This is a genomic window from Streptomyces sp. NPDC045021 (assembly GCF_056432645.1).
The window spans coordinates 515,381-572,717 of the sequence record NZ_JBWKIQ010000003.1 but is presented as its reverse complement, the minus strand read 5'-3'; the positions used below and the strand labels follow the sequence as shown (position 1 = coordinate 572,717).

Genomic DNA, 57,337 nt, shown 5'->3' with positions numbered 1-57,337 from the left:
ATCATGAACATGAAGGTGGCCATCATCACGGACATCAGGATCTGCATCAGATAGCTGAGGAACGCGGTCAGGGCGCCGATCTGCATGCCGCCGCTGTCGATGCGGTGTGCGCCGAACCACATCACCGCGACGCTGGAGACGTTCACCACCGTCATGACGACGGGGAACATCAGCGCCATCAGCCGTCCGGTCTCCAGCGACACATCCGTCAGCTCGTCGTTCGCGCCGGCGAAGCGCCGCTTCTCGTAGTCGTCCTTCACGAACGCCCGGATCACCCGGATGCCGGTGATCTGCTCGCGCAGCACCCGGTTCACCGTGTCGACGCGCTCCTGCATGGTGCGGAAGAGCGGCCGCATCCGGCGGACGATCAGCCCGATGAGGATGCCGAGCACCGGCACCACGGCCAGCAGCAGCGAGGACAACGGCACGTCCTGGCCGAGCGCCATGATGATGCCGCCGACGCACATGATCGGCGCCGACACCATCAGGGTGAAGGTCATCAGCACCAGCATCTGGACCTGCTGGACGTCATTGGTGGTGCGGGTGATCAGCGACGGGGCGCCGAACTGCCCCACCTCGCGGGCGGAGAAACTCTGCACCCGGTCGAAGATGGAAGCCCTGATGTCCCGGCCCACGGCCATGGCCGTCCGGGCGCCGAAGAACACGGCGCCGACCGCGCACACCACCTGGAGCACGGTGACCGCGATCATGATGCCGCCGAGCCGCAGGATGTATCCGGTGTCGCCCTTGACGACACCGTTGTCAATGATGTCGGCGTTGAGCGTGGGGAGGTACAGCGTGGCGATGGTCTGCACGAGCTGGAGCAGCACGAGCAGGGTGATGGGTCGCTGGTACGGGCGCAGGTGGGTGCGCAGGATTCGGATCAGCACACGGAATCTCTCAGAGTCGGCTTGATCGGCGAGCGATCCTATCTTCCGACATCCGGGCCCCGCACTCGTTTAAACCTCGGTAAAGGCCCCGGGGTGGGTCTGCTCCCGAACAGCTGTGTACTGCTGGCGTACCGCCTGTCCCACTGGCAGGTCGTCGCCAGGCTCCAGGAGTTGGTGCGCGCCGCTCCGCCAGGCCGGCGGCTCCTGCGCCGTCCCGGATCCGAGGACCACGCCCAGCGACCACGCCGCCTGCCGGGCCGCGCCCAGCGCCGCGTAGTCCCCCGGCTGCGGCACGACCACCTGCGCCTCGAAGAGCGCCGGCGCGATCGCCTGCACGGCGGGCAGCTCGGCGGCCGCCCCCAGCAGGAAGATCCGCCGCACCGCGACCCCGCGCCGGCGCAGCACGTCCAGCGCGTCCGCGAGCCCGCACAGCATGCCCTCGAAGGCGGCCCGCGCCAGGTGCTCGGGCTTCATGCTCTCGCGCCGCAGCCCCGTCAGCGTGCCGGCGCTGTGCGGCAGGTCGGGGGTGCGCTCGCCCTCCAGGTACGGCAGCAGCACCAGCCCGTAGGCGCCCGGTGTGGAGCTCAGCGCCAGATCCGACAGCCCCGCGAGGTCCGTGCCGAGCAGCTCGGCGGTCGCGCGCAGCACGCGCACCGCGTTGCGGGTGCGGAGCAACGGCAGATGGCGACCGGTGGCGTCCGCGAAGGAGGTGATGGTCCCGGAGGGATCGGTCAGCGACTCGTCGTGCACCGCGAAGACGGTGCTGGAGGCGCCCAGCGAGACCACCGCGTCACCGGGGCCGACGCCCAGGCCGAGCGCGGCGGCCATCGTGTCGCCGGTCCCCGCCGAGATCAGCAGCCCCTCGGGGGTCTGACCGGCCGGCTCCGCCGGGCCCAGCACGTGCGGCAGCGCCACCTGGTGCCCGAGCGCCAGCTCCACCAGATCGGGCCGGTACTCCCCGGTGGCCGCCGACCAGTACCCCGTGCCGGACGCGTCGCCGCGGTCGGTCGTCCGCCGCTGCGGCCGGCCCAGCAGCTGCCAGACCAGCCAGTCGTGCGGCAGCAGCACCTCCGCGGTGCGCTGCGCCGCCGCCGGCTCGTGCTGCGCCAGCCAGCGCAGCTTCGCCACCGGGTGCGCGGCCTGCGGCACGGACTGAACGGCCTGCGCCCACTTCGCCTGACCGCCGAGCGCCTCGGTCAGGTCCACGGCCTGCGGCTGTGCCCGCTTGTCGGCGCGCAGCAGCGCCGGGCGGACCAGCACGCCACCGGCGTCGAGCGCCAGCAGCCCCTGCTGCTGCCCGGATATACCGATCGCAAGGACGCCCTCGAGCACGCCGTCCTTGGCCGCCTCGCCGAGCGACAGCAGCCAGGACTGTGGATCGATCTCGGCCGGCTTGCCCGACCGGTCGCCCTCGCCCTCCACGGGATGGGGCGCGTACCCCTGCCGGAGCACCTCGCCGGTGTCCGTGTCGCACACGACGACGGTGGTACCTGCGGTCGAACTGTCGATGCCCGCGACTTTCCCCATAAGGGGAGATGATGCCGCACGAACCCGTCAGGTGTTCGAGGTACCCCAGTCGTCCTCCGCGGCACCCCGGCCGCGCAGCGCCCTGACCCGCGCGGTCACCGATTCCGGCATCTTGTCGCCGACCTTGGACCCGACGGCGTCGGCGGCCTTCACCGCGACCCCACGCCCGGTCTGCGCCGCGCTCTCGGCGGCATTGCGCACCGCCGGGTTCTGCGCGATCCGCTGGGCGCTCTTGCGCAGCTGCTCGTACCGCTCCCGCCCGGCCCGCGCCCCGAGCACGTACCCGACGACGGCTCCGGTGATGAACGTCAGCCGGTAGCGCATGGGCTCCACCCTTCCTCGTACTCGTACCGGGTCCGGCCCTCCGGGCCGTCCTGTGGACTGTGCTTCGCGCCTACCCGCTGTAGCCGGACGACAACCCCGGCGATAGGGGTTGGCGAAGCACCCCCCCACTTGCGCTAATGTATGTCTCGCAGCGAGCGCGCGCCGTCCGGTTGGTCCGGACGTGGGCGTACCTCGGTGCAGCAGCGCAATCCCCTGTAGCTCAATTGGCAGAGCAGCCGGCTGTTAACCGGCAGGTTACTGGTTCGAGTCCAGTCGGGGGAGCGCGGTCCCCTGTAGCTCAATTGGCAGAGCATTCGGCTGTTAACCGGAGGGTTACTGGTTCGAGTCCAGTCGGGGGAGCCAACGACAAGAGGACCCCGTTGGGGTCCTCTTTCGTTTCCCGGGAACCACCCGCCCCCGGAACGAGGTCCACTCAGTGATGCGTCTGCGACCCGCGAGGGCGACAGATCGTATGAGCAGCTATGCTGCGGCAGACGGCGCGTGTGGCGTGTCGTACGGGGCGGTAGCTCAGCCGGTTAGAGCAGCGGACTCATAATCCGTCGGTCGTGGGTTCGAGTCCCACCCGCCCCACCCTGGCCTGCTGGAGCAGAATCGTTGCGGCCTGTGCCGTGCCGCGTCATCCTCACGAAGATGTGACGGCCCTCGCGGCGGGCCCCTTCCACCGGCCCGGCAACCACCCTCGTCACCGGCCCTCGTGGTGGAGGCTCCCCCGGCCGTCGAAGACCCCTCGACCCACCTCTCGCGCATCGCCCTGCCCATCGGCGCCTGGGGCGGAGCCAGCTACGGGGCGGGTCCTGCCACGGGCGGAGCCGGCCAGGACCCGCCGCATCGACACAAGATCAGAATTCGATGCAAGATCAGATGGGGTGCATTACCGTCAACGGGGCGGACGATACGTCCGGTTACGGTGACAAACGGGGGGAAGAATGGGCGACTTCTCGGGCATAGATCCCGACACACTCAACGGAATGATCAGCTCCGTGGAGAAGGACTCCAGGACGCTGGTGACGATGGCCGCGTCCATCAAGGCGAGGTTCGCCCGGTACGGGATCGATCAGGCCCCCCTCAACGAGCTGATCCTGCTGGGCAACTGGGCACAGGACCAGCTCCCGAGCCTCCGGCGCCGCCGCGACCTCGCCAAGATCATGGAGCACGACAGGACCGGCCTGGTCCAGATATCCGACGCGGTTCTCGTCCTGCTCGATGACACGTCGGGCCACCCGGCCCACCCCATCTGGGAACTTCAGGGGCAGCCCGGCGTCCCGTCCGTCACCGACTTCTACACGGCGAAGGCGATGATCGCTGCGGGAGTCGACCCCACGACGTGGGATCCGTCGAAGGGCCTGGGGCCGAACGACGCGAACGTCAAAGCGGTCTACGCCTGGTACGCGCGCATGTGGCAGCAGAATCCGAATCTGCAATGGGCCGGGATGGCCAAGCTCGCCGGCGGAACCGTCTACGCGGGAATGCAGGACCTCGATGTGTTGATCAACCACCATGACGAGGCCGGGGCCTTCTCCCCCCTCATGGGCATGAGCACCGATGAAGCCACGTGGTTCAACAACAAGTTCCTCCAGATGCAGAAGCAGATCTTTCTCGACATGGGGGCCCAGCACGCCGCCTATCTCGACGGTGGGATGGACGCCATCAACGCCCTCAAGCAGGAGGGCCGGATCGACTCACGGTCCGTCGACGCCTGGAAGGGCATCGACTCGGGAGACCCACAGCGGGTCTCCGAGGGAAACAAGGCCCTGCTCATGCGGGAGCAGAAGAAGATCCTGCCGCCGTACTATTCGGAGGTCTACCACCACGACGGGCCGGTCGGCTTCCTTTTCGCAACCGAGTTGGACAACATGACGTCGTCCCCCATTCCGGGAAGCAAGAGCTTCAAATCGTACTCGCACGGGTTTGTTGGCTATCCGTTCAACCAGGTCACCAACACGGACGATCGCTGGGACTGGATCAGCAATGACATGCTGCCCGCCTACCAGCGCCTGCTCCGCGACGATCCCGGCGAGGCCAAGCGGCTCATCGCCCTGCCGCTGAACCAGCGCGCCAAGGAGTTCCGTCGCATTACCCTTGAAGGCGAGGGCTGATCCCCAGTGATTCGACCCACCCGCTACCCAGCGTTTCGACCCACCCGTTCCCTGCCCGTCCTGGCGGCCCTTTCCTTCCTGCTTCTGGGATCCGCCTGCAGCAACTCGGAGGAGTCCGGTTCCGTGAGTTCCGTTAAGTGGGATCTGAGCAAGAGCCACACCAAGTCGGATGTGAACTGGTCGTCCAAGAGCAAGAGTTCGTGGGAGATCCCGGAAACCGAATACGATATTACGCTGCAGGGCGGAGTGCATCTGACGGGGAAGCACATGCTTCGCCTTGACGCGGATTCGGACACCGGACGCATCAACTCCATCGACATCATCTATCCGAAGATGAGCACGGACGACGTGTACAAGGCGGCGACGGCGCTGGCCGCGGAGCTGAAGCTACCGACGGTCAATCTGGAGCGGTGGTACCAGCAGCGCACCAGCGGCCGCGCCGCCGGCCACGAGGAAATCAACTCCACCACGGGAATGTCACCCACCACCCATACGGCGGGCACACCGGCGATCGACGCCTCCCTGCTCTACTCCTTCGACGAGAAGAAGCCGACCTTCATCGACCTCTCCATCTACTGGTCCACGTCGGAGGGATGAGAACCCCTCGCGTGGAGCGGACCTGAGCACCACGCGCCCCATACGCACCCTTGACACCCGCTTTGCCATTCACCGAACCCTGACGATCTAGTGTTGGTAGGTCTCGGCCAACGGGCTCACGTCCGTTGGCCGATGACGTCCACGGGGATGCTGAGATACGGGGAAGACAGCATGAGTGAGTTCGCGGGGGTCGATCCGCATCGGGTCCGACTGTTGGCCGATCGTCTGAAGGATCTGGCGGACACGCTGGATCGTGAGGGACCGAACATCAAGCAGCGGTTCAACTCATGGCAGGGGACGATCAACCAGGCGCTGCTCTCGCAGCAGACCATCCAGATACGGGCCGACGCCCGCGACATGGCGCGCCGCGCGGACGAGGCGCTGAACCTGCTGCACGGTCAGCGGATCACTGCCCCGAACGACCCCCACAAGGACTGGGTCTCCATCCCGTGGGACGTGTCCAAGATCGACACATCTCGAGAGGGATCGCAGGAGGCACTCAACCTCAAGCAGGCTCTGGACAACCCGAAGGATCCATCCTCGCGGGCGACGATCATAGAAGTCTCCCAGTCGCTCGCCGATCACCAGGATGATCCTGCCTATCTGCAGAATTTCATGTGGTTCGGTGGCATGGACCAGGCGACGCGCGCGGCAGAGATCCTGCACAAGCAGGACGGCACGCATGACGGCGTCGTGCTGAACAAGGACTCCGAGGCGATCCTCGCCCGCTTCGGCCAGGGGGTGCAGGCGGCCACCTCACTCGCCGCGCAGGGCAAGATCCAGCTGCCCCCGGGCGCACTGGCAAAGCTGACCAAGCCCGCCGACGACGACATGTGGTCGGTCGGCATGCTCTTCAAGTACGGTCCCTCCGGCGACAAATGGGACCCGAAGGTGCTCTCCGACGTCGGCGGCGCGATGCTCGACTTCCGTGCGACGCACGAGATGCGGCCCGCCTACGAGGCGCCGGGCACGTACAACCCGGGTGGCACGTACGTCGGCGACCGGCACGCCTGGTACACGAAGCTCGGCCTGGGCGTCGACTACCGCGACGGCGGAAACCTGACGGACCACGCCTACAACATCCAGGGCATCGACGCCAACGATCCGTCCATCGCCCTCATGCAGCGCGTCAGCGAGAACGCGGACGCCTCACGACTGATCCTCACCGGGCCGAACGGCGCCAACCACGCCAAGACCCTCGTCAGCTACAAATGGCACACCCCGGGCTCGTCCTTCGACGACGCCAAGTTCCCGGCCGCGGTCATCACTGCCGCGACGATGGACCGCGTGGGCCATCCGAAGGAGTCGACGGAGGCCGCCTCGAACATCGTCAACGCGGGGGCGGCCGAATACGACCTGGAGAAGGACCGGAAGGACCTGGAGAGGGACAACTACGGGACTCCCACCGGCATCACCCACGCCCTCTCGCAGGTCTTCTCGGCCTACGTGCCGGACTTCGCGTACTCGACCGACGGCAAGAACGGCGACGGGGCCTACGTGATCCAGCCGGGCCAGGACGGTACGTACATGCTGCACGCCAGCCGGGACACGATGAAGAACTTCTTCAGCGAGATCATGCAGACCCACGACGACGGCACCAACGTGGTGAACGCGATCAACGCCCAGGTCGCCATGACCTTCGCCCGCGGCTCCGACAGCCCGCAGGCCAAGGCGTTCCTGTCGAACCTCGCGGAGTTGCGCGGTGAGGTGTCCGTGGCCGGACAGAAGGTGAAGTACGACCCTGCCGCGAAGACGGACGCGGACCACGTCAATGAGATCAAATGGCTCAACGTGGTCGGCGGTTTCGTCGCGAGTGTTCCCACCAACAACGTTCCGGCGGACTTCGTGAAGGCCGCGATCTGGGGCGGGCTGCCGATCGCCAGCGCCGCCTTCTCCACGAACAACGCCTCCACCGTGGACAGCAACGCGCAGGTCACCGTCTTCGACGACTACGCGCAGATGCGGGTCTCGATCGTGCAGGGTCTCGTGGGCTCGAACAAGATCCAGCCGCCGAAGGACCACCCCGAGTGGGCGAACGGCAACATCACCTTCCGGCCCGGCACCAACGACCAGCAGGAATTCGAAGGCTGGTGGACGGGTATCGCCCAGAGCCACCCCGAGATCGAGAATCTCTACAAGACCGACATGGGCAATGGATTCGACCTGGGCGCCGGCCGCTTCAACTCCAACTGACGGCATGAATTCCCAGGAGAGGCGCTCCCCCATGAAGCAGCGTGGGTTGCTGGCCGGCCTGGCCGTGGCCGCTCTCGTCGGCACGGCCGCCGCCTGTGGCAGTGGGGGCGGCGCCACCGACGACCGGTGGACCGCGCCCGCCCCGGGCCAGGCCGCCGCGCTGCTGGACTTCTCGGACGGCGGCCGCGATGCCGCCGTGCGGGACGTGGCGTTCTACGGTTTCGGCGGAGTCACCGTCCCGGCCGGCATGACAACCGGCCCGGACGGAAGCGTCTATGCGCTCGCCGACAAGGTGGTCCGGCTCAAGCCCGATCGGACGGTGTCGACGATCGAGGGAGCCACGAAGGCCGGCACCACCCGTGCCTCCGGCCTGGTCGCCCTACCGGACGGCTCGCTGGTGTTCGTCGACGCCGCCCAGGTGAAGAGGATCGCTCCGGACGGCACCGTGTCGGTGCTGGCCGGGGCTGCCGGAACGGCCCGCACCCCGGGCGGCCCCGTGCCCTCGTCGGTTCCCGCCGCCGGATTCCACTTCGCCGGACCGAGCCCGTTCGGCGTCGCCCCCGACGGCACCGTCCTGATCGGCGACCAGGACGTCCTGTGGGCGCTCAGGAACGGCACCCTCAAACAGCTCTACCGCACCACCGGAAAGAGCGCCGACGGCCACCCGCTCCAGATCGGCCGGGACAGCGCGGTGGACGCGGCCGGCACCGCCTATGTCTCCCCCGAGGTGCCCGAGCGCGCCCACGGACGTCTCAGCGACGTGCTGGCCGTCCGCGCCGACGGCAGCCTGAGCAAGCTCCAACTGCCGGCGGCGATCGACGGGATGCCGGGAGCGCCCGCCGCCCTCAAGGTCCGGTGGCTGACCGGCGACGGCGCGAACGGGATCTTCGCCCAGGTCTACGACGCGTCGGGCGACAACGGCGCGGTCCTGCATCTCCATTCCGGTACAGCGGATCTCATCGCCCACGAGAAATCCGGCATCGAACCCACGAAGCCCTGCCGTATCCCTCAGCCGGTGGTCGCACTGCGACTTCCGTGTGCACTTCCCGAGGCCATGACCTATCGGTCGGGCAGCCTCGTTCTTGGCGGACTGGCGGACTACGTCCTGCAGATCCGCGTCGCATAACGTCAACTGTTCGCATTCCGCCGTGTGAAGACATGGAAAGGAAACACCATGGGAATTCCCGACGAGGACAAGCTCGGCACCCTCTGCCGCCAGGACATGAACAAGATCGAGACCTCGGCCGCCGCCATCCGTGCCGCGATAAAGAGCGTCAACGCCCTCATAGGATGCGAAACATGGGTGGGAACCGCGGCGGACACCTGGGGCAATGACATCCAGGGCCGGATGGGCGCGCTGGGACGGCTCTTCGACTCCTATCCGGCGGAGGAGAACCGCCTGGTCACCGAAGCCCAGAAGAAGCAGGCAAAGATGAGCGCCCCGAAGCCCGCGGGCTGAACCGCGCCGATCAAGGTCGATGAGGGCCCCGTATTCGTGCTCAGGCGGCACAGGTAGCGTTGGGTCCTTGTGCTCTGTCCGCGCATCACACGGGGGATCTACATCGTGACCCGCACCACTCGTCCCATAGCCGCCGCCCTCACGATGGCCACGGCTGTCGCTCTGACCGCCTGTGGCGGCAGCAGCGACTCCAAGGATCCCGCCGGGATCTCGGGTGTTCCGACCGCAGCCCCGACGACAACGTCGGCGGCGCCCACCTCGACACCGGGGGTGACGCGGCCGACGATCACGCTGCCCGCCGATCTCGTCGACACCTTCGACAACTGGAAGACCGGCGATCCGAAGAAGGACGCCGTGCTCCAGGACAGTGCGGAGGGTTCTCGCGCTGTCGACGAAGGTGCGGCCAGAGGGAAGGCGGACACTCCCGCGATCCGCTTCTACCTGTCGGGCGATGCCCTGGCCTCGTCCGTGCTGTTCATCGACCGGGCTCTCAAGCGGGGTGTCTCCCTCACCGGTGCGGTCAGGTATTTCAACCCGCGCCTGACCTTCTTCAGCGAGGGAGGGGTTGGGCTGGCCTACTGCTCGGATGAGACCAAGGCCTTCGCCAAGGATCGAAAGACCGGGAAGAAGACGGGCGGCGGCAGTGTCAGCGATCCCCAGTCGTATGTCAGTTACACCGCGCGACTGGACAAGAACAAGCAGGGCGTCTGGCAGACCACGACGACCTCTTCCCAGAGGGGTGGCAAGCCGTGCCTTCCGTGACCACTCAACGGCGGCTGGGGACCGTCCTCGTGGCGGGGGTCCTGGTGTCGACTCTCATGGCGGGGACCGCGTACGCCGGTGGCGGATTCGGGGATGACAAGGGAGACGGCAGTACCAAGGGCGGCGCCGACAGCAGCAAGCTCACCGCCGGTGTGCAGACCCGCATTGTGATCGACGGTGGCAGGAGCCGACATGGCGGGACGAGCACGGCCGATGTCGTGCCGTCCGGGAATTGGACGCCGCCGGCGTGCTGGTGGGAGCCCGAATGGACGCCGGAGCAGCTCAAGGGAGTCGGGGACTTCCTGGACACCGCGCTGGGCCTGCTGGGCTTCGGCCTCAAGCCGTTCGGTGCGATGTACGGGGACTACAACGTCGGCAAGGACGGCATGTGGTGGGCGCCGGTGAAGAATCCCAAGCGTGCGGGTGATCCGGCGACGGAGGCCTGCCAGGGTGTTTTCTGGGCCGACGCGAAAACCACTCCGAAGGTGCCGATGGCCATCAGCCCCGAGGTCATGGCCCAGTACGCGTACAAGGAGCTGCCGATTCCGCCGGTCGCGGTCCGGCTGAGCCCGGACGGGCAGCAGACGGTCAATCTGCCGACCTGGATCTGGCAGACCGGCGGTAAGTTCAAGCCGGTTTCCGTCCATGCCTCGCTTCCCGGCACCAATCTTTGGGCGACCACGACCGCTACTCCCGTCGCGCTCCACCTGGAGCCCGGAACTCCGGATGCCGCGCTGTTCCCCGCCTCGGGTGACTGCCCCATCGACGCCGACGGCAATATCGGTACGGCCTACACCGCGGGATCAACCGGAAATCCGTCCTGCGGTGTCCTGTACCAGCGCATGACCCAGCCGGGCGCCACCTTCCCGCTCAATGCGTCCATTACGTGGCGCATCGAATGGAAAGGCACCGACGGGGCAGGCGGAAAGCTGCCGGAAGGCACGCTCAACGACACGAAGAACGTCCAGGTGCGGGAGATCCAGACCATCGTGCGCTGACCGGGCAGCCGCTTTCCGGGCGGGCCCCGCGATCAGTCCAGGTAGCCGCGGAGTTGGTCTGCGAAGGCGTGGTCGCGGAGTTTGTTGAGGGTTTTGGACTCGATCTGGCGGATGCGTTCGCGGGTTACGCCGAAGATGCGGCCGATCTCCTCCAGCGTGCGGGGGCGGCCGTCGGCGAGGCCGTAGCGGAGTTGGACGACCTTGCGTTCGCGTTCGCCGAGGGTGGAGAGCACCGCTTCGAGGTGCTCGCGCAGGAGGAGGAACGCGGCGGATTCGACGGGGGACGTGGCGTCGCCGTCCTCGATGAGGTCGCCGAGGGCGACGTCATCCTCCTCGCCGACCGGGGCGTGCAGGGAGACCGGTTCCTGGGCCAGGCGCAGGACTTCGGTGACGCGCTCCTCGGAGAGTTCGAGGTGGGTGGCGACCTGTTCGGTGCTCGGCTCGTAGCCCTGCTCCTGCAGGAGGCGGCGCTGGACGCGGACGACGCGGTTGATCAGTTCGACGACGTGCACGGGGACACGGATGGTGCGTGCCTGGTCGGCCAGGGCGCGGCTCATGGCCTGGCGTATCCACCAGGTCGCGTACGTCGAGAACTTGTAGCCGCGGGCATAGTCGAACTTCTCGACGGCGCGGATCAGGCCGAGGTTGCCCTCCTGGACGAGGTCGAGCATGGTCAGACCGCGTCCGACGTAGCGCTTGGCGACCGAGACGACGAGCCGCAGGTTTGCCTCGATCAGCCGCCGTTTGGCCATCCGGCCGTTGACCACCAGCCGGTCGAGGTCGACGGCGAGCTGGGAGTCCAGATCCGGGAAGTTGTTCAGCTTCTCCTCGGCGAAGAGGCCGGCCTCGACCCGGCGGGCCAGTTCGACCTCCTCGACCGCGGTCAGCAGCGGTATACGGCCGATCTCCCGCAGGTACTGCCGGAAGAGATCGGCGGACGGGCCCGCCGCCTCCTCGCGCGACCGGCGCTCCCGGTCGTCGGCCTCGTCATCGGGGTCCCTGGCGTCTGGGTCCCCGAGCGTGGATCCGCGGGATTCACGGGATCCGCGGACTGCACGGGCCTCCCGGGGTGCGCCGGGCGCGGGGTCCCCGACCTCCGACGACTCCGGCGGCTCCAGCAGCCCCGGCGGCTCCAGCGGCTCCGGCGGCTCCGAATCCAGGACGTCGTCCGCTTCCGGGTGAGTGGCCGCGTGGTTCTGCTCCGGGACCCTCTCCCTCAGCTCGGCCTCGGGTTCCGACAGGACCGCCTCGGCCAGGGTCGTCAGGGGGTGGGTCTGCACGGGAGCGACCTCCATGGTGAGCACAGTCACGGACTCGGAGACGCGCGGCATTGGGACGGTCGCGGCCTGGCCGCTGTCCGTCCGGGAGTTCGCCGTTTGCGGATCACCGGTCGCATCTCTGTTTGCAGAATCCGGTATTCCGCGCTCCGAGGACTCAGGCACCGCCACCCAGTGTGGCGTACGGCACACCCCCGCCACGAGGGTCGTGCGCCGCATTTTTCGGGCCAATGTCACGGGGTGCGTTCGATCCATCACCGCATCGTGAACGGCCGGCGGGGCGCCGGGAGACGGGCCTACAGAGCCGCGGTGCCCTGCTCGCGCAGCCGCTGGCCGTACTGCTGCAGCGCCCACAACTCGCTCTGCACGGCGCTGAGATCATCCGCCCCGGCGCGCGGACCGAGCCGGGTCAGATTGGCGCGGACCTCGCCGATGCGGCGCTCGACGGCCTGCAGCCGGACGGCGACGAGCTGCATGCCCGCGTAGACCTCGTCGGGAGCCCGCCGGGTGTGGGTCGCCTCGACGGCCAGCTCGGTGACGAGGATCCGGACGGTGTCGTCCGGGGCGACGTCCCGGACGCGGGCCAGGAAGCCTTCGTCCGCGTGCTCGGTGCCGCCGGCTTCGGCGATGGCGTGCCGGACGGCGGCGTACGGCGGGGCGGTGAACTCGTCCTCGCCGTAGGCGTCGAAGGCCGGGGAGACCAGGTGCGGGTGTTGCAGGGCGAGCTTGAGCAGCTCGCGCTCCACCCGGTGGGAGGGGCTGCGCAGATCCAACCGCGGCCCGCGCGGCGGCTGGGGGCGGGTGACGCCCTGGCCCGCACCGCCGGAGCCCTGACCCTGCTGACGCCGCGGCTCCGGGCCGCGCTGGCCGCGGTCGCGGGCCCAGCGGGCGAGCTGGGAGACCCGGCGGACGACGAACTGCTCGTCCAGGATGCCGAGCTTGGAGGCGAGCGACACCGCGTACTCGTGCTGGATGGAGCTGTCCTTGATTCCGGCGACGATCGGTGCGGCTTCCTCCAGGGCCGCGGCGCGGCCCTCAGCGGTGTCGGTGTTGTGCCGGGCGACGGCGCTGCGGATGGCGAACTCGAAGAGCGGGGAGGAGTGCTCGACGAGGTTGCGCACGGCCGCGTCACCGTCGGCGAGCCGCAGCTCGCAGGGGTCCATACCGCCGGGGCTGATCGCGATGGAGGTACGGGCCGCGAACTTCTGGTCGTCCTCGAAGGCGCGCAGCGCGGCCCGCTGGCCGGCCGCGTCCCCGTCGAAGGTGAAGACGACGTGCGAGCTGGAGTTGTCCATCAGCAGCCGCCGGAGGATCTTGATGTGGTCCTCGGCGAAGGCGGTGCCGCAGGTGGCGATGGCGGTGGTGACGCCCGCGAGATGGCAGGCCATGACGTCGGTGTACCCCTCGACGACGACGGCCTTGCCGGTCTTGGCGATCTCCTTCTTGGCGAGGTCGATGCCGTAGAGCACGTGCGACTTCTTGTAGAGCGGCGTCTCGGGGGTGTTGAGGTACTTCGGCCCGTTGTCGTCCTCGCGGAGCTTGCGGGCGCCGAAGCCGATCACCTCGCCGGTGATGTCGCGGATCGGCCAGATCAGCCGGCCGCGGAAGCGGTCGATCGCCCCGCGGCGGCCCTCGCTGGCCAGGCCGGAGGTGAGCAGCTCCTTGTCGGTGAAGCCCTTGCCGCGCAGGAAGCGGATGAGGTGGTCCCAGCCGGCGGGCGCGTATCCGACGCCGAAGTGCTCGGCGGCGGCCTGGTCGAAGCCGCGCTCGGTGAGGAACTTGCGGCCGATCTCGGCCTCGGCGCTGCCGAGCTGCTCGAGGTAGAACTGCGCCGCGATCCTGTGCGCCTCGATGAGCCGGATCTTCTCGCCCTGCTGGCGGCCGGGGTTGTACCCGCCCTCGTCGTACCGCAGCACGATGCCGGTCTTGGCGGCCAACCGCTCGACGGCCTCGGAGAAGGAGAGGTGGTCGAGCTTCATGACGAAGTCGAGCGTGTCGCCGCCTTCTTGGCAGCCGAAGCAGTAGAAGAGCCCCTTCGAGGGACTTACCTGGAACGACGGTGACTTTTCATCATGAAAGGGGCAGAGCCCTTTCAGGTTCCCCCCGCCCGCGCTCTTGAGCTGCAGGTACTCCGAGATGACGGCGTCGATCGGGACCGCGTCCCGGACCGCCTTGACGTCCTCATCCTTGATCCTGCCTGCCACCCGTGAAGTCTACGGCCCAGCTACGACAGACTCTTGACCTCCGGCGCGGGCACCCACTAGCTTCCCCAATTGTTAAGAATCTTTACTAATGGAGTGCGGTACCGACGAAAGGTGGGCGCATGCCCCACAAGCACAGTCGACGACGCGGGCTCGGCATGGCGGCAGGAGCGGCCACGGCCGCCGCCGGTGTCGTCGCGGCCCTGCTCAGCGGCGGCGCGGGTACCGCCGAGGCCGCCACCACCGGACAGGTCCGGGTCAACCAGGTCGGCTACGACGGCAGCGGCGCCAAGGAGGCGTTCCTGCTGGCGAAGGGCGCCGTCTCGGGCGCCACCTGGAAGCTGCTCGACAGCAACGGCGCCACCGCCGCCACCGGGAAGACCGGCGCCAGCCAGGGCAGCTGGAACGCCGCCTATCCGGCCGTCTACCTGATCGACTTCAGCTCCGTGAAGGCCGCCGGCAGCTACCACCTGGTGGTCAGCGGCGCGGCCACCGGCGCCTCGCCCACCTTCACCATCGGCAGCGCCAAGGACGTCTACGCCAAGCCCGCCGCCGATGCCACCGCCTTCTTCCAGGCCCAGCGCGACGGCCGCGACACCATCCCCGGGTCGCTGCAACGCAAGCCGTCCCATCTGAACGACGCGCATGCCACCGTCTACAACTGGCCGTCCTTCACCAGCAGCGACGGCGACACCATCGCCAAGGCACCCACCAAGATCGGCGGCACCGTCGACGCCGAGGGCGGCTGGTTCGACGCGGGCGACTACCTGAAGTTCACCGAGACCACGACCTACGCCGACGCCGCCCTGCAGATCGCGGCCCGCGAGACCGGCGCCTCCCCCGCCTCCGCGCTCGGCGCCGAGGCGCAGCACGGCCTGGACTGGCTCGACAAGATGTGGGACGGCGACACCAAGACGCTCTACATCCAGGTCGGCCTCGGCTCCGGCACCGACAGCGGCAGCGTCGTCGGCGACCACGACACCTGGCGGCTGCCGCAGAAGGACGACTCCGACACCGCGAACCCGTTCCTGCGCAACCGCCCGGTGTTCCGGGCCGGCGCTCCCGGCTCCAAGCTCAGCCCCAACCAGGCCGGCCGCCTCGCCGCCGACTTCGCGCTCGGCGCGCAGCGCTACGCCGCCTCCGACCCCGCGAAGGCCAAGGGGTATCTGACGGCAGCGGCGCAGGTCTACGCCCTCGCGGACACCCACCCCGGCAAGCTCGTCACGACCGTCCCGTACGCGTACTACCCCGAGACCAGCTGGCAGGACGACCTGGCCTTCGGCGGCGCCGAGCTGGCGCTGGCCGCGCAGCAGCTGGGCGACTCCCGCGCCGCCGACTGGCTCCAGCAGTCGGCGGCCTGGGCGAAGGCGTACGGCACGACCGGCGACACGCTCAACATGTACGACACGAGCGCGCTCGCCTACACGGACCTGGCTCGCGCCATCAAGGCCGCCGGGAACCCGTCCGGGCTCCCGGTCACGTACGACACGCTGGTCGCGAACCTCAAGGCGCAGATCGCCTCGGGGCAGGCCCGCGCCGCCAAGGACCCGTTCCACGCCGGCGCGGTCTACAACGACTTCGACGCCGACTCGCACACCCTCGGCCTCGCGGCCACCACCCGGCTGTACCGGGGGCTGACCGGCGACACGTCCGTCAACCGGTTCGCCGTCCAGCAGCTCGACTGGCTGCTCGGCGCCAACGCCTGGGGCACGTCCTTCATGGTCGGCTCGGGCACCACCTACCCCAAGTGCACCGCGGGGCAGCTCGGGAACCTCGCCGGAAGCCTGGACGGCAAGGCGCCGGTGGACACCGGTGCGATCGTCAACGGTCCCAACGGGACCGCGCAGTTCGCCGACGGGCTGGGCGACTACCTGGACGCCATGCGCAAGTGCCCGGCCGGCGGCGCGGACCCGTTCGGATCCTTCACCGGGCACGGAAGTCGCTATGTCGACGACGTCCGGTCCTGGCAGAGCTCCGAGCCCGCGCTCGACATGGACGCCTCGGGGCTGCTGGCCTTCTACCTGTCGAGCTGACCCGCAGTCTTCAGGAACCCGCAGCCTTGATCAGGAACCTGCTGCCTTGATCAGGAACCCGCTGCCTTGATCACGAATCCGCGGTCTTGATCATGAAGATGAAGTGCGGTCCGCTCGGTTCGACGACGAACTCCTCACCGGTCGCGGTGAACCCGAGGTGCTCGTAGAAGCCCAGGGCGGACGTACGGCCGTTGCACCACACCAGCTCGGCGCCGCGGGCAGTGGCCTCGGAGAGGCCGGCCTGCAGCACGCCCGCGCCGTACCCCTGGCCGCGCACCTCGGGGGCGCTGCCCATACCGCGGAAGCGGTATGCGGCGGCGCCCTCGCCGGGCAGCGTGTCCGGGAAGAAGGTGACGCACGCCCGGACCACGCCCTCGTCGTCGTAGGCCGCGACGTGGAAGGTGGACTCGCGGGAGTCCTCCGGGTAGATCGCCGTCTCGCGGGGCATGCCAGTGCGCAGCACCGCCCAGCGCAGCTCGAAGATCTCCTCGACGGGTACGACGGCCGTGCGCATGACGTGGTCCTCCGCTGGTCAGTCCGGTGCTTCGGTCATTCCAGGAAGGAGGCTAGCGGGACGGTGGGGTCGGACAGCCGGTCGGGGTCGACGGTGCGGCCCGAGCGGATCAGCTGCTGGATCGGGTCGGTGACGTCCCAGACGTTGACGTTCATCCCGGCCAGGACGCGGCCCTCGCTGAGCCAGAAGGCGATGAACTCGCGCTTGCCGACATCGCCCCGGCACACCACCTGGTCGTAGCTGCCGGGCGGGGCATGGCCGGAGAACTCCATGCCCAGGTCGTACTGGTCGGAGAAGAAGTACGGGACCCGGTCGTAGCTGACGTCCCGGCCGAGCATGGCGCGGGCGGCGGCCGGGCCGCTGTTGAGGGCGTTGGCCCAGTGCTCGACGCGCAGCCGGCCGCCCGACAGCGGGTGCTCGATGTTGGCGACGTCGCCGGCCGCGTAGATGTGGGGGTCCGAGGTGCGCAGCGACGGGTCCACGGCGATACCGCCGCCCGCCGACCGGTCGGCGAGGGTCAGCCCGGCGGCCTCGGCGAGCGCGGTGCGCGGGGCGGCGCCGATCGCGGCCAGCACGTCATGGGCGGGGTGTTCCTGGCCGTCGTCGGTGACGGCGGCCAGGACCATGCCGTCCTGGCCGGAGATCTCGGAGAGCCGCGCGCCGAAGTGGAACCGGACGCCGTGCTCGCGGTGCAGATCGGCGAAGACCCCGCCGAGCTCGGGGCCTAGCACCGAGTACAGCGGCGTCGGTTCCGGCTCCACGATGGTGACCTCGGCGCCGTAGCCTCGCGCGGCGGCGGCGACCTCCAGGCCGATCCAGCCCGCTCCGGCGATGACGATATGGCCGTTCTCGCGGCCGAGCGAGGTCAGCACGTGCTTGAGGCGCTCCGCGTGCGAGAGCCGCCGCAGGTGGTGGACGCCGGCCAGCTCGGTACCGGGGATGTCGAGCCGGCGCGGCTCGGCGCCGGTGGCGAGCAGCAGTTTGTCGTACGGCAGGACGGTGCCGTCTCCGAGCCGCACGGTCCTGGCCGCGGGGTCGAGGTGCACGACCGGCTGGCCGAGGTGCAGCTCGATGTCGTGCTCGGCGTACCAGGCCGTCTGCTGGACGAAGACCGAGTCACGTTCCGCGCTGCCGATCAGAAAGCCCTTGGACAGGGGTGGCCGCTCGTACGGGTGCTCGCGCTCGTCGCCGATCAGGATCACCCGCCCGGTGAAGCCCTCCGACCGGAGGGTTTCCGCCGCCTTGGCGCCGGCGAGTCCCGCTCCGACGATGACGATGGTCTGGTCTGCGTCCACCACTGTGCGCCTCCCCAACAGATGCCGTACCTGCGAGCGTCCCTTACGTCACGCCTGGCGGGAAGAGCGCCGCGCCGAGTCGACAAAGCGCCCCTCGTATGCCTCGCGCGCCCGCAGTACTTCGGACAGGTGCTCGCGGGCCCAGTCGCAGGTGGCCGCGATGGGCGCGAAAAGAGTACGTCCGAGACCGGTCAGCTCGTACTCGACACGGGGCGGGTTCTCGTCGTAGGCGGTTCGGGTCACGATGCCGTCGCGCTCCAGGGCGCGCAGGGATTCGGCGAGCACCTTGGGGGTGATGGCGTGCAGCGGGACCCTGAGCTCGGAGAAGCGGCGCGGGCCGTCCTCCAGGCACATCATGATCATCCCGGCCCATTTGTCGCCGACGCGGAAGGGCGTTGCCCTGCTGGGACACTCCGGGGAGAACATGTCGGGCCGCAGCGGCTCCGGGGCGGCGCGCTGCGCGGGTGTTGCCGTGGTGGCCCGGGCGGGTGTTGCGGTGGTGATCTGCGCTGGTGTCCCGGCGGTGGTCTGCACGGTCTGCGTGGTCATCTGTCCCAGCGTAGAGCCGGTTTCGTTGCGGTAACCGGCAGGTCGGCGGTTACGGTCCCCGCAGTCGAGAACGGGAGGCCGTTATGAGCAGGATCGCGGTATTCGGTGCGGGTGGGCAGCTGGGGCGTCTGGTGGTGGCGCAGGCGACAGGTCGCGGGCACCAGGTGACGGCGGTGGTGCGGGATCCGGCGAAGTATCCGGAGCTGGCCGGCGCCGGGGTGACGCTCGTCGCCGGTGACATCACCGACCCGGCCGGCGTCGCGGCGGTCGCCGCGGACCACGACGTGGTGGTCGGCTCCGTCTACACGGCGCTGACGCCCGCCGACCAGCTCTACCCGGCGGCGGCGCGGGCGCTCCTCGCGGGGGTGGGAGCGACGCGCCTGCTGGTGGTCGGCGTGGTCTCGACCCGTGAGGTCGAGCCGGGCCTGATGGTGTTGGACACCCCCGGATTCCCGGCGGAGGGCCGGGAGTTCTCGCTCGCGCGGGCGGCGGAGCTCGAACTGCTGCGGGGCGCGGGACCGGAGGTCGACTGGCTGCTGATGATGCCGCCGATGGAGATCGACCGCGAACGGCTGGCCGTGGAGATCCTCGACGAGATCGAGACACCGAAGCACCACCGCACGGCCGTTCCGGCCGGCGGCTGAGCAGGTAGCGACACAGCGGCCACGGCGGTCGTGGGAGCCACCGATGCGGTACGGCGTCAGCGGCCACGGCGGTCGCAGCATCCACCTGCGTCACGGCCGCCTCACAGCAGCCGTGCGGACCGGCCCGTCGTGAGCCGGGCGTGCAGCGCCGTGGCCGTCGCGTCGGTGAGCGAGGCGATCTGGTCGACGACGGCGCGCAGCCGCGCGCCGTCGTCCGTCGCCTCGTCGAAGATGCCGCGGAACTGCGGGTCCAGGCCTTCGGGAGCGCGGGCCAGCAGCGCTTCGGCCAGCTCCGCGATGAGGATCCGCTGCTCGGCGCGGCGGCGCTCCTGCGAGGCGCGCTGCATGACGTACCGGTCGGCGACCGCCTTCAGGACTGCGCACTCCAGGCGCTGCTCGCGCGGCACGACCAGCTCGGCGCGGTACCGGGTGAGCCGCCCCGTGCCGTACGCCTCGCGGGTGGCGCGCTCGGCGGCCAGGCAGAACCGGCCGATGAGCTGCGAGGTGGCGTCCTTCAGCCGGGCCTGGGAGATGGCCGAGCCGTCGTAGCCATGCGGCCACCACGCCTGCTCCAGCAGCCGGTCGAGGGCCTCGGCCAGCTCGTCCGGGGCGGCGTCGGACGCGTACCGGTCGACGGCGCAGGCGAAGATGTCGGCCCGCTCGGGCTCGGCGAGCAGCAGGTTCGGGTCGAGGTGGCCGGCGTGCAGGCCGTCCTCCACGTCGTGCACCGAGTACGCGACGTCGTCGGCCCAGTCCATGACCTGGGCCTCGAAGCACTGCCGGTCCTCGGGCGCGCCCCGGCGCAGCCAGTCGAAGACCGGCAGATCGTCCTCGTAGGCCCCGAACTTGGGGCTGGCGGGGTTCGTGGGGTGGCCGCCGCGCGGCCACGGGTACTTCGTGGCCGCGTCCAGGGCGGCGCGGGTGAGGTTGAGGCCGACGCTCACCATCGTGCCGTCCTCGTCGCGCATGAAGCGCTTCGGCTCGATCCGGGTCAGCAGCCGCAGCGACTGGGCGTTGCCTTCGAAGCCGCCGCACGCCTCGGCGACGTCTGCCAGCACCTGTTCCCCGTTGTGCCCGAAGGGCGGATGGCCGAGATCGTGCGCCAGGCACGCGGTCTCGATGAGGTCCGGGTCGCTGCCGAGCGCGGCGCCCAGCTCCCGCCCCACCTGCGCGCACTCCAGCGAGTGGGTGAGGCGGGTGCGCGGGCTGGTGTTCATCAGCGCGGCGCCCGGGTCCACCACCTGGGTCTTGCCCGCCAGCCGGCGCAGCGCCGCCGAGTGCAGCACCCGCGCCCGGTCGCGCTGGAACGCCGTGCGGCCCGGCCGCTTGTCGGGCTCGGTCACATAACGGTCGGTATCGGCGTCCCCGTAAGGCCCGTACCGCTCGTACGGCCCGAGGTGCGCGGCCGCCGCGTCGGTCCGGTAGTTCGCTTCCATGCCTGTGACCGTAACGCTCCGCAGTGACAGACGCGCCGCCGCCACCTGTCCCGCCGCCCCGCGCCGGGTTACGCGCTGGCGAGATGGAGCGGCGCGGCCCGGCCGGCGGCGGCGAGCGCCTGGTCGTAGCGGTGCAGCACCAGACGGGCCATGGCGCTGTGCGCGCCCAGCGGCGCCGCCGCTATCCAGGGCGCCCCGGCGGAGCTCTGGGTGGCGAACCGTCCGGGGGCGGTGAAGTACGAGGCGACCGCGACCCGGTGGCCGCGCGCGGCCAGCTCGCCGACCGCGTCCGCGACGGACGGTCCCGCGCCGGAGGCGTAGGCGGGCAGCACGGGCACGCCGCCCAGCCGGCGGCTGAGGAGTGCGGCGGTGCGGGCGGTGTCGGCCGGCCAGTCGGGGTCGTGCGAGCCCGCCGCGGCCAGCACGACACCCGCGCGCCGTACGCCCTTGCGCCAGCCGGCCTCCGCGAGGCGCACGTGCAGCGTCTCGGCGAGCAGCGGGTGCGGGCCGAGCGGCGCGGCGGTCAGCCCGCGCAGGTGCGGGGCGCGGGCCAGCGCCTGCGGGATGTCCTGCTTGACGTGGTAGCCGTGGCCGAGCAGCAGCGGCACGAGCACCACGTCGCCGTGGAGCGCGGCGAGCGTGTCGTCGAGCAGCGGCTCGTTCAGTTCGATGTGCCCGAGGTGGACGGGCAGGCCGGGGCGGAGCGCCCGGACCCGGTCGAGGAGCGCGCGCACGGTGCGCCGCGCCTCGGGGTCACGGCTGCCGTGCGCCACGGCGACCAGCGCCGGGCCGCGCGGGACCGCGGTGAGGGTGACGTGGGAGAGCTGGGTGCTGAGCTGTGCGGTGATCCGGTTCAAGAGCTGCGCCGTACTGTCGAAGCTGCCGAAGCCGTCGGCCGGGGCCGGGCCGAACTCCGGGTGCGGTTGCGGATGCGCTGTCGACGCCGTCATGGACCGAGCCTGAGGTGCGGAGGTTGCGCCCGCGTTGCACAGGGGTGACAAGTGTTTTCCCCGGCCTCACGAGCGTCAGGACGGCCTGTGAGCCTGCCGGGCACGGATCCAGTCGCCGCCCGGGATGATCCGCCCGGACGCCCGCAGCGTCCGGGCCAGCTCCTCCCCCGCGAGATACACCCAGGCCTCGTACCGCAGGCCGTCGCAGAGCACGCCCAGCGCCGACCGCTCGTACAGATTCCCGCGGGCGCCCGGGACGTACTCCTCCAGCCGGTCGAGATCGGCGAGGACGGTGTCGTACTGGTCCGGCAGGACGTTCAGCAGCTCACCGTGGACGGCGTCCACCTCGGGTTTGTCCATGGCGTCGGCGGCGGCGACCGCGTATGGGTAGCCGGGCCCGTCGTACAGCAGCGTGCCGGGCAGTACGGCCGGTCTCGGGAACGCGATACGGCCCTGCACCAGAGCGTGGTTGACCTGGCCGGGACGCAGCGTCCCGTAGACGAAGAAGGGCAGTCGGGACGGGGGCGGCGGGGTCAAGGCGGCGGTCCTCTCATCGCTGGCGGCGCGGCTGCGTCCATCGTGCCCGGAACCGTACCGGCGCCGTACGCGTCGATCCGGACGACAGAGCCGACCAGTGGGGGCCGCCGAAATGAAGCCGGGCCGGATATGCACAGCGGTGCCCGCCGTCCTGCGCAGGCTGCGCCCGCCGAGGACGCGGCGCGGCCGGCGCCTCCTCGTGCAGGCCGTGATGGCCTGCTGCGTCCTGGCGCTGCTGCCCGCGACCTGGCTGCAGGCATCGGCCGACGGGCGGGTGCGGGACGTCGCGGACGTACCGTCGGAGCCGGTGGCGGTGGTGTTCGGCGCGGGGTTGGCGGACGGGAAGCCGACGCCGTATCTCGCGCACCGACTCGACGCGGGCGCGGAGCTGTACCGGGCGCACAAGGTGCGGGCGATCCTGGTGACCGGCGACAACAGCCGCACCGACTACAACGAGCCGGGCGCGATGCTCGGCTATCTGGAGAAGCAGGGCGTGCCCGCGTCGAAGGTCGTCCTGGACTACGCGGGATTCGACACCTGGGACTCCTGCAGCCGCGCCAAGCGGATCTTCGGGGTGGACCGGGCGATCCTGGTCAGCCAGGGCTTCCACATCCGGCGGGCGCTGGCGCTGTGCGACGCGGCGGGCGTCGAGGGGTACGGCGTCGGGGTCGACGAACCGCACGACGCGACGTGGTTCTACGGCGGCGGGCGCGAGCTCGTCGCGGCGACCAAGGCGGCACTGGACGTGGTCGTCAAGCCCGACCCGGTCTTCCTCGGGCCCAAGGAGCAGGGCGTGACGCGGGCCCTCACCGGGGACGCGGCGGCGCGCTGACAGGCGTCCGTCCCGCCCTCACAGGGCGCCCGGCGGCGCGCTGAGGTGCGCGTACCGGCCGTGTAACCGCGTCGCGTAGGGGGGCGAAACACGGACGGCGCAGGCTGGGCGCATGAGCCCGAGCACCGTTGACACGCACTGTCCCTACTGCGCCCTGCAGTGCGGCATGGGGCTCGCGGCGCTGCCCGCGGGCGGCGTCGAGGTCGTGGAGCGGCCCGCGTTCCCGGTGAACCGGGGCGCGCTGTGCGGCAAGGGGCGCACCGCGCCCGAGGTGCTGGCGCGCGGCGCGCGGCTGACCGGGCCGCTGGTCCGCGGCGCCGGCGGCGAGCTGGAGCCGGCCGGCTGGGACGAGGCGCTGGACCGGGTCGCCGAGGGACTGCTGCGGACGCGGGCCGCGCACGGCCGCGACGCCGTCGGGGTCTTCGGCGGCGGCGGGCTGACGAACGAGAAGGCGTACGCGCTCGGCAAGTTCGCCCGTGTGGTGCTGCGCACCTCGCAGATCGATTACAACGGCCGCTTCTGCATGTCCTCGGCGGCCGCCGCCCATCAGCGGGCCTTCGGACTGGACCGGGGTCTGCCGTTCCCGCTGGAGGACATCGCCCGCACCGGCTGCGTCATCCTCGTCGGCTCCAACCTCGCCGAGACGATGCCGCCCGCGCTGCGCTACCTGACGGAGCTGCGCGAGCGGGGCGGCACACTGATCGTCGTCGACCCGCGCCGCACCCGCACCGCGGAACAGGCCGACCTGCATCTGCAGCCCCGGCCGGGCACCGATCTGGCGCTCGCACTCGGACTGCTGCACCTCGCCCTCGCCGAGGGGTACCTGGACGAGGAGTTCATCGCGGAGCGCACCAGCGGCTGGGCCGAGGCGCGGCCGGGCGTCATGGCGCACTGGCCGGAGCTGGTGGAGCGCATCACGGGGGTGCCGGTTCCGCAACTGCGGGAGGCCGTACGGATGTTCTGCGCGACTCCGGACGGGATGGTGCTCACCGCGCGCGGCCCCGAGCAGCAGGCCAAGGGCACCGACACCGTCAGCGCCTGGATCAACCTGTGCCTCGCCACCGGCCGCGCGGGCCGGCCGCTCTCCGGCTACGGCTGCCTCACCGGGCAGGGCAACGGGCAGGGCGGCCGCGAGCACGGCCAGAAGGCCGACCAACTCCCCGGCTACCGCAAGCTGGACGACCCGGCGGCGCGCGCACACGTCGCGGCGGTGTGGGGCGTCGACCCCGACGACCTGCCGGCGCCGGGGCGCAGCGCGTACGAACTGCTGGACGCGCTCGGCGTGGACGTGCACGCGCTGCTGCTGATGGGCTCCAACCCGGTCGTCTCCGCGCCGAACGCCGCGCACATCACCGAGCGGATCGCCTCGCTCGGCTTCCTCGCGGTCTGCGACGTCGTCCTGTCGGAGACGACCGCGATGGCGGACGTCGTCCTGCCGGTCACCCAGTGGGCGGAGGAGACCGGCACGACCACCAACCTGGAGGGCCGGGTGATTCTGCGCCGCAAGGCGATCGACCCGCCGCCGGAGGTCCGCACCGACCTGGAGGTGCTGAACGGGCTCGCCGCCCGCCTCGGCTGGGAGAAGGGCTTCCCCACCGACCCCGAGGAGGTCTTCGACGAGCTGCGCCGCGCGTCGGCCGGCGGCCCGGCGGACTACTCGGGCATCACCTACCGGCGGATCGCGGAGGAGGACGGCGTGTTCTGGCCGTGCCCGCAGACACCTGCGGATGACGACGCTCCGGCCGCTCCGCCCGCTCCCCACCCCGGCACGCCCCGCCTCTTCCTCGACCGTTTCGCGACCCCCGACGGCCGGGCCCGCTTCGTCCCGGTCCTGCACCGGCCGTCCGCGGAGGAGCCGTCCGCCGACTACCCGCTGTACCTGACGACCGGCCGCGTCCTCGCGCAGTACCAGTCCGGCGCCCAGACCCGCCGCGTCCGCGAACTCAACGCCGCCTCGCCCGGCCCCTTCGTGCAGCTCCATCCGCAGCTCGCGGATCGGCTCGGTGTCGCCGAGGGCGAGGACGTCGCCGTCACCAGCCGCCGGGGCCGCGCCGTCGCCCCCGCCCTCGTCAGCTCGGCCATCCGCCCCGACACCGTCTTCATGCCGTTCCACTGGCCGGGCGAGGGCCGCGCCAACACCCTCACCAACCCGGCCCTCGACCCCACTTCCCGGATGCCGGAGTTCAAGGTGTGCGCGGTGCGGGTGGAGGCGGCGGACTGAGCGCTGAAACATAGGGTGGGAGCTGTCCTGCAGAAAGACCGAAGGAGCAGCCGTGTCCCTGTCCCACACCTATGACACCAAGGTCACCTGGACCGGCAACCTCGGTACCGGGACGAGCACTTACCGTGCCTACGACCGCTCCCACGAGATCTCCGCCGCCGGCGTTCCAACCATCCTCGGCAGCTCCGACCCGACCTTCCGCGGCGACGCCTCCCGCTGGAACCCCGAGCAGCTGCTCCTCGTCGCGCTGTCACAGTGCCACATGCTCTCCTACCTGCATGTCTGCGCCGTCGGCGGCGTCACCGTCACCGCCTACACGGACAACGCGCACGGCACGATGGAAACCACCCCCGAGGGCGGCCACTTCACCGAAGCGGTCCTGCGCCCACAGGTCGAGGTCGCCTCGAAGGAAATGGCCGACAAGGCAGCCACCCTCCACGACGCCGCCCACCGCGCCTGCTTCATCGCCAACTCGGTGAACTTCCCCGTCCGCCACGAACCGACCATCACGATCCGCGCCGAAGGCTGACACGGCGGGTCGGGTGGGTGGCGGCGGGGTCAGAGCGGTGCGGAGTGTCTCTCTGCGTCGCTTCGCACCGCCTGACCTCAGCCACACCCGTCCGCTCCTCGGAGGCGTCACACCCTCGCGCGGAGTCTGCGGAGCATTCGGGCGTCTTCGAAGCCGACGGCTCGGGCGGCGGATTCGATGGTGGAGCCGTGGGAGATGAGGTGTTCGGCGCGCTCGACGCGGAGGACGTGCTGGTAGCGGAGCGGGGTGAGGCCGGTCGCCTCGCCGAAGCGGCGGGTGAGGGTGCGTTCGCTGACGCCGGAGGTGGCGGCCAGGTCGGCGAGGGCGAGGTGTTCGGAGAAGCGGGCGTCGATGAGGTCCTGGACGCGGTGGACGGCGTCGCTGAGGTGGGCGCGGTGCCGGAGCATCGCGCTGCTCTGCTGCGCGTCGCCGTTGCGCCGGGCGTAGACGACCATGTTGCGGGCGATGCGGGCGGCGGCGCCCGGCCCGTGGCGGCCGGCGACGAGGTGCAGCGCGAGGTCGATGCCGCTGGCGATGCCGGCGGAGGTGACGACCCGGTCGTCGACCACGTAGAGGACATCGCGCACGACGGTGGCGCGCGGGTAGCGGACGGCGAGTTCGTCCTGCACGTCGTGGTGGGTGGTGCAGCGGCGGCCGTCGAGGAGGCCGGCGCGGCCGAGGGCGTCGGCGCCCGCGCAGACGCTGGCGACGACGCCGCCCGCGGCGTGGTGGTCGCGCAGCCGCTGGAACGTGGCCTCCTGCAGGTGTCCGTTCTGTCGCAGCGTGCAGGACCGCCAGCCGGGGACGATCACCAGGTCGTCGGGGGTGAGGTCGGGCCAGCTCGTGCCCGCCCTGAGCGGGACGCCCTGGGCGGTCGGGATGTCTTCCTGCTCGGCGACGTAGCCGGTCTCGTACGCGTAGCCGAAGTCGGCTGCGGTGGAGAACACCTGCGCCGGGCCCGCGAGATCCAACAGGTGCAGGTGCGGGACGAGCAGGAAGACGACCCGGGTCACGATCCGGTCAGCTCCTTCACAGTGGTCACCCGGGCGAAGCGGCCGGCGAGCGCGTATTCGGTGCGGGCGATGATGTCGTCGGTCTGCAGGGTCAGCGGGTCGGCGAGGATCTCCTCGACCGAGCGGCCGGCCGGCGCGTCCCAGTGCTCGCAGGGAGTGGTGGCGGTCGCGTCCGTGACGAAGGTGACCTCGTAGCCGAGGTCGGAGGCGAGCCGGGTCGTCGTCTCGACGCACTGCTCGGTGCGGATGCCGCTGGTGATGACCTCGGTGACCCCGCGCGAGGTGAGGAGCTGCTGGAGGTTGGTGGTGGTGAAGGCGTTGTGCGCGGTCTTGTGGAGCACCGGCTCACCGTCGAGCGGCTCCAACCCCTCCATCAGGCGGACGTGGCCACTGGCCGGGTCGAAGACTCCCCCGGTGCCCGGCTCGGTGTGCAGCACCCACACCACGAGGTCGCCCTCGTCGCGGGCGTGCGCCACGAGGCGGTTCACCTGGCCGACGATGCCGGGGTTGGACGAGGCCTGCCACAGCGGGCGCTGCCGGAAGGACTCCTGGACGTCGATGACGATCAGTGCTCTGTTCATGCCTCGATCCTGGCCCTCGCCGGGGTCCGCGGGACAGACACCATTGTGCCTCGATGCGGACCGATCCGGTCACGGATCACCCGTCGGTGGCCGGCACAGCGGTCGTCGCGGCGGACGATACGGCGGCGGGCGGTACGGCGAGGGTGCGCAGCGCGGTGAGTAGCGCCTTCTGGTCCGGCGCCGCGGCGAAGAACGCCGCGTCGGCCGCCTCGACCGCGGCGACGGCCTCGGTGGCGAGCCGCGCGCCCGCGGGCGTGATGCCGAGCCGCTTGGCCCGGGTGTCGCTGGGGTCGGTCACGCGGGTGAGCAGGCCCTTGTCCTCCAGGCGGCGCAACACCTGGGACGTCATCTTCACGTCCGTGCCGCTGTGCCGGGCCAGTTGGAGCTGGTTGGGCTGCTCGCCCTGGCCGTCGAGCCACCACAGTCCGGCCAGCAGGACGAACTGGGCGTGGGTGAGATCGAGGGGGGCCAGGGTCGCCGCGATGGCGCGCTGCCAGTGGAGGGAGGCGCGCCAGAACAGGAAACCGGGGCTGTCGTCAGGTGCGGGCACCATCAGACCGTACCCGTCCTCACCGGCCGTAAGCCGTTCCCGGGCATTCAATCTGCGCACCGATCATCTACGCGCAGGCTGAATCCGGGATCTATGGGTCGCGCGACCGCCCGGTCCGGCCCCGTGACCGCCGTCGTCCCGTCCCGGCCGGGCGCGGGCGGGGCCGCCAGTGCGGCGGCCGCCGCGCCGGCCACGCGCAGGGCCGCGGCGCCCCCATCGCCCCGGCAACCCCACCCGGCCCTCTCGCACCCGTCTCACACTCGCCGCCGTCCCGCGCTGAGGGCACCGTTCCCTCAGGGAAACGGACGCGATGCGGACGGGTAACAGCCGCGCCGCAGGCTGACCGGCATGGACATCGACGCGGGCATGGAGATTGTGGTGGTGGGCGGCGGCATGGCCGGTGCGCGCCTGGCGCAGCAGCTCGCGCCCGCCGCCCCGGACGTCCGGGTGACACTGCTGGGCGAGGAGCGGCACGCCCCGTACAACCGGGTGCTGCTCGCCGAGGTCCTCGCCGGGCGGTACGAGCCGGACGTCATCACGCTGCCGGACGCCGACTGCACGGTACGGCGGGTGGTGCGGGTGGACCGCGCGGAGCAGCTCGTGATCTGTGACGACGGCTCCGCCACCCGCTACGACCGGCTGGTACTGGCCACCGGCTCCAACCCGGTGCTGCCGCCGCTGCGCGGTCTGTTCGAGGCCGGGCGCGGTGAACTGCCGCTGGGCGTGCACGCCTTCCGCACCATGGACGACTGCCTGGCGCTCTCCGCGGCGGTCCGCCCCGGCGTACGGGCCGTGGTCGTCGGGGGCGGGCTGCTCGGCGTCTCCGCGGCACGGGCGCTGGCGGCGCGCGGCGCCCATGTCGTCCTGCTCCAGCAGGGCGAGTACCTGATGGAACGGCAGCTGGACGAGCACTCCGGCAAGCTGCTGCGCGCGCATCTGGAGTCGATGGACATCGAGGTGCACAGCGAGTGCCGGGTGCGCGGGCTGCGGACCGGCCCGGACGGTACGTCCCGGATCGTGCGCTCCGTCGAACTCGCCGACGGCTACTGCCTCGACGCCGACCTCGTCGTACTCGCCTGCGGCGTGCGGCCCCGTACCGGGCTGGCGCAGGCGGCGGGGCTCGACGTCGCCAAGGGCATCGTCGTGGACGACGAGCTGCGGACGTCGGACCCGTTCATCCACGCGATCGGCGACTGCTCGCAGCACGCGGGCGTCGTGTACGGCCTGGCGAACGCGGCCCGTGAACAGGCGGACGCGCTGGCACTGCTGCTCACCGAAGCGGCGACGGGGCCGTCATCGGGCCGCCCGGCGGAGCCACCGCGCTACACCGGCACCCGCGCCCTGACCCGGCTGACCCTCGGCGGTTCTCCCGCCTCCGCATCCGCCGCATCCGCCGCCTCCGACACCACCGCCGACCCCGCAACGGGGACCGCCCGCCTCGGCGCCACCGGGATCGCTCCTTTCGACCTCGCCGCGTTCGGCGACCCGCTGCCGGTCCCCGGCGACGACGTACTGCGCCTCACGGACGCGACCCGCGGCGCGTACCGGAAGGTCGTCATCCGTGACGACCGGCTGGTCGGCGGGATCCTGCTCGGCGATCTCGCCGCGGTGGGCACGCTCGCCCGCACCTGGGAGGCCGACGAGCCGCTCCCGACCGCATCCGCTCCGCTGCTCCACCTGCTCACCAACGACGGAGGTTCCTGACCATGGCTGTTGACACGACGGACGTTCCCACGATTCCCACGATCGTGCTGGTCGGACACGGAATGGTCGGGCAGCGGTTCCTGGAGGCGCTGGCGGACCGGGGCGTCACCGAGCGCGCCCGGGTGGTCGTGCTGTGCGAGGAGCCCCGGGCGGCATACGACCGGGTGCATCTGACCTCGTACTTCTCCGGGACGACGCCGGACGAACTCGCCCTCGCCGAGGACGGCTTCATGGAGCAGCACGGCATCGAGCTGCGGCTGGGGGATCCCGCGCTCACCGTCGACCGCGCGGCGCGTACCGTGACGGCCCGCTCCGGGCTGACCTTCGCGTACGACACGCTGGTGCTGGCCACCGGCTCCTTCCCGTTCGTGCCTCCGGTGCCCGGCAAGGACGCCGAGGGCTGCTTCGTCTACCGCACCATCGAGGACCTGCTCGCGATCGAGGAGTACGCCAAGACCGGCGGCACCGGGACGGTCGTCGGCGGCGGGCTGCTGGGTCTTGAGGCGGCGGGCGCCCTCAAGGGGCTCGGACTGGACACGCACGTCGTGGAGTTCGCGCCGCGCCTGATGCCGGTGCAGGTCGACGAGGGCGGCGGCGAGGCGCTGCGGCGCACCATCGAGGAGATGGGTGTCACCGTCCATACGGGCGTCGGCACGCAGGCGATCGTGGCCGGCGAGAGCGGCGGCGTCGCCGCGATGTCGCTGTCGGACGGCTCGACGCTCGCGACCGACCTGGTGGTCTTCTCGGCCGGCGTACGCCCCCGCGACCAGCTGGCCCGGGAGTGCGGGCTGCCGGTCGGCGAGCGCGGCGGGATCGTCGTGGACGAGCAGTGCCGTACGCAGGACGAGTCGGTGTACGCGATCGGCGAGTGCGCACTGGCCTCGGACGGCCGGGTGTACGGGCTGGTCGCGCCCGGCTACGAAATGGCGGAGACGGCGGCGAAGGCGATCGCGGGCGACGCGGGTTCCTTCAAGGGCGCGGATCTGTCGACGAAGCTCAAGCTGCTCGGCGTGGACGTGGCGAGCTTCGGCGACGCGCACGGCGCCACCCCGGGCTGCCTGGACGTGCTGTACTCCGACTCCCGTTCCGGCGTGTACAAGAAGCTCGTGGTCTCGCGGGAGGGCGTGCTCCTCGGCGGCATCCTGGTCGGCGACGCCGACTCGTACGGCATGCTGCGCCCGATGACCGGTTCGGTGCCGCCGGTCCCGCCCGAGCGGCTGGTGCTGCCGGCGGGCGCGGGCGGCCCGGTCGAACTCGGGCCGTCGTCGCTGCCCGACACGGCGGTGATCTGCAGCTGCCACAACGTCACCAAGGGCGCGATACTCGGCGCCGTCGCCGAGCACTCCTGCACCACCGTGCCGGAGATCAAGAAGTGCACCAAGGCCGGTACCGGCTGCGGCAGTTGCCTGAAGGTGCTGGGCCAGCTGCTGCCCCCGGCCGAGGACAAGGGGCTGTGCGGCTGCTTCGCGCACACCCGCCAGGAGCTGTACGAGATCGTGCGGGCGCTGCGCATCACCTCGTTCGCGGCGCTGCTCGACAGCCACGGCCGCGAGGCCGCCAGGGGCGGCGAGGGGTGCGAGATCTGCAAGCCCGCGGTGGCGTCGGTCATCGCCTCGCTCGCGCCGTCGATCGGCGCTCCGGTGCACGTGCTGGACGGCGGTCAGGCCGCGCTCCAGGACACCAACGACCACTTTCTCGCGAACCTGCAGCGCAACGGCTCGTACTCGATCGTGCCGCGCATCCCCGGCGGCGAGATCACCCCGGAGAAGCTCATCGTGATCGGCGAGGTGGCCCGGGACTTCGGCCTCTACACGAAGATCACCGGCGGCCAGCGGATCGACCTCTTCGGTGCCCGCGTCGATCAACTGCCGCTGATCTGGACCCGGCTGGTCGACGCCGGGTTCGAGTCGGGGCACGCCTACGGCAAGGCGCTGCGCACGGTGAAGTCCTGCGTGGGCAGCACCTGGTGCCGGTACGGCGTCCAGGACAGCGTGCGGATGGCCATCGACCTGGAGCTGCGCTACCGGGGGCTGCGCTCGCCGCACAAGCTCAAGTCCGCCGTCTCGGGGTGCGCCCGCGAGTGCGCGGAGGCGCGCGGCAAGGACTTCGGGATCATCGCCACCGCGTCGGGCTGGAACCTGTACGTCGGCGGCAACGGGGGCGCCGACCCGCGCCACGCGGACCTGCTGGCGCAGGACCTCAGCGACGCGGAACTGGTCCGGCTCATCGACCGGTTCCTGATGTTCTACATCCGCACCGCGGACCGGCTGGAGCGCACCTCCGCCTGGCTGGAGCGGATCGAGGGCGGCCTGGAGCACGTCCGCGATGTCGTCGTGCACGACTCGCTGGGCATCTGCGACGAGCTGGAGTCGCTGATGTCGGCGCATGTCGCCGGGTACCGCGACGAGTGGGCGGACACCATCAACGACCCCGAGCGGCTGCGCCGCTTCGTCTCCTTCGTCAACGCTCCGGACGTGCCCGACCCCAGCGTCCGGTTCGTCGAGGAGCGCGATCAGGTCAAGCCCGACCTGGACCTGCTGGCCGGCCCCGTACTGCTCGCCGGCCCCACTCTCGCCATCCGCACCCTCGAAGGGACGGTCACCGCATGACCATCGAACTCCTCCTCGACGACGCGTGGTTCCCGGTCTGTGACGACACGCTGCTGACCCCCGGCCGGGGCGTCGCCGCCCTGCTGCCCGACGGCTCGCAGGCCGCCCTCTTCCAGGACCGGAACGGGGCCCTGTACGCGATCGGCAACCAGGACCCGTTCACCGGTGCCTACGTGCTCTCCCGCGGCCTGGTCGGCTCGGACGGCGGCCGGACGTACGTGGCCTCCCCGCTGCTCAAGCAGCGCTTCGATCTGGCGACCGGTACCTGCCTGGACGACGAATCGGTCAGTACCGCCTCTTATACCATCAGATCCATGTAATCCTCCGTACGGTCCCACCCGCATCGCGTAACGCGGCGGACACACAGCGAGTTGACAAGGTTAGGTTTACCTAACCTAAGATCCGATGCGTGTTCAAGAACCAGCGGACGGCTGTCGCCGGCCGGCTCCCCTCCCCGGTACGGCGGATACCGCTGTTGCTGCTCGGCGTGGTCGCGTTGACGCTGTGCGCCGCAGCGAGCCTCGCGCTCGGGTCGCGGCCGGTCCCCCTCGGCACCGTGCTCGACGCCCTGTTCCACCACGCCCACAGCCGCGACGCGGTGGTGGTCACCGGGCTCCGCGTACCGCGCACCCTCATCGGGCTCGCGGTCGGCGCGGCGCTCGGGGTGGCGGGGGCCGTCGCCCAGGGCGTCACGCGCAACCCGCTTGCCTCGCCCACGACTTTGGGGATCAACGCGGGCGCGGGCTTCGCCGTCGTCACGGCGATCTTCGCACTGCATCTGACGCACCCCGCCCAGTACCTGTGGTTCGCGTTCGCCGGAGCCGCGGCCGCCGCGCTCTTCGCCCAGACGCTCGCCCGGCGGGCGGGCGACCTGGACCCGGTCCGCCTCGCGCTGGGCGGCACCGTACTGACGGCCGTCCTGGTGTCCTGGACATCGGCCGTGATGCTGGCGAGCAACCGCACCCTGGACGAGGCCCGGTTCTGGCTCGCGGGCTCGCTCTCCGGGCGGACGCTCGACGTGCTCTACCCCGTACTCCCGCTGATCGCCGTCGGGCTGGTCATCGCGCTGGCCATCATCCCGGCGCTCAACGCGCTCGCCCTCGGCGACGAGACCGCGCAGGCGCTGGGCGTACCGGTGGCCAGGATCCGGATCGCCGGCGGCCTCTGCGTGGTGCTGCTCGCCGGCTCCGCCGTCGCGGTGGCGGGACCGGTCGCGTTCATCGGCCTGGCCGCCCCGCACCTGGTGCGGCTGGTGTTCGGCAACGACCACCGACTGCTGGTCCCCGGCTGCCTGATCGCCGGTCCCGTGCTGCTGCTCAGCGCCGACGTCCTGGGCCGCGTCGTGATCGCGCCCTCCGAACTGGAGGTCGGCATCGTCACCGCCTTCCTCGGCGCACCGCTGCTCGCGGTGCTGGCCCGGAAGGTGGCACGATGACCCCGCCGACCTCGACGACCTCGCGCTCCGCGGTCCCCGCACCTCGCGCCGATCCCCCCGCCGCCCGGAAGCGGCGGCCCTCCCGCGGGCGCCGCACCGCGCTGCTGAGCGTCTGCACCGCGGCGGCGATCCTCGCCCTCGCCACCACCGCGCTCACCACCGGACAGATCCCCATGCCCCCGCTGACCGCGCTGCGCGCCCTGATCGGGCTCGGCGACTCCGGCGACGTGCTGGTGGTCCAGGAGTTCCGGGCGCCCAGGATGGCGGCCGCCATCGTCGCCGGAGCCGGACTCGCCGTCGCCGGCGCGCTGTTGCAGCGGCTGTTCCGCAATCCGCTCGCCTCCCCCGACGTCATGGGCGTGACCGGCGGCGCCTCCCTCGGCGCCGTCTCGCTGCTCGCCACCGGCGCCTCGCAGACCCTCATCCCGCTGGCCGCCCTCGGCGGCGGGCTGCTCGCCGCCGTCCTGCTCGGCGCGTTCGCCTGGCGCTCGGGACTCGGCGTCACCCGCCTCGTCCTGGTGGGACTGGCCGTCCAGGCGGGCCTGGCCGCCGCCGTCAACCTGATGGTGGTGCGCTTCCCCGCCGAGCTCGCCAACTCCGCGCTGCAGTGGACGACGGGGTCGCTCTACGGGCGGACCTGGACCGAGGTGTCCGCCGCCGGCGGGGCCGTGGCCGCGGCGATGGCCGCCGCGTTCGTACTGCACCGGCGCCTCGCCGTCCTCGACCTGGGCGACGACTCGGCGGGCGGGCTCGGCCTGGCGCCGTCCGCCGCGCGCCTCCAACTGCTGCTCACCGCCATCGTGCTGGCCTCGCTGGCCGCCGCGCTCACCGGCCCGGTCGCGTTCGTCGCGCTCGCCGTACCGCATGTCGTCCGCTTCCTCGCCGGACCGCCGACAGCCGGGACGCTCGCGCTCTCGGCGCTGACCGGAGCGGTGCTGCTGCTCGGCTCCGACCTGGTCGTGCAGCATCTGCTGCCGGTGCACGGACTGCCCGTCGGCGTGGTCACCGCCACCCTCGGCGCGCCCTGGCTACTCGTCCTGATGATCCGTCAGAGCAGGCCCACGCACAGGAGTTTCGGATGACCGCCCGCGCCGACCGGCCGCCCCACAGCAATCAGCTCTCCACCCATGGCTTGGATCTGCGCTACGGCGACCGCCGGGTCATCGGCGACCTGAACCTCGTCCTGCCGGGCGGCGCCGTCACCGCCATCGTCGGTCCCAACGCCTGCGGCAAGTCGACGCTGCTGCGCGGGCTGACCCGGCTGCTCTCCCCCGCCGCCGGCACCGTGACCCTGGACGGCGCGGACATCCACCGGATGCCCGCCCGCTCGCTGGCCCGCCGGATGGGACTGCTGCCGCAGCAGCCGGTCACCCCCGACGCGATCACCGTCGAGGCGCTGGTCCGGCTCGGCCGCTATCCGCACCAGCGGCTGCTCAGCCCCTGGTCGGCCACCGACCAGGCCGCCGTCGACGAGGCGCTGGACCGCACCGGCACCACGGAACTGCGCGACCAGCACGTCGACCAGCTCTCCGGCGGCCAGCGGCAACGGGCCTGGATCGCGCTGGCCCTCGCCCAGGACACCGAACTGCTGCTCCTGGACGAGCCCACCACCTTCCTCGACCTGCGGCACCAGCTCGACGTCCTCGACCTGGTCTCCGACCTGCACGCCGAGTCCGGGCGCACCGTCGTCATGGTGCTCCACGACCTCGGGCAGGCCGCCCGGTACGCCGACCACCTGGTCGTCCTCCAGGAAGGCCGGCTGGCCGCGGCCGGGCCGCCCTCCGAGGTGCTCGACGCGGCGCTGGTGAAGTCCGTGTTCGACGTGGAGTGCCAGGTCATCCCCGACCCCGAGACCGGCACCCCGCTCGTCGTGCCCCGCGGCCGTGCCAGACGGCACACCACCGCCGTCGCCGGCTGAGCCCCCGCCCCCGACCTTTCCCGTCCCCGTTCCCGTCCCCCCCTGTCTCGTCGCATCCAGCCGCATCCAGTCGCATCTAGCCGCAAGGAATCCCACCCTCATGAACACCAGAGCCCCGCTCCGCCGCCGCCTCGTCCGGCTGATCGCCGCGCCCGTCGCCCTCGTCATCGGTGTGGGCGCGCTCGCCGCCTGTGGTGGCGAGACCGCGGGCAAGGAGGACAAGGCGAACGCCGCGGCCACCGCCGACGGTTTCCCGCGCACCATCACGCACGCCATGGGCAGCACCACGATCCCCGCGAAGCCCAAGCGCGTGGTCGTCCTCGACACCGGTGAGCTGGACGACGTGACGATGCTCGGCATCGCCCCGGTCGGCGCGGTCGCGCCGCACCTGAAGTCCGAGGGCGGCTTCCCCGCGTACCTGAAGGGCAGCACCGAGGGCACCAAGGACGTCGGCCCGTCCGCGGAGCCCAACCTGGAGCTGATCGCGTCCCTCAAGCCGGACCTGATCCTGTCCTCCAAGGTCCGCCACGAGAAGGTCTACGACAAGCTCAAGGCGATCGCGCCGACCGTCTTCACCGCGACCACCGGCTTCCCCTGGAAGGAGAACCTGGCCGTCCACGCCAAGGCTCTCGGCCTGGAGAAGGAAGCCGCCACGGCGCTGAAGTCCTACGAGGACCGCGCGAAGAAGCTCGGCGCGGCCATCAAGGCCAAGAACGGCGGCAAGGAGCCGACCGCCTCGGTCGTCCGCTTCGTCGCCGGCCCGACCCGGCTCTACCAGCTGGACTCGTTCAGTGGCGTCGTGCTGAGCGACATCGGCCTGGGCCGCCCGGCCTCGCAGAACGTCCACAGCGCGATGCTGGAGGTCGGCCCCGAGCAGATCGACAAGGCCGACGCGGACCTCGTCTTCGTCACCGTCTCCGACGACCCGGCCAAGACGCAGCAGAGCGTCGTCGAGTCCAACCCGGTCTGGAAGGACCTGGGCGCGGTCAAGAACAACAAGGTCGTCAATGTGACCGACGAGACCTGGATGTCCGGTATCGGCGTCCAGGCCGCGATCAGCATGCTCGGCGACGTGGCCAAGGCCACGGGCGTCGACCTGCCCAAGTAACGCCCCCCGTGTGAGAGGGGCGGGCCTCCCCCCGCCGGCCCGCCCCCCTCCCCTCCACGCGATCCCAGAACAGGACTCCCGGCCATGCGGCTGTATCTGCTCGCGCTCAACCCCACGGACTCCGTCACCGAGGGCTTCCTGCCGGCGGCCTCCCGGCTCGGCCTGGACGTCACCGTGCTCACCGACTCCCCCGCCGCCCACCAGGAGCTGTACGGCAGCCGGGTGGACGTCGTGGAGTGCGACGTACGCGACTTCCGCGCCGTCATCACCCGGATCGCCACCGGCCGCACCCCCCACGCGGTCTTCACCAACAGCGACCACCTGCAGACCCAGGCCGCCCTGGCCGCCGAGTACTTCGGCCTGCCCGCCAAGCCCTGGCAGGCGGCCCTGCGGGCCAAGGACAAGGCGCAGATGCGCCGCCATCTGGCAGCCACCGGCGCCGACACCGTGTGGTCCGCCGAACTCGCGGCCGGCGAGGACCCCGCCGTCCTGCTCGAACTTCCGGTCCCCTACCCGTGCGTGGTAAAACCGCGCGAGGGCGTGGCCAGCGAGGACGTGGTGCTCGTCGGCGACCCCGAGGAACTGGTGCTGCGCTGCAAGGAGATCCAGGCGCGCCGCCCGCGGGCGGCGCTCGTCGCGGAGGAGTACCTCACCGGCGAGCTGTACACGCTGGAGACGCTCGGTGACGGCCGCACCCGGCACGTCCTGGGCGGATTCCACACCGAGCTCTCGCCGCTCCCCTACTTCATCGAGGAGCGTCTCACCTTCGTCCCCGAGCACCCCGAACCGGTCGTCGCGCAGGTCCTCGCACAACTGGACGCCCTCGGCGTCGGGTTCGGCGCCTGCCACACCGAGTTCGTGGTCCAGGACGGCCGGGCGCGCATCATCGAGGTCAACTACCGGGCCATCGGCGACCAGTGCGACCTGCTGCTCGCCGGGCTGCTCGACATCCCGCTCTTCGAGCACATCCTCCGCGTCCACCTCGGTGAACCGCTCCCCGCCGACCTCGGCGCGCGCGACGACGGCCGCGCCCGGCTGGATTACCCGTGCGCGCAGCGCGCGGGCACCCTGGCCGCCGCACCCGCCGCCACCGAACTCGCCGTGGACGGCGTCCGGCTGGTCTACCGCCCGCTGCGGGAGCCCGGCGAACGGCACGAACTGCACCACACCAACCGCGACTACCTCGGCATCCTGCGCGCCACCGGAACCGACCAGGAGGCGGTGGACCGCGCCGTGACGGAGTTCCTCGGGGCGCAGCGCTGGGAGATCACCCCGTGACGGGCACCGATACCGGCACCGCGACGGGCGTCGACGCGGACACCGATGCGGAGCTGATGCTGCGCGTGCTGAGCGCGCTGCTGCGCGAGGACGTCGTCGGGCTGCGCACCCGCTCCACCGCCGTCGAGGAGGCCGATGGCAGCTGGCTGCGGCTGCCGTACACGTACAGCGGCTACGAGGACGCGCTGCTGCTCCCGGTGACCGAGGACGGTTTCCAGAGCGAGTACGCCGCCCGGCTGCCCCTGCTGCGGCGCGCCTCGGACGGCCGCGAACTGACCGGCACCGACGCCGTACTGCGGGCGCTGCGCGCCCTGGCGGATCCCGCCGACCGGGCCGGCTTCGACGCGTTCGCCGAGGAGTGCCGGCAGACCGCCGCGACCCTGCGGCTGCACGACCGGGTACGCACGGAGGTGACGGGCCGGCTCGCCCAGCGGTACGGCGCCGACACCGCGTACTGGACGTACGCCCGCAGCCTGGGCTTCGACGCGCTGGCCGCCTTCCACGACCACCCGGTCTATCCGACCTCGCGCGGCCGCAGCGGCCTCGACGAGGCCGAACTGCGCGCCTACGCACCGGAGTTCCACCAGGACGTGGCGCCGCGCTGGCTCGTCCTGCCCCGCGAGGCCGTGACCGAGTCCGGCGGCGGTCCCGCCGAGGCGTACTCCCTCCTGTGGCCGACGCCCGCCTCCTTCGGCATGCCGGAGCTGCGCGACACCCACACCGTGCTCCCCGTGCACCCGCTGACCGTGGGCGGTCCGCTGGCGGAGGCGCTGCGCGCCGCCGGCCTCGAAGGGCGCGCGTTCCTCGCCGAGCAGCGGCCCCTCGCGCTAGTCCCCACCCTGTCGATGCGCACGCTCGCGGACCGTACGTACCCGTTGCTGCACCTCAAACTGCCGCTGGCGACCGCAACCCTGGGCCTGCGCAACCGGCGGACCATCAAGCCCGGCACCCTCGCCGACGGAGCCGCCTGCCAACTCCTGCTGAGCCAGGTGATCGCCCGCGAACCACGTTTCCGGGACACCGTGCTGCTCGCCGACGAGCGGCGCTACGCGCACGCCGGGCACGAACTCCTCGCCGTCCTGCTGCGCCGCTACCCGGAGCAGCTGCAGAACTCCGTCCTGGTCCCGATGGCCGCGCTGCTCGCCGGCGCCCCGGACGGCCGGCTGGTGATCGACCAGCTCGCCGACCGCTTCTACGACGGCGACCCCGTCGCTCTCCTCGACGCCTGCCTGACGCTGCTCTTCGACTGGCAGACCACGCTCTTCGGCTACGGGATCGCCCTGGAGTCGCACCAGCAGAACATCTCCCTCGCCCTGGACCTGGACCGCTCGACGGGCACCACCCGGCTGCGGTTGGTCCTCAAGGACAACGACGGGCCGCGCATCAACACCGCGCGGCTGAGCCGGGCGCTGGGCGAACTTCCGGCCCGGATCGACGAGTTCGACGACGAGCGGATCTTCTGCGTCTCCGACGACCCGCTCGTCGACCTGTTCACCACCATCACCGTCCATCTGTGCGCGGGCTCGTACGCCTTCGGGCTCGCCGAGCACGGCCGGGCGCCACTGGACGAGTTGCTGCGGCTGGTCCGCGACCGGCTCTCCGCGGCGATCGACCGCCTGGGCGGCGAGCCCGCCGAGGTGCTGCGCGAGCGCGTGCTGAACGCCGGGCACTTCCCGGTCAAGGCGATGGTCAGCGCCGGGACGCTGCTCAGCAAGGAGCGCTCCGGCGCGGCGGACATCAACAAGCACTACACGACCGGCCCCAACTACCTGCTGGTCGGGACTGGTTCTCGGTGAGCGCGCAGGCGACGACGATTGCCGCCGCTCCGGCTCCCGTTCTGGGGCGCCGCCAGGTGCACGCGGTCGCGGCCTGCTACTTCGTCGCCTCGTTCGCCGCGCTCGGTCTGCCCCCGTACCTGACGTCGATCCTGCCGGAACTGGGCGACGCGACCGCGCACTGGGCCGGGCTGCTCTACATCGTCCCGACGGTCTTCGGCGGCCTCGCCGCCCCCCTGTGGGGGCGGCTGGCCGACCGCTACGGCCGCAAACGGCTGCTGCTGCGGGCCCAGCTCGGCCTCGCGCTGTCCTTCCTGCTGGCCGGGGCGGCCGACTCGCTGCCCACCTTCACCGCCGCCCTCGTGCTGCAGGGCATCCTCGGCGGCACCTTCGCCGCCACCAACGGCTATCTCGCGGCGGGACTGGACGGCACCCGGCTGTCCTGGGCCCTGACCCTGATGCAGGGCAGCGCCCGCGCCGCCCTGGTCGCCGCACCCATCGTCGTCGGCACCCTGTCGCCGTGGCTCTCCCCGCACCGCCAGTACGCCCTGCTCGCCCTCCTCCCGCTGGGCGCCGCCGCGATGCTGCTGGCGCTGCCGGAACCGCGCGAGACCGTCGTGGTCCTGGAGAAGCCGCTGCCGGAGCAGCCGGGTTCACCGGTGGGGGCAGGGTCGGCCGGATCGGCGGTGGAAGCGCCGCCGGTCACCGCGCAGCGCAGGCTTCTGCGGGAGCTGTACGTCTTCGAGTTCGCGTTCGTCTTCTCGACCGTCATCTCCTTCCCCTACCTCATCGCCCTGCTCGGGGACCGAATATCGGGGATCTCCCCGGTCATCTCCGGGTCGCTCTTCGCCCTGCCGCACCTGTGCTACCTGCTCTTCGCGGCGCCCGTGCACTCCGCCTTCCGCAACCGCCCCCGGCTCGGTATCGCCCTCGGCTTCGCGGCGGTGGCCGCGGGTCTCGCCGGGCATGCCGTGGCCGGTTCGCTGATCACGTTCACGGCCGTCCGGCTGCTGCTCGGTGCCGGGCTCACCCTCGGCCTGGTCTGCCTGTCCCTGCTCGCCGCCGACGCGGTGCAAGGCCGGCCGCCGGGGCGGATGTTCGGCTCCCTGGAGTTCGTCTCCAAGGGCGGGGCCGTCGCCGCCGGAGTGGTCGCCGCACTCGGCAACAGCGCCTTCGGACCGACGGCGCCCGTACTGGCGGGCACCGCCGTCGCCCTGATCACCGTCGCAGCCGCCACACACGCTCTCTTCTCGCACCCTTGATGGAGCCGTTGATGACGCTTCCCCTGCGCCTCGCGCAGCCCTCCGCCGTCCTTTCCGACAGCGGCCTTCCCGACGCCGATGACGTCGTGGCCCACACCCTGCTCAACTGCCTGCTCCGCGAGGTCTCGGGACCCGAGCACCAGACCGCGGTCGCGGACGGCCACCTCCTGCTGCGGCTGCCCCGCGCGGGGGCGCTGCTGCGCGTCGCGCTGCGCCGCACGTCACTGATCGGCGCCCACCGCTTCACCGGCCCCGTCTCGGAGCAACACGCGGACGAGTGGAAAGAGTTGGACTGGTACCGGCTCGCCGAGTACGTGTACGACGAGCTGTCACTGCGGACCGGCGTGCGCAACGACGAGTTCCTGGACCAGATCGTCTCCAGCCACCGCGGCGTCACCGCCGCCCTGTCGCTCCCCCGGGGCGTGTCCGGTATCGACGGTGACGGTGTGCGCCCCCCGGCACCCGACTACCTGGAGTCCGAGCAGTCCCTGCTGTTCGGCCACCGCTTCCACCCCACCCCCAAGGCGCGCACCGGCGACCCCGCGTCGTGGGCCGCGTACGCCCCCGAGGCAGGCGCGACGTTCCCGCTGCGGCACTTCGCGGTCCGCGAGCACCTGATCGCGGAGGAGCGCAGCGAACCCGGCGCCGCCGACCCGCTGGACCGGCTGCGGCCGGTGCCCGCCGGATACCGGCTGCTGCCCGCGCACCCGTGGCAGTACGGGCTGCTGCAGGACCACCCGGCACTGCGCGCGGCCCTGGCCGGTGGCGACATCCTCGACCTCGGCACCGGTGACGCGCACGCGACACCGACCGCGTCGGTCCGCACCCTGTACGACGGCGACACGTTCCTGAAGTTCAGCCTCAACATCAGGATCACCAACTGCCTACGGAAGAACGCCGCCTACGAACTGTCCGGCGCGGTCGCGCTCACCCGCCTGCTGGAACCCGTCCTCACCGACCTGGCGGGGCGTTTTCCCGACAGCGCCGTGCTGCGCGAGCCCGCCTACCGCAGCCTCGCCCTGCCCGGCGCCGACGGTCGCCCGGACATCGGCCTGCTGGAGGGCTTCGGCGTCATCGTCCGCGACGGCCTGGCCGCACATCTGCGCCCCGGCGTCACCCCGCTGCTGGCCGCCGCCGTCGCCGACGAGTACCCCACCGGCTCCGCGCACATCTCGCTGCTCCTCGACGGGGCGGGCCCGCAGGCCGCCCTCGACTGGTGGACGGCGTATCTGCGACTGCTGCTCCCACCGGTGCTCGCCGCCTACTTCGACCACGGCGTCGTGCTGGAACCGCATCTGCAGAACGTGCTGATCGGGGTGGACGACGACGGCTTCCCCGTCCAGGTCCTCTTCCGCGATCTGGAAGGCACCAAGCTCGTCCCCGAGCACCACGCCGCGACCCTCGCGGCGCTGCCCGCCGAGGTCGCGACCCCGATGACGTACGACGCGGAGCGCGGCTGGGACCGCGTCGTCTACTGCCTGCTCGTCAACCACGTCGCCGAACTGCTCGCGGCCCTCGCCGATCTCCATCCACAGACCGAGACGGCCCTGTGGGCGGGGGTGCGCACCGTGCTGCGCGAGTACGCGGACGACAACGGCTGCCCGCCCCGGCTCAGCGCCCTGCTCGCCGGCGTCCCGCTGCCCGCCAAGGCCAACCTCCTCACCCGCTGGGAGCGCAAGGCCGACCGCGAGGCCGGCTACGTACGGCTGCCCTCGCCGCTGGCCGAGGACGTGCTGTCCGGGGCGTCGGTCGCGGGCCCGGTGGGCGCCGGAACCGGCCGCGGCGACGCCGACGGCGACAGCGACCACACCGAGCCCTGGAGCGCCCGATGACCCCGACTCCGCCTCCCGCCGCCGGCGCGCCGATGCTCACCGACGCGGTCCGCGAACGCGCCGCGTACCTCGCCGCCGACGACCTGCCCGCCTACCTCTACGACCTGGCGGAACTGCGGACCCACGCCGCCGCCGTACGGGCCACGCTCCCCGAGCGCGTCGAGCTCTACTACGCCGCCAAGGCCAACCCCGAGCCGGAGATCCTGACCGCGCTCGCCCCGTACGTGGACGGTTTCGAGGTCTCGTCCGGCGGCGAACTCGCCCACGTGCGCAAGGCCGTCCCGAACCGCCCGCTGGCGTTCGGCGGCCCCGGCAAGACCCCGGCCGAGATCGAGGCCGCGCTGGACCTGGGCGTGGAACGCTTCCACGTGGAGAGCGAGTACGAGCTGCGCATGCTCGGCCACCTCGCCGCGCGACTGGCGCCCGGCCGGACCGTTCCCGTGCTGCTCCGCTTCAACCTGCCGGTGCCGGGCGCGGCGCTGGAGGGCAGTTCGCTGGCGATGGGCGGCCGCCCGACACCGTTCGGCCTCGACCCCGCGCAGGCGGACAGCGCGGTACGGCTGCTCACCGACGGCAGCCATCCCCAGCTGGAACTGCGCGGCATCCACGCCCATCTCGCCAGCGGTCTGGACGCGGCGGCGCAGCTCGCGGTGGCCGGGGAAGTGGTCTCCTTCGCGGCCGGCCTGGCCGCCCGGCACGGCATCGCCCTGCCCGAGGTGAACCTCGGCGGCGGTATGACCGTCGACTACGACGCCCCGTCCGCCCGATTCGACTGGACCGCGTACGGCGAAGGGCTCGCGCTCCTCACCGCCGCCCACCCCGATCTACTGCTGCGCATCGAGCCGGGCCGCGCCCTCAGCGCCTACTGCGGGTGGTACGCCACCGAGGCGCTGGACGTGAAACCCAGCCACGGCGAGGAGTTCGCCGTTCTGCGCGGCGGCACGCACCATTTGCGCACCCCGGCGACCAAGGGCCACGACCAGCCCTGCGCGGTCCTGCCCGTCGACCACTGGCCCCACCCCTGGCCGCGCCCCACCGCCCAGCAGGACCACATCACTCTCACCGGCCAGCTCTGCACCCCGAAGGACGTCCTCGCCCGCCGGGTCCCGGCACCCGGTCTGCGGGCCGGGGACCGCGTGGTGTTCGCGCTGGCCGGGGCGTACGCGTGGAACATCTCGCACCACGACTTCCTGATGCATCCCCGGCCCGGCTTCCACTTCCTGGGCAGTGCTTGAATCGGACCATGACCGATCATGAAGTGCTCCGGGTCTTCGTCGGCCCCGACGGCCGGGGCGGCAACCTGCTGGGCGTGGTGACCGGCGATTCCTCCGCCACGGCCGACCGCCAGGCGATCGCCGCCGAACTCGGCTACAGCGAGACGGTGTTCATCGACGACGCCGACCGCGGCGACGTACGGATCTTCACCCCGAGCGTGGAGCTCCCCTTCGCCGGCCACCCGCTCGTCGGCACCGCCTGGCTCCTGAAGTCGCCCCTGCTGCGGCCCCCGGCCGGCGACGTACCCGCCTGGACCGAGGGCGACTTCACCTGGATCCGCGGCCGCGCCGCCTGGGCCCCCGGCCGCCGCACCGAGCAGTACGCGACGGTCGCCGAAGTAGACGCCCTGCCCTCCCCGCCACCCGGCGAGGGCTGGCTCTACGCCTGGGCCTGGGCGGACGAGTCCGCGGGCCGCATCCGCGCCCGCGGCTTCCCCCGTCGCGGCGACGCCATCACCGAGGACGAGGCGACGGGCGCCTCCGCCGCGGTCCTCACCGCCGAACTCGGCCGCCCCCTGGACATCCGCCAAGGCACCGCCTCCCAAATCCTGACCCGCCCGGGCCCGGACGGAACGATCGACGTGGGCGGCCGAGTCGCAAGGGTGCGCTGAGGCAGGTACCGGGGCTTCGTCACGTCACGCCACTTTCGTCGGCGTATCCAGCTCGAACCACACCCCTCGGCGATCCGCCGCCCCGCACCGATCGGCCAGCGCCTCGACCAGGAACAACCCGCGCCCGCCCAACGCCTCCTCCGGCACCCGGACCACACCGAACCGAACCGCGCTCCCGTCGATGACAGTCACGCGCACCTGCCCCGGCGCCACCCGGACCCGCAGCAGTAAATTCGCCCCAGCGGCGTGCAGATAGGTGTTCGTGACCAACTCCGACGTACAGACCGCCGCCGAGTCGGCGAGCTCGTCGCACCCGATCGCGCGCGCCACCTCCGCCACGAGTCCCGGCAGATCTTCGGCGCGGTCGCTACACGGGCGCTGCGCAGCGTGAACGAGTGGGAACGTGCGCCGCGAGGGGCGGCTGGGCGGGACTGCGGGTTTCGGGGTCCATGAGCCAACTCCCTTGTGCGGCACGCCACGTAGCGGGCGCAGCGATGCGAAGTGTTTTTCTGCGTCGCTTCGCGCCTTGACCGGGCGGAGGGGGAGACAACGGCGCTGCGCGCCTGCCAGTGGGGCCGGTCCGCTGCGCGGCCCGGTGATGTGCAGGGAATCCGGTCCGCTGCGCTTCCCGGTCGGGTGGGTGCGGGTTGCTGGTGGTGGGGCGCTTGGGGCACATCACGGCAAGGAAAGCGGATCAAAACTCCCCCTCCCTGGACACACCACCCTCGCACCGCTCTGACCCGCACCACCCACCGCACCCGACCCGTCCGCACCGCCCGAACCCGCACCACCCATATATCGCGGGCGTCCCGGGCACCCGATGCGTAGGGTCTGGCGGATGACTCTTTCGCATGATGTGGTCGGGGACGGACCGGCCGTGGTGCTGCTGCATTCCGGGGTGTGCGACCGGCGGATGTGGGATGCGCAGTGGTCGGATCTGATCGATGCCGGTTACCGAGTGGTGCGCTGTGACTTCCGGGGGTTCGGGCGGAGTCCGGTGCCGGACCGGCGCTACAACAACGCCGACGATGTGCTGGAACTGCTCGACGTTCTCGGCATCGGGCAGGCCGCACTGGTGGGTTCCTCGAACGGCGGGCGGGCCGCCCTGGAGATCGCCGCGCGCCGGCCGGAGCGGGTGAGCGCTCTGGCGCTGCTCTGTTCCGCGTTTGCCGGGCATGAGCGCAGTGCTGAACTGCAAGCGATCGGTGCACGCGAGGACGAACTGATCGAGGCGGGCGACGTCGCCGGGGCGGTGGAGCTGATGGTCAACACCTACGTGGGTCCGGAGGGCGGGCCCGAGGTCCGGGCGGCGGTGCGCGAGATGCAGCGTCATGCGTTTGAGGTGCAACTGGCCGACGCCGAGGAGTTCGAACCCATCAGGACCGAGTTCGACCTGTCGGCGGTCCAGGCACCGTGCCTCGTCCTGTCGGGCGGGCACGACGTGGTGGACTTCCGGCAGATCGCCGCCCGGCTGCACGACCTGCTCGCGGACGCCCGCCACGTCGAACTGCCCTGGGCGGGCCATCTGCCCAGCATGGAGCGGCCTTCCGCCGTCACCGCACTGCTCGTCGACTTCCTGCACGAGAGCGTCCCGACGACGGGACGGTGACCCGCCGGGCCGCCAATCGCGGTGCGCGATAGCGTGGACGGTATGACGATCGAGCGTACTGCCGGCCGTATATCGGCCACGACGTTGACCGCCATCGCCGGGTTGCACGTCGCCTGGGGTCTGGGTTCACCGTGGCCGCTCTCCGATCGTGAAGCGCTCTCGGACGCGGTGGCCGGCCGTCCGACCACGCCCGCCCCTGCGGCCTGCTTCGCCGTCGCGGGCGCCCTGGGGACCGCGGCGCTGCTGGTCTCCGGGCGGCCCAAGAGCCGCCCGGCGCTGTCCCGGCTCGGTGCGGCCGGCGTCGCGGCGGTGCTCGGTGTGCGGGGCGTGATGGGAGTGTCGGGGCGGACCGACCTGCTCTCCCCCGGCTCGTCCTCCCCCCGCTTCCGGCGCCTCGACCGGCTCGCCTACGGCCCGCTGTGCCTCGCGCTCGCCGCGTCGACGGCGGTCGCCAGCCGACGAGGCAGGTGAGCCCGGCCCCGTCGACCGCGGAAACCGCGTCCGCTGTCCGCTGCCCGGTGCACACGCCTCGTGCATACGCGGCCCGCTCTCTAAGCTGACCGCCGGGGGATCCGGATTTCGGCCAGCGACACGAGGAGAACCGGTCACATGGGCTGGACTGCGAACGACATCCCCGACCAGACCGGCCGCACCGCTGTGGTGACCGGGGCCAACAGCGGCATCGGATACTGCGCGGCCAAGGAGTTGGCGCGGCACGGCGCGCTGGTCGTCCTGGCGTGCCGCAGTGAGGAGCGCGGGCAGGCGGCGGCCGACCGGTTGGTGGCCGAGGTGCCGGAGGCGCGAGCCGTCTTCCAGCGGCTGGATCTGGGGGATCTGGCGTCGGTGCGGGCTTTCGCGGAGGAGTTCGAGGGCGACCGGCTGGACCTGCTGGTGAACAACGCGGGCGTGATGGCCCTGCCGTACACGCAGACCGCCGACGGGTTCGAGACCCAGTTCGGGGTCAATCACCTCGGTCACTTCGCCCTGACGGGACTGCTGCTGCCGAAGCTGCTCGCGACCCCCGGGGCCCGGGTCGTCAGCGTCTCCAGCGGCATGCACGCGGTCGCCAACGTCGATCTCGGGGATCTCAACAGCGAGCGCCGCTACCGCCGCTGGATCGCTTACGGCCGCTCCAAGAGCGCCAACCTGCTGTTCATCCACGAGCTGGCGCGGCAGTTGGAGACCACGGGCGCGGATGTGGTGGCCGCCGCCGCGCACCCCGGCTACGCCGAAACGAACCTCCAAACGGCGGGCGCGAAGCTGGAGGGTCGCAAACGCGCCGAGCGCATCATCGGGATCGGCAACCGGATCATCGGGCAGTCGGCCGAGGCCGGCGCGCTGCCGACGCTCTACGCCGCCACCGCACCCGATGTGGCGCCCGATTCGTTCACCGGCCCCCGCTGGCAGGGCTGGCGCGGCGCCCCCGCCCGCTCCTGGCGCGCCTCCTGGACGAAGGACGACCGCGCGGGCGAGCTGCTGTGGACGGCGTCCGAGCAACTGACGGGCGTGACATACAAGTTCTGACGCGCAGGTTCTGACGTACGGGAACGGGCGCACGGAAACGGGCGCGCACCAACGGGCGCACGGAAACGCCCCGTTGCTCCAGGTCCCCCACGCGCGGGTGCTACGAGCCGTAGAGCTGCTCCAGCACCCGCGCGACCCCGTCGTCATCGTTCGTGGCGGCTCGCAGCGGCGCCGCGGCCAGGACGTCCGGGTGCGCGTTGCCCATCGCGTAGCCGGCGCCTGCCCAGGTCAGCGTGGACAGGTCGTTCGGCATGTCGCCGAAGGTGATCACCTCGGAGGCGCCGATCCCGCGGGCCGCGCACCACAGGGCGAGCGTGCCGGCCTTGGTGACGCCGGGCGAGCTGATCTCCAGCATTCCGGAACCGCCGGAGTGCGTGACCTCGACATCGGTGAGCGCGGCGTCGTGCGCCGCGGTCATCATCACGTCCGCGTGGTGACGGGCGGAGTGCACGAGGAGCTTGACGATGTCCTCGTCGGACTCCCACAGTTCGGCGGCGGTCTCCACGATCACTTCCTGGAAGTCCTTCTTCCCGAAGTCCCGCTCGCTGAGGAGGCGGTGGCCGGTCTCCAGGGCCAGCGTCGAGCCGGGCAGCACCGCGACGAGTGCCTCCGCGGCCTTGCGCGCGACGGCTGTCGGCATCAGGCGCGCGTCGAGGAACAGCCGGCCGGGAACGTCGTAGACGATCGCGCCGTTGCAGCAGATCGCCGTCCCCTGGTGTCCCGCGCCCTCGGCGATGCCGTCCACGTAACGCGGCGGCCGGGCCGTCACGAAGACGACCTCGGCACCCGCGGCCTCCACCGACCGCAGCGCCCGCCGGGTCCGCTCCGAGACCGTTCCGTCGCTGCGCAGCAGCGTGCCGTCGAGGTCGGTGGCCACCAGCCGGGGAAGGGTACGGGGCGGAGAAGCAGTCATGTTCGGATCATGGCAGATGCGCCGGAAAAGGGTGGAGACGCAGGGTGGAGGCCGGACGTCGTGGGGTGAAACGGCGGACGGCGCAGAGAAGGGCGTGCAAGGAAGAGACAAGAGTGAAGGGCGGGGAAAGGGGTGGGGGCGGCGTCTCCGCACGAGACGCCGCCCCCGGTGAGGGTGGAGATGGTTCTACGGGGTGACCGCAAGCGGGCCGCTCACCGGGATCGGGCCGGTCACCGGCTGTCGTTGCCGGACGGCGCCGCCGCCGCGCGACCCGCTTCGAGGCGGGCCACCGGGATGCGGAACGGGGAGCAGGAGACGTAGTCGAGTCCGACCTCGTGGAAGAAGTGGACGGACTCGGGGTCGCCGCCGTGCTCGCCGCAGACGCCGAGCTTGAGGCCGGGGCGCGCTGCGCGCCCGGCTTCGCAGGCGGAGCGGATGAGGGCGCCGACGCCGTCCCGGTCGATGGTCTCGAACGGGGAGACGCCGAAGATGCCCTTCTCCAGGTACGCGGTGAAGAACGAGGCTTCCACGTCGTCGCGGGAGAAGCCCCAGACCGTCTGCGTCAGGTCGTTCGTGCCGAAGGAGAAGAACTCCGCGGCCTCGGCGATCTGGCCGGCGGTCAGCGCGGCGCGCGGCAGTTCGATCATCGTGCCGAGCGTCAGCTTGAGGTTTATGCCGGTGGCGGCCTCCACCTCGGCGATGACCTTCTCGGCCTCCTCGCGGACGATCTCCAGCTCCTGGACGGTGCCCACGAGCGGAATCATGATCTCCGGACGCGGATCGCCCTTCATGTTCTTGCGGTGCGCGGCCGCTTCGGCGATCGCCCGTACCTGCATGGAGAACAGGCCGGGGATGACGAGGCCGAGCCGGACGCCGCGCAGGCCGAGCATCGGGTTCTGCTCGTGGAGCTTGTGGACGGCCTGCAGCAGACGCAGATCGTTCTCGTTGGCGTCCTTGCGGGACTCCGCGAGCGCCACCCGCACCGACAGCTCGGTGATGTCGGGCAGGAACTCGTGCAGCGGCGGGTCGAGCAGCCGCACCGTCACCGGGAGTCCGTCCATCGACTCGAAGAGTTCGATGAAGTCGGCCTTCTGGAGCGGCAGCAAGGCACCCAGTGCCTCGTCGCGCTCGCTGTCGGTGTCGGCGAGGATCAGCCGCTCGACCAGCTCGCGCCGCTCGCCGAGGAACATGTGCTCGGTACGGCACAGGCCGATGCCCTGGGCGCCGAAGCGCCGCGCGCGGTTGGCGTCCTCGGCGTTGTCAGCGTTGGCCCGTACTCGCAGCCGGCGGACCCGGTCGGCGTAGGCCATGATCCGGTGGACGGCCTGGACCAGCTCGTCGGCGTCGTCGGCGCCCGCGTGCATCCGGCCCTCGAAGTACTCGACGACCGGGGACGGGACGACCGGCACCTCGCCGAGGTAGACCTTGCCGGAGGAGCCGTCGATGGAGACGACGTCGCCCTCTTCGACGACGATCCCGCCGGGCGCGGTCATCCGGCGCCGCTTGGTGTCGACCTCCAGCTCCTCGGCGCCGCACACACAGGTCTTGCCCATGCCGCGGGCGACGACGGCGGCGTGCGAGGTCTTGCCGCCGCGCGAGGTCAGGATGCCCTCGGCGGCGATCATGCCGTTGAGGTCGTCCGGGTTGGTCTCGCGGCGGATCAGGATGACCTTCTCGCCGGACCGCGACCACTTGACGGCGGTGTACGAGTCGAAGACTGCCTTGCCGACGGCCGCGCCGGGCGAGGCGGCGATGCCCCAGCCGAGCCGCGTGACCTTCGAGTCCTCCTCGAAGCGCGGGAACATCAGCTGCGCGAGCTGCGCGCCGTTGACCCGCTGCAGCGCCTCGGCCTCGTCGATCAGCCCCTGGTCGACGAGTTGGGTGGCGATCCGGAAGGCGGCCGCCGCCGTGCGCTTGCCGACGCGGGTCTGCAGCATCCACAGGTGGCCGCGCTCGATGGTGAACTCGATGTCGCACAGGTCCTTGTAGTGCGTTTCGAGCGTCGTCATGATCTGCATCAGCTGGTCGTAGGAGGCCTTGTCGAGGCCTTCGAGATCAGCGAGCGGCACGGTGTTGCGGATACCCGCGACGACGTCCTCGCCCTGCGCGTTCTGCAGGTAGTCGCCGTACACGCCCTGGTGGCCGGTGGCCGGGTCGCGGGTGAAGGCGACGCCGGTGCCCGAGTCGGGGCCGAGGTTGCCGAAGACCATCGAGCAGATGTTGACGGCCGTGCCGAGGTCGCCGGGGATGCGCTCCTGGCGGCGGTAGAGCTTGGCGCGGTCGGTGTTCCACGATTCGAAGACCGCGCGCACGGCGAGGTCCATCTGCTCGCGCGGCTCCTGCGGGAACTCGCGGCCCGCCTCCTTGAGCACGATGCCCTTGAAGTGCTCCACGAGCTGCTGGAGGTCGGCCGCGTCGAGTCCGAGATCGCTCTCGGCGCCCTTGGCGCGCTTGACCTCTTCGAGGGCCTCCTCGAAGAGCTCGCCGTCGACGCCCATGACGGTCTTGCCGAACATCTGCAGCAGCCGGCGGTAGGAGTCCCACGCGAAGCGCTCGTCCCCGGCCTGGGCGGCGAGCCCGGCCACCGAGGCGTCGGACAGGCCGATGTTGAGGACCGTGTCCATCATGCCGGGCATGGAGAACTTGGCCCCGGACCGCACGGACACCAGCAGCGGGTTGTCCGGCTGCCCGAGCTTCTTGCCCATCTTCTGCTCGAGGGCGTCGAGGTGCGCACTCACCTCGTCGCGGAGCTCCGCCGGTTCGTGGCCGGAGTCCAGGTAGACCTTGCACGCCTCGGTCGTGATGATGAAGCCCGGAGGGACGGGCAGACCGAGGTTGGTCATCTCGGCGAGGTTCGCACCTTTTCCGCCGAGCAGGTCTTTGAGTTCCTTGTTGCCCTCAGTGAAGTCGTAGACGAACTTCTGCGATACCTGTTCCGACACGGGACTCGACTCCTCGTGAGGTCCCCCCGGACAGGGTCTGGGGGAGGGATGCCCTGACGGCGGGGAGCGTACCCATTCCCAAGGCTTTGCAGTACGTCCATCACCACATCAGACGGCCGTAACCACTCGTCTGCCACTAGATCGAAAGTAACGCGCCCGGGCAGCCGGCATCGAATTCCGTTCACTTGTCGAACAGATGACCGCGCAGCGTGCTGTGATCACCGAACGCCGTTCACCCTGCGTGAGAATTCGTTGATCAAGTGGAGAAACCGGGATGGCACTCAGTGCCATCCCTTGGAGAGGTGCAGTCATGATTCCGCGCTCATCTGAGCGCAACCCCCATCAAACGTGGCGTGAATCACGCGGTCATCGGGGCCCGGTTGGACGCCACATCTCACCTTTCGGACGTCCGAGGACGCCTGACGGGAGGGTCAGCCGCCCGACGTGTCCAGTTCGGCTTCCGGGCTGACGGCGGCGCAGTCGTACGGGTCGTTCAGCCAGCCGTCCGGGAGGACGACGCGGTTGTTGCCCGCGGTGCGGCCGCGCGGGCCCTCGGCGCTTTCGGGCCAGGGCTGGTCGAGGTCCACGGCGGCCAGGTGCTCGTCCAGCTCGGCGAGGGAGGAGGAGACGGCGAGGCTGCGGCGCAGCTGGGAGCCGACCGAGAAGCCCTTGGTGTACCAGGCGACGTGCTTGCGGAAGTCGACCACGCCGCGCGCCTCGTCGCCGATCCACTCGCCGAGCAGCTCGGCATGGCGCCGCATGACGACGGCGACCTCCTTGAAGGTCGGCCGGGCCTGGGCGTCCCCGCCCTCCATCGCGCTGACCAGGTCGCCGAAGATCCAGGGGCGGCCGAGGCAGCCGCGGCCGACCACGACGCCGTCGGCGCCGGTCTCGCGCATCATGCGCAGGGCGTCGTCGGCGCGCCAGATGTCGCCGTTGCCGAGCACCGGGATCTCCGGGACGTGCTCCTTGAGGCGGGCGATGGCGTCCCAGTCGGCGGTGCCGCCGTAGTGCTGTGCGGCGGTGCGGCCGTGCAGGGCGACGGCGGTGACGCCCTCCTCGACCGCGATCCGGCCGGCGTCGAGGTACGTCAGGTGGTCGTCGTCGATGCCCTTGCGCATCTTGATGGTGACGGGCAGGTCACCCGCGTTGCCGACCGCCTCGCGCAGGATCGAGCGGAGCAGGTTCCGCTTGTACGGGAGGGCCGAGCCGCCGCCCTTGCGGGTCACCTTGGGCACCGGGCAGCCGAAGTTGAGGTCGATGTGGTCGGCCAAGCCCTCGTCCGCGATCATGCGGACGGCCTTGCCGACGGTCACCGGGTCGACGCCGTAGAGCTGGATGGAGCGCGGCTTCTCGGTCGCGTCGAAGCGGATCAGCCGCAGCGTCTTGGAGTCCCGCTCGACGAGCGCGCGAGTGGTGATCATCTCGCTGACGAAGAGCCCCTTGCCGCCGGAGAACTCACGGCACAGCGTGCGGAAGGGCGCGTTGGTGATGCCGGCCATGGGGGCGAGCACCACGGGCGGCCACACCGTGTGCGGGCCGATCTGAAGTGGCATGGTGGCGTCAGCGGTCATTGCCCCATTGTCGCGTACGCCGGACGGGGATTTCGATGTACCGTTCACGTATATGTGTGCCCTTGGCCACGAGGGACGACCACAGGTGAGCCGGAACGACCACGGAGGCCCGAAGTGCCGGAACTGAGTCCCCGGCGCCGCATGCTCGTGCTGGCGATCTGCTGCATGAGCCTGCTCATGGTCAGCCTCGACAACACCATCCTCAATGTGGCGCTGCCCTCCATGCAGAAGGAGCTGCACGCCTCGGTCGCCGGCCTGCAGTGGACGATCGACGCGTACACGCTGGTGCTGGCCTCGCTGCTGATGCTCGCCGGTTCGACCGCCGACCGGATCGGCCGCCGCCGGGTCTTCCAGACGGGTCTGGTGCTCTTCACCGCGGGCTCGGTGCTCTGCAGCCTCGCGCCCAGCCTCGGCTGGCTGATCGTCTTCCGGATGGTGCAGGCGGTCGGCGGCTCGATGCTCAACCCCGTCGCGATGTCGATCATCACCAACACCTTCACCGACCCGCGGGAGCGGGCCCGCGCGATCGGTGTGTGGGGTGGAGTCGTCGGTGTGAGCATGGCGGCGGGCCCGGTGCTCGGCGGGCTGCTGGTGCAGACCGTCGGCTGGCGATCCATCTTCTGGCTCAACCTCCCGGTCGGATTGCTCGCCCTGGCCCTGACCGCCCGCTACGTGCCCGAGTCGCGCGCCCCCAAGGCCCGCCGGGTGGACCCGGTCGGCCAGCTGTTCGTCATCGCCCTGCTCGGCTCCCTGACCTACGCGATCATCGAGGCCCCGGACGCGGGCTGGACGTCGGCACTGATCCTCGGCTGCCTCGCGGTCTCCATCGGCTCGCTCGCCGGGCTGCTGAGCTACGAGCCGCGCCGCAGGGACCCGCTGATCGAGCTCGGCTTCTTCCGCAGCGCGCCCTTCAGCGGCGCCACGGTCATAGCGGTGAGCGCCTTCGCCGCGCTCGGCGGTTTCCTCTTCCTCAACACCCTGTACCTGCAGAACACCCGCGGGCTCTCCGCCCTCGACGCCGGGCTCTACATGCTGCCGATGGCCGTCATGTGCCTGGTCTTCGCCCCGCTGTCCGGGCGGCTGGTCGCCAGCCGGGGGCCGCGGCTGTCGCTGGTGCTCGCGGGTACCGCGATGACGATCAGCGGCGTGATGTTCGCGGCGTTGGACGCCGAGTCCTCCAACACGCTGCTGTTCACCTCGTACGTCGTCTTCGGTATCGGGTTCGGGCTGGTCAACGCGCCGATCACCAACACCGCCGTGTCCGGGATGCCGCGCTCGCAGGCCGGGGTGGCCGCCGCCGTCGCCTCCACCAGCCGGCAGGTCGGGCAGTCGCTCGGGGTCGCAGTGATCGGCGCCGCCATCGCCGCCGGGCTGCACACCACCGCCTGGTGGATCATCGCGGGCTGCGGCGCCGTCGTCCTGGTGCTGGGCGCGCTGACCACCGGCCGCTGGGCCGCCGGAACCGCCGAACGGGCCGCGGCGCGGCTGCTGGAGCCGGCGCCCCGTCCCGTCGGGACCGAAGCGGTCACGAACTCCTGACTACGACCGGCCCGCCGACGCGAGAACCGGCCGCGCGCCCGCCGACGCCGGAGCAGGCTCCGCGCCGTTCGCCGCGAGCTCCGGCTGCGCACCGGCCGCCGGGGAGGTGCACAGCGCGTACAGCCGGTCCAGCCGGGTGCGCGTCACCTCGTCCGCCGGGGTGTACGTCACGAGCCGCGGCCCGGACCGCGGGCCGAGCCACAGGTGGGTGAAGTCGAAGGTGAGCAGCCCGACCTGCGGGTTCAGATAACGCTTGGAGCGGTTGTCCGGCTGCAGCACCTCATGGCGGTCCCAGGCCTCGCAGAATTCCGGTGACGCCTGCTGGAGGCGCTTGAGCAGCGACTTCCAGGCCGGCTCCGCGAGGTGCTCGGCCATGGAGGACCGGAATTTGGCGGCCATCAGCCGAATCACCTCTTCCCGGTCGATCAGCGCCTCGCGCCAGGCGGGATCGGTGAAGGCGAGCCACATGATGTTGCGGTCCTCGAAGGGCCGCGCGTCCAGGTCGTCGACCAGCCGCCCGTAGGTGCGGTTGTACGCGATCACGTCGTGCCGGCTGTTGGCGACGAACGCGGGCAGTGGTTCCAGCTGCTCCAGCATCAGGCGGATCTGGTCCGACATGCCGGGGCAGTCGGCGTAGGGGCTGGGGTCCGCGACCCCGGCGAGGGTGAACAGGTGGACGCGCTCGTTCGGGTCGAGCATCAGGGCGCGGGCGATGGCGTCGGCGACCTGCGCGGACACCTGGATGTCCCGGGCCTGCTCCAGCCACGTGTACCAGGTGACGCCGACCGCGGCGAGGCCCGCGACCTCCTCGCGGCGCAGCCCCGGCGTGCGGCGGCGGCGCCCCGGCGGCAGTCCGACCTGCTCGGGAGCGATGCGCTCGCGGCGGCTGCGCAGGAACGAGGCGAGCTCGCGCCGCTTGATGTCGGCGCCCGACTCGTGCTGCGCGGGGGTCGTCGTCGTAGGCATGCTTCCAGCATGCCCGATCGCGCAGCCAGTTGCGTGGTGGTTCTTATACCTGGATAAACGCTCTCTGGTACCACCCTGAAAACGGGCGCATGGTTGCTCACGTGACTCCAATGGAACGCACTCCCGTCCTTTCCTCCCGTGCCCAGGTCCTCCCCCGCGTGACGCGCCTCGGGACTCCCCGGGCCACCGGGAGCCCCTCCGGTCCCGCCGGTTCGGCCGGTCCTGTGCTGACCGCACTCGGCCTGTTCACCGTGCTGCTCGGCGCGGCCCTGCCGCTGATCGACTTCTTCATCGTCAATGTCGCGCTGCCGACCATCGACCGCGACCTCGCCGCAGGGCCGGCCCTGCTGGAGCTGGTGGTGGCCGGCTACGGCACCGCGTACGCCGTGCTCCTGGTGCTCGGCGGGCGGCTCGGCGACATGTTCGGCCGCCGCCGGCTCTTCCTCGCCGGTATGGCCGCCTTCGGTCTGACCTCGCTGGCCTGCGGGCTGGCGCCGGACGCCTGGACGCTGGTCGGCGCGCGGGTGGCGCAGGGCGCCGCCGCGGCCCTGATGCTCCCCCAGGTGCTCGCCACCATCCAGTCCTCCACCGCCGGACCGCGGCGCGCCCGCGCGCTCAGCCTGTACGGCGCCACGGCCGGCCTGTCGATGGTCGCCGGTCAGATCCTCGGCGGCGTGCTGGTGGCCGCCGACATCGCGGGCACCGGCTGGCGCGCGGTGTTCCTGGTGAACGTGCCGGTCGCCCTGATCGGCCTGGTCCTGGCGGCGCGCAGCATCCCCGAGACCCGCTCCGAGCGCCCGGCGCCGATCGACGTCCCGGGCACCGTACTGCTGGCCGTCTCGCTGGTGACGCTGCTGGCGCCGCTGACCGAGGGCCGGGCCTCCGGCTGGCCGCTGTGGACCTGGATCTCGCTGGCCGCCTTCCCCTTCTCGGCCTACGCGTTCTACGCCGTCGAGCGCCGCGCGGACCGGCAGGGCCGCACCCCGCTGGTGCCGCCGAGCCTGTTCGCACTGCCCGGCATACGGCGCGGGCTGCCGCTCGTCCTGCCGTTCTCCATCGGCTTCGGCGGCTTCATGCTCGTGATGGCGGTGGCCCTGCAGCAGGGTCTGGCCTTCGGACCGGTCGCGGCCGGTGTGGCGATGGCGCCGCTGGCCGCCACCTTCTTCGCGGCCTCCCTGATGGGCCCGCGCCTGGTGACGCGGTACGGCAGCCGGGTGGTCACCGTCGGCGGCCTGATCCAGGGTCTCGGCCTGCTGCTCCTGGTGGGCGCCGCCCTGTACGACTGGCCGCACCTGGGCGCGCTCGGCCTGGCGCCGGGCATGGCGGTGGCCGGCTTCGGCCAGGGCCTGCAGCTCCCGGTGCTCTTCCGCATCGTGCTCGCGGAGATTCCGGCGGAGCGGGCGGGCGTCGGCAGCGGCGTCATGGTCACCACCCA

At 71.4% G+C, this 57,337-nt stretch carries 49 protein-coding genes and 3 tRNA genes (2 of these 52 cut by a window edge); 33 read left to right on the top strand and 19 right to left on the bottom strand.

Annotation, left to right across the window (positions count from 1 at the left end):
• From AC07DC_RS13825 to AC07DC_RS13815, 3 genes are all read right to left on the bottom strand, one after another.
• Window positions 1-890 carry the 5' portion of an ABC transporter ATP-binding protein gene (locus AC07DC_RS13825; protein WP_478914566.1) on the bottom strand. 844 nt of this gene lie to the left of the window's left edge, so 890 of the gene's 1,734 nt are visible here — the first part of the coding sequence; it begins with the start codon at window positions 888-890; the stop codon falls past the left edge of the window.
• Window positions 891-959: 69 nt separating this feature from the next.
• Window positions 960-2,417, bottom strand: a complete 1,458-nt coding sequence (locus AC07DC_RS13820; RefSeq protein ID WP_478914565.1) for an FGGY family carbohydrate kinase — start codon at window positions 2,415-2,417, stop codon at window positions 960-962.
• 27 nt (window positions 2,418-2,444) lie between these two features.
• Complete coding sequence (locus AC07DC_RS13815) at window positions 2,445-2,741, bottom strand: YtxH domain-containing protein (RefSeq protein WP_478914564.1); 297 nt, start codon at window positions 2,739-2,741, stop codon at window positions 2,445-2,447.
• 209 nt (window positions 2,742-2,950) lie between these two features.
• Between AC07DC_RS13815 and AC07DC_RS13810 the strand changes: the two genes are divergently transcribed.
• The 10 genes from AC07DC_RS13810 (at window position 2,951) to AC07DC_RS13765 (ending at window position 10,867) form a co-directional block, all read left to right on the top strand.
• Window positions 2,951-3,023, top strand: a tRNA-Asn gene (locus tag AC07DC_RS13810).
• 5 nt (window positions 3,024-3,028) lie between these two features.
• A tRNA-Asn gene (locus AC07DC_RS13805) sits at window positions 3,029-3,104 on the top strand.
• A 154-nt stretch (window positions 3,105-3,258) separates the two neighbouring features.
• Window positions 3,259-3,332, top strand: a tRNA-Ile gene (locus tag AC07DC_RS13800).
• A 398-nt stretch (window positions 3,333-3,730) separates the two neighbouring features.
• The gene (locus tag AC07DC_RS13795; protein WP_478914563.1) at window positions 3,731-4,858 is read left to right on the top strand and encodes a DUF2515 family protein; all 1,128 of its coding nucleotides are present in this window, start codon (window positions 3,731-3,733) and stop codon (window positions 4,856-4,858) included.
• Between the two features lie 123 nt (window positions 4,859-4,981).
• Complete coding sequence (locus AC07DC_RS13790) at window positions 4,982-5,455, top strand: hypothetical protein (RefSeq protein WP_478914562.1); 474 nt, start codon at window positions 4,982-4,984, stop codon at window positions 5,453-5,455.
• A 171-nt stretch (window positions 5,456-5,626) separates the two neighbouring features.
• Window positions 5,627-7,648 (top strand): hypothetical protein, encoded by a 2,022-nt coding sequence (locus tag AC07DC_RS13785; RefSeq protein ID WP_478914561.1) that lies wholly within the window; start codon window positions 5,627-5,629, stop codon window positions 7,646-7,648.
• Between the two features lie 31 nt (window positions 7,649-7,679).
• The gene (locus tag AC07DC_RS13780) at window positions 7,680-8,774 is read left to right on the top strand and encodes an NHL repeat-containing protein (RefSeq protein ID WP_478914560.1); all 1,095 of its coding nucleotides are present in this window, start codon (window positions 7,680-7,682) and stop codon (window positions 8,772-8,774) included.
• 48 nt (window positions 8,775-8,822) lie between these two features.
• Window positions 8,823-9,107 (top strand): hypothetical protein, encoded by a 285-nt coding sequence (locus AC07DC_RS13775; protein ID WP_478914559.1) that lies wholly within the window; start codon window positions 8,823-8,825, stop codon window positions 9,105-9,107.
• Between the two features lie 105 nt (window positions 9,108-9,212).
• Window positions 9,213-9,869 (top strand): hypothetical protein, encoded by a 657-nt coding sequence (locus AC07DC_RS13770; RefSeq protein ID WP_478914558.1) that lies wholly within the window; start codon window positions 9,213-9,215, stop codon window positions 9,867-9,869.
• Entirely contained in the window at window positions 9,866-10,867 is a 1,002-nt protein-coding gene (locus tag AC07DC_RS13765; protein WP_478914557.1) for a hypothetical protein, read from the top strand. The genes AC07DC_RS13770 and AC07DC_RS13765 overlap by 4 nt, the downstream gene beginning before the upstream one ends.
• 32 nt (window positions 10,868-10,899) lie before the next feature.
• Here AC07DC_RS13765 and AC07DC_RS13760 read toward each other — a convergent pair whose 3' ends face one another.
• Window positions 10,900-12,147, bottom strand: a complete 1,248-nt coding sequence (locus AC07DC_RS13760) for an RNA polymerase sigma factor (protein WP_478914556.1) — start codon at window positions 12,145-12,147, stop codon at window positions 10,900-10,902.
• Window positions 12,148-12,440: 293 nt separating this feature from the next.
• Complete coding sequence (gene dnaG / locus AC07DC_RS13755; RefSeq protein WP_478914555.1) at window positions 12,441-14,348, bottom strand: DNA primase; 1,908 nt, start codon at window positions 14,346-14,348, stop codon at window positions 12,441-12,443.
• 119 nt (window positions 14,349-14,467) lie between these two features.
• On the opposite strand from dnaG, the gene AC07DC_RS13750 reads away from it, so the two are divergent.
• On the top strand, window positions 14,468-16,378 hold the full coding sequence (locus AC07DC_RS13750; protein WP_478914554.1) for a glycoside hydrolase family 9 protein: 1,911 nt from the start codon (window positions 14,468-14,470) through the stop codon (window positions 16,376-16,378).
• Between the two features lie 70 nt (window positions 16,379-16,448).
• On the opposite strand, the gene AC07DC_RS13745 is transcribed toward AC07DC_RS13750, so the two are convergent.
• The 3 genes from AC07DC_RS13745 to AC07DC_RS13735 are packed head-to-tail and all read right to left on the bottom strand — an operon-like array spanning window position 16,449 to window position 18,736.
• Window positions 16,449-16,892, bottom strand: a complete 444-nt coding sequence (locus AC07DC_RS13745) for a GNAT family N-acetyltransferase (RefSeq protein ID WP_478914553.1) — start codon at window positions 16,890-16,892, stop codon at window positions 16,449-16,451.
• 35 nt (window positions 16,893-16,927) lie between these two features.
• Window positions 16,928-18,190 (bottom strand): NAD(P)/FAD-dependent oxidoreductase, encoded by a 1,263-nt coding sequence (locus AC07DC_RS13740; protein WP_478914552.1) that lies wholly within the window; start codon window positions 18,188-18,190, stop codon window positions 16,928-16,930.
• 45 nt (window positions 18,191-18,235) lie between these two features.
• The gene (locus AC07DC_RS13735) at window positions 18,236-18,736 is read right to left on the bottom strand and encodes a winged helix-turn-helix transcriptional regulator (protein ID WP_478914551.1); all 501 of its coding nucleotides are present in this window, start codon (window positions 18,734-18,736) and stop codon (window positions 18,236-18,238) included.
• Between the two features lie 83 nt (window positions 18,737-18,819).
• Between AC07DC_RS13735 and AC07DC_RS13730 the strand changes: the two genes are divergently transcribed.
• The gene (locus AC07DC_RS13730) at window positions 18,820-19,380 is read left to right on the top strand and encodes an NAD(P)-dependent oxidoreductase (RefSeq protein WP_478914550.1); all 561 of its coding nucleotides are present in this window, start codon (window positions 18,820-18,822) and stop codon (window positions 19,378-19,380) included.
• 101 nt (window positions 19,381-19,481) lie between these two features.
• Here the strand turns inward: AC07DC_RS13730 and AC07DC_RS13725 are convergent, their stop codons facing one another.
• The 3 genes from AC07DC_RS13725 to AC07DC_RS13715 form a co-directional block, all read right to left on the bottom strand.
• Window positions 19,482-20,816 (bottom strand): deoxyguanosinetriphosphate triphosphohydrolase, encoded by a 1,335-nt coding sequence (locus AC07DC_RS13725; protein WP_478914549.1) that lies wholly within the window; start codon window positions 20,814-20,816, stop codon window positions 19,482-19,484.
• Window positions 20,817-20,884: 68 nt separating this feature from the next.
• Entirely contained in the window at window positions 20,885-21,766 is an 882-nt protein-coding gene (locus AC07DC_RS13720) for a sirohydrochlorin chelatase (RefSeq protein ID WP_478914548.1), read from the bottom strand.
• A 75-nt stretch (window positions 21,767-21,841) separates the two neighbouring features.
• On the bottom strand, window positions 21,842-22,303 hold the full coding sequence (locus tag AC07DC_RS13715; RefSeq protein WP_478914547.1) for a gamma-glutamylcyclotransferase family protein: 462 nt from the start codon (window positions 22,301-22,303) through the stop codon (window positions 21,842-21,844).
• 112 nt (window positions 22,304-22,415) lie between these two features.
• Between AC07DC_RS13715 and AC07DC_RS13710 the strand changes: the two genes are divergently transcribed.
• The 3 genes from AC07DC_RS13710 (at window position 22,416) to AC07DC_RS13700 (ending at window position 25,885) form a co-directional block, all read left to right on the top strand.
• Window positions 22,416-23,135, top strand: coding sequence for a SanA/YdcF family protein (locus tag AC07DC_RS13710; protein ID WP_478914643.1), 720 nt, complete (start codon window positions 22,416-22,418; stop codon window positions 23,133-23,135).
• A gap of 112 nt (window positions 23,136-23,247) precedes the next feature.
• Window positions 23,248-25,356, top strand: a complete 2,109-nt coding sequence (locus tag AC07DC_RS13705) for a molybdopterin oxidoreductase family protein (protein ID WP_478914546.1) — start codon at window positions 23,248-23,250, stop codon at window positions 25,354-25,356.
• 52 nt (window positions 25,357-25,408) lie between these two features.
• A complete protein-coding gene (locus AC07DC_RS13700; protein ID WP_478914545.1) occupies window positions 25,409-25,885 on the top strand; it encodes an OsmC family protein in 477 nt (158 codons plus the stop codon).
• A 107-nt stretch (window positions 25,886-25,992) separates the two neighbouring features.
• Here the strand turns inward: AC07DC_RS13700 and AC07DC_RS13695 are convergent, their stop codons facing one another.
• The 3 genes from AC07DC_RS13695 to AC07DC_RS13685 form a co-directional block, all read right to left on the bottom strand.
• Window positions 25,993-26,898 (bottom strand): GlxA family transcriptional regulator, encoded by a 906-nt coding sequence (locus AC07DC_RS13695; protein ID WP_478914544.1) that lies wholly within the window; start codon window positions 26,896-26,898, stop codon window positions 25,993-25,995.
• Window positions 26,895-27,479, bottom strand: a complete 585-nt coding sequence (locus tag AC07DC_RS13690) for a cysteine hydrolase family protein (protein ID WP_478914543.1) — start codon at window positions 27,477-27,479, stop codon at window positions 26,895-26,897. Before AC07DC_RS13690 ends, AC07DC_RS13695 begins: the two co-directional genes overlap by 4 nt.
• A 76-nt stretch (window positions 27,480-27,555) precedes the next feature.
• Window positions 27,556-28,032 carry a MarR family winged helix-turn-helix transcriptional regulator gene (locus AC07DC_RS13685; protein WP_478914542.1) on the bottom strand — a complete coding sequence of 159 codons (477 nt, stop codon included), beginning with the start codon at window positions 28,030-28,032 and terminating at the stop codon, window positions 27,556-27,558.
• Window positions 28,033-28,377: 345 nt separating this feature from the next.
• Between AC07DC_RS13685 and AC07DC_RS13680 the strand changes: the two genes are divergently transcribed.
• The 13 genes from AC07DC_RS13680 to AC07DC_RS13620 all read left to right on the top strand — a co-directional run bounded on the left by AC07DC_RS13680 (window position 28,378) and on the right by AC07DC_RS13620 (window position 44,835).
• A complete protein-coding gene (locus AC07DC_RS13680) occupies window positions 28,378-29,733 on the top strand; it encodes an NAD(P)/FAD-dependent oxidoreductase (protein WP_478914541.1) in 1,356 nt (451 codons plus the stop codon).
• Window positions 29,734-29,735: 2 nt separating this feature from the next.
• On the top strand, window positions 29,736-32,342 hold the full coding sequence (gene nirB / locus AC07DC_RS13675; protein WP_478914540.1) for a nitrite reductase large subunit NirB: 2,607 nt from the start codon (window positions 29,736-29,738) through the stop codon (window positions 32,340-32,342).
• Entirely contained in the window at window positions 32,339-32,662 is a 324-nt protein-coding gene (gene nirD, locus AC07DC_RS13670; protein ID WP_478914539.1) for a nitrite reductase small subunit NirD, read from the top strand. The genes nirB and nirD overlap by 4 nt, the downstream gene beginning before the upstream one ends.
• Window positions 32,663-32,751: 89 nt before the next feature.
• Complete coding sequence (locus AC07DC_RS13665; RefSeq protein WP_478914538.1) at window positions 32,752-33,777, top strand: FecCD family ABC transporter permease; 1,026 nt, start codon at window positions 32,752-32,754, stop codon at window positions 33,775-33,777.
• Window positions 33,774-34,859 carry a FecCD family ABC transporter permease gene (locus AC07DC_RS13660; RefSeq protein WP_478914537.1) on the top strand — a complete coding sequence of 362 codons (1,086 nt, stop codon included), beginning with the start codon at window positions 33,774-33,776 and terminating at the stop codon, window positions 34,857-34,859. The genes AC07DC_RS13665 and AC07DC_RS13660 overlap by 4 nt, the downstream gene beginning before the upstream one ends.
• On the top strand, window positions 34,856-35,695 hold the full coding sequence (locus tag AC07DC_RS13655) for an ABC transporter ATP-binding protein (protein WP_478914536.1): 840 nt from the start codon (window positions 34,856-34,858) through the stop codon (window positions 35,693-35,695). The genes AC07DC_RS13660 and AC07DC_RS13655 overlap by 4 nt, the downstream gene beginning before the upstream one ends.
• Window positions 35,696-35,795: 100 nt before the next feature.
• Window positions 35,796-36,803: an ABC transporter substrate-binding protein gene (locus AC07DC_RS13650; protein ID WP_478914535.1), complete on the top strand. Its 1,008-nt coding sequence runs from the start codon at window positions 35,796-35,798 to the stop codon at window positions 36,801-36,803.
• A gap of 84 nt (window positions 36,804-36,887) precedes the next feature.
• Entirely contained in the window at window positions 36,888-38,081 is a 1,194-nt protein-coding gene (locus tag AC07DC_RS13645) for an ATP-grasp domain-containing protein (RefSeq protein ID WP_478914534.1), read from the top strand.
• 56 nt (window positions 38,082-38,137) lie between these two features.
• Window positions 38,138-39,877: an IucA/IucC family protein gene (locus tag AC07DC_RS13640; RefSeq protein ID WP_478914642.1), complete on the top strand. Its 1,740-nt coding sequence runs from the start codon at window positions 38,138-38,140 to the stop codon at window positions 39,875-39,877.
• Window positions 39,874-41,118, top strand: coding sequence for an MFS transporter (locus AC07DC_RS13635; protein ID WP_478914533.1), 1,245 nt, complete (start codon window positions 39,874-39,876; stop codon window positions 41,116-41,118). Before AC07DC_RS13640 ends, AC07DC_RS13635 begins: the two co-directional genes overlap by 4 nt.
• 11 nt (window positions 41,119-41,129) lie before the next feature.
• Window positions 41,130-42,950 carry an IucA/IucC family protein gene (locus tag AC07DC_RS13630; protein WP_478914532.1) on the top strand — a complete coding sequence of 607 codons (1,821 nt, stop codon included), beginning with the start codon at window positions 41,130-41,132 and terminating at the stop codon, window positions 42,948-42,950.
• Window positions 42,947-44,185 (top strand): type III PLP-dependent enzyme, encoded by a 1,239-nt coding sequence (locus AC07DC_RS13625; protein ID WP_478914531.1) that lies wholly within the window; start codon window positions 42,947-42,949, stop codon window positions 44,183-44,185. The genes AC07DC_RS13630 and AC07DC_RS13625 overlap by 4 nt, the downstream gene beginning before the upstream one ends.
• Window positions 44,186-44,193: 8 nt before the next feature.
• Entirely contained in the window at window positions 44,194-44,835 is a 642-nt protein-coding gene (locus tag AC07DC_RS13620) for a PhzF family phenazine biosynthesis protein (protein ID WP_478914530.1), read from the top strand.
• Between the two features lie 24 nt (window positions 44,836-44,859).
• Here AC07DC_RS13620 and AC07DC_RS13615 read toward each other — a convergent pair whose 3' ends face one another.
• On the bottom strand, window positions 44,860-45,174 hold the full coding sequence (locus AC07DC_RS13615) for an ATP-binding protein (protein WP_478914529.1): 315 nt from the start codon (window positions 45,172-45,174) through the stop codon (window positions 44,860-44,862).
• A gap of 499 nt (window positions 45,175-45,673) precedes the next feature.
• Between AC07DC_RS13615 and AC07DC_RS13610 the strand changes: the two genes are divergently transcribed.
• The 3 genes from AC07DC_RS13610 (at window position 45,674) to AC07DC_RS13600 (ending at window position 47,968) form a co-directional block, all read left to right on the top strand.
• Window positions 45,674-46,444, top strand: coding sequence for an alpha/beta fold hydrolase (locus tag AC07DC_RS13610; protein WP_478914528.1), 771 nt, complete (start codon window positions 45,674-45,676; stop codon window positions 46,442-46,444).
• Between the two features lie 42 nt (window positions 46,445-46,486).
• Window positions 46,487-46,915, top strand: a complete 429-nt coding sequence (locus AC07DC_RS13605; protein WP_478914527.1) for a DUF3995 domain-containing protein — start codon at window positions 46,487-46,489, stop codon at window positions 46,913-46,915.
• 138 nt (window positions 46,916-47,053) lie between these two features.
• Window positions 47,054-47,968 (top strand): oxidoreductase, encoded by a 915-nt coding sequence (locus AC07DC_RS13600; RefSeq protein WP_478914526.1) that lies wholly within the window; start codon window positions 47,054-47,056, stop codon window positions 47,966-47,968.
• A 100-nt stretch (window positions 47,969-48,068) separates the two neighbouring features.
• On the opposite strand, the gene AC07DC_RS13595 is transcribed toward AC07DC_RS13600, so the two are convergent.
• The 3 genes from AC07DC_RS13595 to dusB all read right to left on the bottom strand — a co-directional run bounded on the left by AC07DC_RS13595 (window position 48,069) and on the right by dusB (window position 53,397).
• Window positions 48,069-48,881, bottom strand: a complete 813-nt coding sequence (locus AC07DC_RS13595) for an HAD family hydrolase (RefSeq protein ID WP_478914525.1) — start codon at window positions 48,879-48,881, stop codon at window positions 48,069-48,071.
• A gap of 230 nt (window positions 48,882-49,111) precedes the next feature.
• Window positions 49,112-51,823, bottom strand: a complete 2,712-nt coding sequence (ppdK, locus tag AC07DC_RS13590; protein ID WP_478914524.1) for a pyruvate, phosphate dikinase — start codon at window positions 51,821-51,823, stop codon at window positions 49,112-49,114.
• Window positions 51,824-52,254: 431 nt separating this feature from the next.
• Entirely contained in the window at window positions 52,255-53,397 is a 1,143-nt protein-coding gene (dusB, locus tag AC07DC_RS13585; protein WP_478914523.1) for a tRNA dihydrouridine synthase DusB, read from the bottom strand.
• 114 nt (window positions 53,398-53,511) lie between these two features.
• Here dusB and AC07DC_RS13580 point away from each other — a divergent pair, with 114 nt between their 5' ends.
• A complete protein-coding gene (locus AC07DC_RS13580; RefSeq protein ID WP_478914522.1) occupies window positions 53,512-54,936 on the top strand; it encodes an MFS transporter in 1,425 nt (474 codons plus the stop codon).
• Here AC07DC_RS13580 and AC07DC_RS13575 read toward each other — a convergent pair whose 3' ends face one another.
• Window positions 54,937-55,902, bottom strand: a complete 966-nt coding sequence (locus tag AC07DC_RS13575) for a helix-turn-helix transcriptional regulator (RefSeq protein WP_478914521.1) — start codon at window positions 55,900-55,902, stop codon at window positions 54,937-54,939.
• Between the two features lie 158 nt (window positions 55,903-56,060).
• Here AC07DC_RS13575 and AC07DC_RS13570 point away from each other — a divergent pair, with 158 nt between their 5' ends.
• A protein-coding gene (locus tag AC07DC_RS13570; RefSeq protein WP_478914520.1) for an MFS transporter crosses the window boundary here: on the top strand, window positions 56,061-57,337 show its 5' portion. It continues 166 nt past the right edge of the window; only the first 1,277 of its 1,443 coding nucleotides appear in the window; its start codon is at window positions 56,061-56,063; its stop codon lies off the right edge, out of view.

Bases quoted from the DNA above. Each gene is read 5' to 3' on its own strand.
- AC07DC_RS13820 (WP_478914565.1), bottom strand. From the start codon at position 2,417: ATGGGGAAAGTCGCGGGCATCGACAGTTCGACCGCAGGTACCACCGTC.
- AC07DC_RS13815 (WP_478914564.1), bottom strand. From the start codon at position 2,741: ATGCGCTACCGGCTGACGTTCATCACCGGAGCCGTCGTCGGGTACGTG.
- AC07DC_RS13795 (WP_478914563.1), top strand. From the start codon at position 3,731: ATGATCAGCTCCGTGGAGAAGGACTCCAGGACGCTGGTGACGATGGCC.
- AC07DC_RS13785 (WP_478914561.1), top strand. From the start codon at position 5,627: ATGAGTGAGTTCGCGGGGGTCGATCCGCATCGGGTCCGACTGTTGGCC.
- AC07DC_RS13780 (WP_478914560.1), top strand. From the start codon at position 7,680: ATGAAGCAGCGTGGGTTGCTGGCCGGCCTGGCCGTGGCCGCTCTCGTC.
- AC07DC_RS13775 (WP_478914559.1), top strand. From the start codon at position 8,823: ATGGGAATTCCCGACGAGGACAAGCTCGGCACCCTCTGCCGCCAGGAC.
- AC07DC_RS13750 (WP_478914554.1), top strand. From the start codon at position 14,468: ATGCCCCACAAGCACAGTCGACGACGCGGGCTCGGCATGGCGGCAGGA.
- AC07DC_RS13745 (WP_478914553.1), bottom strand. From the start codon at position 16,892: ATGCGCACGGCCGTCGTACCCGTCGAGGAGATCTTCGAGCTGCGCTGG.
- AC07DC_RS13735 (WP_478914551.1), bottom strand. From the start codon at position 18,736: ATGACCACGCAGACCGTGCAGACCACCGCCGGGACACCAGCGCAGATC.
- AC07DC_RS13730 (WP_478914550.1), top strand. From the start codon at position 18,820: ATGAGCAGGATCGCGGTATTCGGTGCGGGTGGGCAGCTGGGGCGTCTG.
- AC07DC_RS13725 (WP_478914549.1), bottom strand. From the start codon at position 20,816: ATGGAAGCGAACTACCGGACCGACGCGGCGGCCGCGCACCTCGGGCCG.
- AC07DC_RS13720 (WP_478914548.1), bottom strand. From the start codon at position 21,766: ATGACGGCGTCGACAGCGCATCCGCAACCGCACCCGGAGTTCGGCCCG.
- AC07DC_RS13710 (WP_478914643.1), top strand. From the start codon at position 22,416: ATGAAGCCGGGCCGGATATGCACAGCGGTGCCCGCCGTCCTGCGCAGG.
- AC07DC_RS13705 (WP_478914546.1), top strand. From the start codon at position 23,248: ATGAGCCCGAGCACCGTTGACACGCACTGTCCCTACTGCGCCCTGCAG.
- AC07DC_RS13690 (WP_478914543.1), bottom strand. From the start codon at position 27,479: ATGAACAGAGCACTGATCGTCATCGACGTCCAGGAGTCCTTCCGGCAG.
- AC07DC_RS13685 (WP_478914542.1), bottom strand. From the start codon at position 28,032: ATGGTGCCCGCACCTGACGACAGCCCCGGTTTCCTGTTCTGGCGCGCC.
- AC07DC_RS13680 (WP_478914541.1), top strand. From the start codon at position 28,378: ATGGACATCGACGCGGGCATGGAGATTGTGGTGGTGGGCGGCGGCATG.
- nirB (WP_478914540.1), top strand. From the start codon at position 29,736: ATGGCTGTTGACACGACGGACGTTCCCACGATTCCCACGATCGTGCTG.
- nirD (WP_478914539.1), top strand. From the start codon at position 32,339: ATGACCATCGAACTCCTCCTCGACGACGCGTGGTTCCCGGTCTGTGAC.
- AC07DC_RS13660 (WP_478914537.1), top strand. From the start codon at position 33,774: ATGACCCCGCCGACCTCGACGACCTCGCGCTCCGCGGTCCCCGCACCT.
- AC07DC_RS13655 (WP_478914536.1), top strand. From the start codon at position 34,856: ATGACCGCCCGCGCCGACCGGCCGCCCCACAGCAATCAGCTCTCCACC.
- AC07DC_RS13650 (WP_478914535.1), top strand. From the start codon at position 35,796: ATGAACACCAGAGCCCCGCTCCGCCGCCGCCTCGTCCGGCTGATCGCC.
- AC07DC_RS13645 (WP_478914534.1), top strand. From the start codon at position 36,888: ATGCGGCTGTATCTGCTCGCGCTCAACCCCACGGACTCCGTCACCGAG.
- AC07DC_RS13640 (WP_478914642.1), top strand. From the start codon at position 38,138: ATGCTGCGCGTGCTGAGCGCGCTGCTGCGCGAGGACGTCGTCGGGCTG.
- AC07DC_RS13630 (WP_478914532.1), top strand. From the start codon at position 41,130: ATGACGCTTCCCCTGCGCCTCGCGCAGCCCTCCGCCGTCCTTTCCGAC.
- AC07DC_RS13625 (WP_478914531.1), top strand. From the start codon at position 42,947: ATGACCCCGACTCCGCCTCCCGCCGCCGGCGCGCCGATGCTCACCGAC.
- AC07DC_RS13620 (WP_478914530.1), top strand. From the start codon at position 44,194: ATGACCGATCATGAAGTGCTCCGGGTCTTCGTCGGCCCCGACGGCCGG.
- AC07DC_RS13610 (WP_478914528.1), top strand. From the start codon at position 45,674: ATGACTCTTTCGCATGATGTGGTCGGGGACGGACCGGCCGTGGTGCTG.
- AC07DC_RS13605 (WP_478914527.1), top strand. From the start codon at position 46,487: ATGACGATCGAGCGTACTGCCGGCCGTATATCGGCCACGACGTTGACC.
- AC07DC_RS13600 (WP_478914526.1), top strand. From the start codon at position 47,054: ATGGGCTGGACTGCGAACGACATCCCCGACCAGACCGGCCGCACCGCT.
- AC07DC_RS13595 (WP_478914525.1), bottom strand. From the start codon at position 48,881: ATGACTGCTTCTCCGCCCCGTACCCTTCCCCGGCTGGTGGCCACCGAC.
- dusB (WP_478914523.1), bottom strand. From the start codon at position 53,397: ATGACCGCTGACGCCACCATGCCACTTCAGATCGGCCCGCACACGGTG.
- AC07DC_RS13575 (WP_478914521.1), bottom strand. From the start codon at position 55,902: ATGCCTACGACGACGACCCCCGCGCAGCACGAGTCGGGCGCCGACATC.